The 57,512-nt window shown below is 69.8% G+C and carries 54 protein-coding genes (2 of these 54 running past the window's edge); 35 read left to right on the forward strand and 19 right to left on the reverse strand.

All coding sequences use genetic code 11. From position 1 onward, the window contains the following. Both OG538_RS29485 and OG538_RS29490 read right to left on the reverse strand, forming a co-directional pair. A protein-coding gene (locus tag OG538_RS29485; RefSeq protein WP_406098485.1) for an MIP/aquaporin family protein crosses the window boundary here: on the reverse strand, positions 1–586 show its 5' portion. Its footprint begins 206 nt before the window's first position; the window shows 586 of its 792 coding nt (coding positions 1–586); the start codon lies at positions 584–586; its stop codon lies off the left edge, out of view. A gap of 230 nt (positions 587–816) precedes the next feature. Beyond that, positions 817–1,581, reverse strand: coding sequence for an IclR family transcriptional regulator (locus tag OG538_RS29490; protein ID WP_406098486.1), 765 nt, complete (start codon positions 1,579–1,581; stop codon positions 817–819). A 240-nt stretch (positions 1,582–1,821) separates the two neighbouring features. On the opposite strand from OG538_RS29490, the gene metH reads away from it, so the two are divergent. From metH to OG538_RS29505, 3 genes are all read left to right on the forward strand, one after another. Next, entirely contained in the window at positions 1,822–5,334 is a 3,513-nt protein-coding gene (metH, locus tag OG538_RS29495) for a methionine synthase (RefSeq protein ID WP_406098487.1), read from the forward strand. A gap of 119 nt (positions 5,335–5,453) precedes the next feature. After that, complete coding sequence (locus OG538_RS29500; protein WP_406098488.1) at positions 5,454–6,155, forward strand: HAD family hydrolase; 702 nt, start codon at positions 5,454–5,456, stop codon at positions 6,153–6,155. 361 nt (positions 6,156–6,516) lie between these two features. Continuing rightward, positions 6,517–8,112 (forward strand): ABC transporter substrate-binding protein, encoded by a 1,596-nt coding sequence (locus tag OG538_RS29505; protein ID WP_406098489.1) that lies wholly within the window; start codon positions 6,517–6,519, stop codon positions 8,110–8,112. A 32-nt stretch (positions 8,113–8,144) separates the two neighbouring features. Here OG538_RS29505 and OG538_RS29510 read toward each other — a convergent pair whose 3' ends face one another. Further along, complete coding sequence (locus OG538_RS29510; protein ID WP_148016141.1) at positions 8,145–8,816, reverse strand: response regulator transcription factor; 672 nt, start codon at positions 8,814–8,816, stop codon at positions 8,145–8,147. A gap of 9 nt (positions 8,817–8,825) precedes the next feature. Further along, entirely contained in the window at positions 8,826–9,671 is an 846-nt protein-coding gene (locus OG538_RS29515) for a RecB family exonuclease (RefSeq protein ID WP_406100362.1), read from the reverse strand. A 172-nt stretch (positions 9,672–9,843) separates the two neighbouring features. On the opposite strand from OG538_RS29515, the gene OG538_RS29520 reads away from it, so the two are divergent. From OG538_RS29520 to OG538_RS29530, 3 genes are all read left to right on the forward strand, one after another. Continuing rightward, positions 9,844–11,094 (forward strand): site-2 protease family protein, encoded by a 1,251-nt coding sequence (locus OG538_RS29520; RefSeq protein WP_406098490.1) that lies wholly within the window; start codon positions 9,844–9,846, stop codon positions 11,092–11,094. Positions 11,095–11,158: 64 nt separating this feature from the next. Continuing rightward, positions 11,159–12,064, forward strand: a complete 906-nt coding sequence (locus OG538_RS29525; RefSeq protein WP_406098491.1) for a tRNA (adenine-N1)-methyltransferase — start codon at positions 11,159–11,161, stop codon at positions 12,062–12,064. A 260-nt stretch (positions 12,065–12,324) separates the two neighbouring features. Then, positions 12,325–12,912 carry a hypothetical protein gene (locus OG538_RS29530; protein ID WP_406098492.1) on the forward strand — a complete coding sequence of 196 codons (588 nt, stop codon included), beginning with the start codon at positions 12,325–12,327 and terminating at the stop codon, positions 12,910–12,912. A gap of 43 nt (positions 12,913–12,955) precedes the next feature. Here the strand turns inward: OG538_RS29530 and OG538_RS29535 are convergent, their stop codons facing one another. Beyond that, positions 12,956–13,267 (reverse strand): ferredoxin, encoded by a 312-nt coding sequence (locus OG538_RS29535; RefSeq protein WP_311313341.1) that lies wholly within the window; start codon positions 13,265–13,267, stop codon positions 12,956–12,958. Positions 13,268–13,507: 240 nt separating this feature from the next. Here OG538_RS29535 and arc point away from each other — a divergent pair, with 240 nt between their 5' ends. From arc to prcA, 6 genes are all read left to right on the forward strand, one after another. Further along, a complete protein-coding gene (gene arc, locus OG538_RS29540) occupies positions 13,508–15,274 on the forward strand; it encodes a proteasome ATPase (RefSeq protein ID WP_406098493.1) in 1,767 nt (588 codons plus the stop codon). 238 nt (positions 15,275–15,512) lie between these two features. Continuing rightward, entirely contained in the window at positions 15,513–17,024 is a 1,512-nt protein-coding gene (dop, locus tag OG538_RS29545; RefSeq protein WP_406098494.1) for a depupylase/deamidase Dop, read from the forward strand. 120 nt (positions 17,025–17,144) lie between these two features. Beyond that, positions 17,145–17,363 (forward strand): ubiquitin-like protein Pup, encoded by a 219-nt coding sequence (locus tag OG538_RS29550; RefSeq protein WP_406098495.1) that lies wholly within the window; start codon positions 17,145–17,147, stop codon positions 17,361–17,363. Positions 17,364–17,740: 377 nt separating this feature from the next. Continuing rightward, entirely contained in the window at positions 17,741–17,944 is a 204-nt protein-coding gene (locus OG538_RS29555; RefSeq protein WP_406100363.1) for an endonuclease domain-containing protein, read from the forward strand. Beyond that, the gene (gene prcB, locus OG538_RS29560; RefSeq protein ID WP_406098496.1) at positions 17,925–18,770 is read left to right on the forward strand and encodes a proteasome subunit beta; all 846 of its coding nucleotides are present in this window, start codon (positions 17,925–17,927) and stop codon (positions 18,768–18,770) included. Before OG538_RS29555 ends, prcB begins: the two co-directional genes overlap by 20 nt. Positions 18,771–18,832: 62 nt before the next feature. Continuing rightward, positions 18,833–19,705, forward strand: a complete 873-nt coding sequence (gene prcA, locus OG538_RS29565; protein WP_406098497.1) for a proteasome subunit alpha — start codon at positions 18,833–18,835, stop codon at positions 19,703–19,705. A gap of 54 nt (positions 19,706–19,759) precedes the next feature. Here prcA and OG538_RS29570 read toward each other — a convergent pair whose 3' ends face one another. After that, on the reverse strand, positions 19,760–20,797 hold the full coding sequence (locus tag OG538_RS29570; protein WP_406098498.1) for a LacI family DNA-binding transcriptional regulator: 1,038 nt from the start codon (positions 20,795–20,797) through the stop codon (positions 19,760–19,762). 133 nt (positions 20,798–20,930) lie between these two features. Here OG538_RS29570 and OG538_RS29575 point away from each other — a divergent pair, with 133 nt between their 5' ends. The 12 genes from OG538_RS29575 to OG538_RS29630 all read left to right on the forward strand — a co-directional run bounded on the left by OG538_RS29575 (position 20,931) and on the right by OG538_RS29630 (position 32,991). Beyond that, entirely contained in the window at positions 20,931–22,190 is a 1,260-nt protein-coding gene (locus OG538_RS29575; protein ID WP_406098499.1) for an MFS transporter, read from the forward strand. A 9-nt stretch (positions 22,191–22,199) separates the two neighbouring features. After that, positions 22,200–23,561 carry a Pup--protein ligase gene (pafA, locus tag OG538_RS29580; protein ID WP_123468669.1) on the forward strand — a complete coding sequence of 454 codons (1,362 nt, stop codon included), beginning with the start codon at positions 22,200–22,202 and terminating at the stop codon, positions 23,559–23,561. 141 nt (positions 23,562–23,702) lie between these two features. After that, positions 23,703–24,659 carry an FKBP-type peptidyl-prolyl cis-trans isomerase gene (locus OG538_RS29585; RefSeq protein ID WP_406098500.1) on the forward strand — a complete coding sequence of 319 codons (957 nt, stop codon included), beginning with the start codon at positions 23,703–23,705 and terminating at the stop codon, positions 24,657–24,659. Between the two features lie 43 nt (positions 24,660–24,702). Next, on the forward strand, positions 24,703–25,077 hold the full coding sequence (locus OG538_RS29590; protein WP_326664071.1) for an FKBP-type peptidyl-prolyl cis-trans isomerase: 375 nt from the start codon (positions 24,703–24,705) through the stop codon (positions 25,075–25,077). A 113-nt stretch (positions 25,078–25,190) separates the two neighbouring features. Beyond that, on the forward strand, positions 25,191–26,144 hold the full coding sequence (locus OG538_RS29595; protein WP_406098501.1) for a helix-turn-helix transcriptional regulator: 954 nt from the start codon (positions 25,191–25,193) through the stop codon (positions 26,142–26,144). Between the two features lie 13 nt (positions 26,145–26,157). Beyond that, positions 26,158–27,114: a helix-turn-helix transcriptional regulator gene (locus tag OG538_RS29600; protein WP_406098502.1), complete on the forward strand. Its 957-nt coding sequence runs from the start codon at positions 26,158–26,160 to the stop codon at positions 27,112–27,114. An 18-nt stretch (positions 27,115–27,132) separates the two neighbouring features. After that, positions 27,133–27,411, forward strand: coding sequence for a hypothetical protein (locus OG538_RS29605; protein ID WP_406098503.1), 279 nt, complete (start codon positions 27,133–27,135; stop codon positions 27,409–27,411). Positions 27,412–27,464: 53 nt separating this feature from the next. Further along, entirely contained in the window at positions 27,465–27,662 is a 198-nt protein-coding gene (locus OG538_RS29610; RefSeq protein ID WP_406098504.1) for a hypothetical protein, read from the forward strand. Between the two features lie 226 nt (positions 27,663–27,888). Beyond that, positions 27,889–28,179 carry a Sec-independent protein translocase subunit TatA gene (gene tatA, locus OG538_RS29615; RefSeq protein ID WP_359143882.1) on the forward strand — a complete coding sequence of 97 codons (291 nt, stop codon included), beginning with the start codon at positions 27,889–27,891 and terminating at the stop codon, positions 28,177–28,179. 49 nt (positions 28,180–28,228) lie between these two features. Then, complete coding sequence (tatC, locus tag OG538_RS29620) at positions 28,229–29,185, forward strand: twin-arginine translocase subunit TatC (RefSeq protein ID WP_406098505.1); 957 nt, start codon at positions 28,229–28,231, stop codon at positions 29,183–29,185. An 18-nt stretch (positions 29,186–29,203) separates the two neighbouring features. Continuing rightward, positions 29,204–30,112 (forward strand): diacylglycerol kinase, encoded by a 909-nt coding sequence (locus OG538_RS29625; RefSeq protein WP_406098506.1) that lies wholly within the window; start codon positions 29,204–29,206, stop codon positions 30,110–30,112. Between the two features lie 44 nt (positions 30,113–30,156). Further along, positions 30,157–32,991, forward strand: a complete 2,835-nt coding sequence (locus OG538_RS29630) for a DEAD/DEAH box helicase (RefSeq protein ID WP_406098507.1) — start codon at positions 30,157–30,159, stop codon at positions 32,989–32,991. 207 nt (positions 32,992–33,198) lie between these two features. Here the strand turns inward: OG538_RS29630 and OG538_RS29635 are convergent, their stop codons facing one another. The 6 genes from OG538_RS29635 to OG538_RS29660 all read right to left on the reverse strand — a co-directional run bounded on the left by OG538_RS29635 (position 33,199) and on the right by OG538_RS29660 (position 38,643). After that, entirely contained in the window at positions 33,199–33,645 is a 447-nt protein-coding gene (locus OG538_RS29635) for an SPW repeat protein (protein WP_406098508.1), read from the reverse strand. Positions 33,646–33,742: 97 nt separating this feature from the next. After that, positions 33,743–34,732, reverse strand: a complete 990-nt coding sequence (locus tag OG538_RS29640) for an ADP-ribosylglycohydrolase family protein (protein ID WP_406098509.1) — start codon at positions 34,730–34,732, stop codon at positions 33,743–33,745. Positions 34,733–34,779: 47 nt separating this feature from the next. Further along, entirely contained in the window at positions 34,780–35,430 is a 651-nt protein-coding gene (locus OG538_RS29645; protein ID WP_406098510.1) for a fasciclin domain-containing protein, read from the reverse strand. Positions 35,431–35,559: 129 nt separating this feature from the next. Then, positions 35,560–37,188 carry a molybdopterin-dependent oxidoreductase gene (locus tag OG538_RS29650; protein WP_406098511.1) on the reverse strand — a complete coding sequence of 543 codons (1,629 nt, stop codon included), beginning with the start codon at positions 37,186–37,188 and terminating at the stop codon, positions 35,560–35,562. 97 nt (positions 37,189–37,285) lie between these two features. Further along, positions 37,286–38,062, reverse strand: coding sequence for an anti-sigma factor domain-containing protein (locus OG538_RS29655; protein ID WP_406098512.1), 777 nt, complete (start codon positions 38,060–38,062; stop codon positions 37,286–37,288). Further along, positions 38,059–38,643, reverse strand: coding sequence for a sigma-70 family RNA polymerase sigma factor (locus tag OG538_RS29660; protein ID WP_406098513.1), 585 nt, complete (start codon positions 38,641–38,643; stop codon positions 38,059–38,061). Before OG538_RS29660 ends, OG538_RS29655 begins: the two co-directional genes overlap by 4 nt. 190 nt (positions 38,644–38,833) lie before the next feature. Here OG538_RS29660 and OG538_RS29665 point away from each other — a divergent pair, with 190 nt between their 5' ends. The 3 genes from OG538_RS29665 (at position 38,834) to OG538_RS29675 (ending at position 41,495) form a co-directional block, all read left to right on the forward strand. After that, positions 38,834–39,496 (forward strand): PadR family transcriptional regulator, encoded by a 663-nt coding sequence (locus OG538_RS29665; RefSeq protein WP_406098514.1) that lies wholly within the window; start codon positions 38,834–38,836, stop codon positions 39,494–39,496. Between the two features lie 209 nt (positions 39,497–39,705). Next, complete coding sequence (locus OG538_RS29670) at positions 39,706–40,719, forward strand: ABC transporter ATP-binding protein (protein WP_406098515.1); 1,014 nt, start codon at positions 39,706–39,708, stop codon at positions 40,717–40,719. Next, entirely contained in the window at positions 40,716–41,495 is a 780-nt protein-coding gene (locus OG538_RS29675; RefSeq protein WP_406098516.1) for an ABC transporter permease, read from the forward strand. Before OG538_RS29670 ends, OG538_RS29675 begins: the two co-directional genes overlap by 4 nt. An 11-nt stretch (positions 41,496–41,506) precedes the next feature. Here the strand turns inward: OG538_RS29675 and OG538_RS29680 are convergent, their stop codons facing one another. Together OG538_RS29680 and OG538_RS29685 are read right to left on the reverse strand one after the other, a co-directional pair. After that, positions 41,507–41,980 carry an ABA4-like family protein gene (locus OG538_RS29680; RefSeq protein ID WP_406098517.1) on the reverse strand — a complete coding sequence of 158 codons (474 nt, stop codon included), beginning with the start codon at positions 41,978–41,980 and terminating at the stop codon, positions 41,507–41,509. Continuing rightward, positions 41,977–42,939, reverse strand: coding sequence for a hypothetical protein (locus OG538_RS29685; RefSeq protein ID WP_406098518.1), 963 nt, complete (start codon positions 42,937–42,939; stop codon positions 41,977–41,979). The genes OG538_RS29680 and OG538_RS29685 overlap by 4 nt, the downstream gene beginning before the upstream one ends. 104 nt (positions 42,940–43,043) lie before the next feature. On the opposite strand from OG538_RS29685, the gene OG538_RS29690 reads away from it, so the two are divergent. Then, a complete protein-coding gene (locus OG538_RS29690) occupies positions 43,044–43,682 on the forward strand; it encodes a MerR family transcriptional regulator (protein WP_406098519.1) in 639 nt (212 codons plus the stop codon). A gap of 97 nt (positions 43,683–43,779) precedes the next feature. Here the strand turns inward: OG538_RS29690 and OG538_RS29695 are convergent, their stop codons facing one another. Then, on the reverse strand, positions 43,780–44,622 hold the full coding sequence (locus tag OG538_RS29695; RefSeq protein ID WP_406098520.1) for a siderophore-interacting protein: 843 nt from the start codon (positions 44,620–44,622) through the stop codon (positions 43,780–43,782). An 81-nt stretch (positions 44,623–44,703) separates the two neighbouring features. Further along, entirely contained in the window at positions 44,704–45,612 is a 909-nt protein-coding gene (locus OG538_RS29700) for a 5'-3' exonuclease H3TH domain-containing protein (protein ID WP_406100365.1), read from the reverse strand. A gap of 321 nt (positions 45,613–45,933) precedes the next feature. Between OG538_RS29700 and OG538_RS29705 the strand changes: the two genes are divergently transcribed. The 3 genes from OG538_RS29705 to OG538_RS29715 all read left to right on the forward strand — a co-directional run bounded on the left by OG538_RS29705 (position 45,934) and on the right by OG538_RS29715 (position 50,342). Further along, positions 45,934–46,998 (forward strand): glycine betaine/L-proline ABC transporter ATP-binding protein, encoded by a 1,065-nt coding sequence (locus OG538_RS29705; protein ID WP_406098521.1) that lies wholly within the window; start codon positions 45,934–45,936, stop codon positions 46,996–46,998. After that, positions 46,991–49,627 (forward strand): ABC transporter permease/substrate binding protein, encoded by a 2,637-nt coding sequence (locus OG538_RS29710; RefSeq protein WP_406098522.1) that lies wholly within the window; start codon positions 46,991–46,993, stop codon positions 49,625–49,627. The genes OG538_RS29705 and OG538_RS29710 overlap by 8 nt, the downstream gene beginning before the upstream one ends. Positions 49,628–49,796: 169 nt before the next feature. Beyond that, the gene (locus OG538_RS29715) at positions 49,797–50,342 is read left to right on the forward strand and encodes a helix-turn-helix domain-containing protein (RefSeq protein WP_406098523.1); all 546 of its coding nucleotides are present in this window, start codon (positions 49,797–49,799) and stop codon (positions 50,340–50,342) included. Between the two features lie 22 nt (positions 50,343–50,364). On the opposite strand, the gene OG538_RS29720 is transcribed toward OG538_RS29715, so the two are convergent. Further along, the gene (locus tag OG538_RS29720; RefSeq protein ID WP_406098524.1) at positions 50,365–51,513 is read right to left on the reverse strand and encodes a TDT family transporter; all 1,149 of its coding nucleotides are present in this window, start codon (positions 51,511–51,513) and stop codon (positions 50,365–50,367) included. A 71-nt stretch (positions 51,514–51,584) separates the two neighbouring features. Here OG538_RS29720 and OG538_RS29725 point away from each other — a divergent pair, with 71 nt between their 5' ends. Together OG538_RS29725 and OG538_RS29730 are read left to right on the forward strand one after the other, a co-directional pair. Further along, entirely contained in the window at positions 51,585–52,517 is a 933-nt protein-coding gene (locus tag OG538_RS29725) for a LysR family transcriptional regulator (protein ID WP_406098525.1), read from the forward strand. 69 nt (positions 52,518–52,586) lie between these two features. Next, positions 52,587–53,534 (forward strand): phosphotransferase family protein, encoded by a 948-nt coding sequence (locus tag OG538_RS29730; RefSeq protein WP_406098526.1) that lies wholly within the window; start codon positions 52,587–52,589, stop codon positions 53,532–53,534. Between the two features lie 25 nt (positions 53,535–53,559). On the opposite strand, the gene OG538_RS29735 is transcribed toward OG538_RS29730, so the two are convergent. Both OG538_RS29735 and OG538_RS29740 read right to left on the reverse strand, forming a co-directional pair. Beyond that, entirely contained in the window at positions 53,560–54,624 is a 1,065-nt protein-coding gene (locus OG538_RS29735; protein WP_406098527.1) for a class I SAM-dependent methyltransferase, read from the reverse strand. A gap of 194 nt (positions 54,625–54,818) precedes the next feature. Further along, positions 54,819–55,517 (reverse strand): gamma-glutamyl-gamma-aminobutyrate hydrolase family protein, encoded by a 699-nt coding sequence (locus OG538_RS29740; RefSeq protein ID WP_406098528.1) that lies wholly within the window; start codon positions 55,515–55,517, stop codon positions 54,819–54,821. 114 nt (positions 55,518–55,631) lie between these two features. Between OG538_RS29740 and OG538_RS29745 the strand changes: the two genes are divergently transcribed. Beyond that, positions 55,632–56,999 carry a glutamine synthetase family protein gene (locus OG538_RS29745; RefSeq protein WP_406098529.1) on the forward strand — a complete coding sequence of 456 codons (1,368 nt, stop codon included), beginning with the start codon at positions 55,632–55,634 and terminating at the stop codon, positions 56,997–56,999. Between the two features lie 8 nt (positions 57,000–57,007). Next, positions 57,008–57,512 carry the start of an aldehyde dehydrogenase family protein gene (locus OG538_RS29750; RefSeq protein ID WP_406098530.1) on the forward strand. 860 nt of this gene lie beyond the right edge of the window, so only the first 505 of its 1,365 coding nucleotides appear in the window; the start codon lies at positions 57,008–57,010; its stop codon lies off the right edge, out of view.

The raw sequence follows: 57,512 nt of genomic DNA on the forward strand, positions 1-57,512 counted from the left end.
CAAGAGAGGTGATCAGCGCGCCGAGCGTGCCGAGACCGTTGCCGTCGTTGTTGAGGCCCTGGGTGAGGATGGCCAGGACCAGTACGACCGTGGCGATGATCTCGGTGAGGACGTTCTGTACGGCGTTGCGGATCTCGGGACCCGTGGAGAAGACGCCGAGCACCGGCCCGGCGTTGGGGGCGGCGGCCTTGTCGACCATGCCCTCCTCACCCGAATGGGCGCTCAGGACCTCCGGATCCGTGAGATGGGCCCGGAACTGTCCGTAGTAGGCCACCCAGACCAGCGCCGCGCCGATCATCGCGCCGAACAGCTGGGAGACGAGATAGAGCGGAACATCGCTCCACTCGGTTCCGCCCTCGATCGCCAGACCGATGGTGACGGCCGGGTTGAGATGCGCTCCGGATACGCCACCGACCATGTAGGCGCCGGTCAGTACCGCGAAGCCCCACCCGAAGGTGATGGCGAGCCAGCCGGCGTTCTGTGCCTTCGAGTGCTTGAGCGTGACGGCGGCACAGACACCGGCGCCGAGCAGGATGAGTACGGCGGTACCGATGGTCTCGCCGATGAAGATGTCGGAGCTGGACACCCGCGACTCCTTTGTCCTTCGTCCAGGGAAGCCGAACCCCGGGTCCCTCCGGTGGTCCGCGCCCTCATGTGAGGGCGTTGCCGGCCTTGGCTCTGTCACACCCTAACGCGTATTTCCGTTAGGCGTTCGACAATGCCGACCGGTGAACGGCAGTGTTTCCCCCAGGTGAAGGAGGCGTCAAGGGTTGTGTGTTCTATAACTCGATCGTTACCGATCGTCCCGCAGGGATCTCAGAACCGCCTGGCGCCCAGATCCCGGGAGACCGCGCGGGCACAGTCCCGCACCGCCGCCACCAGCTCGGGCCGCAGTTCACCGTCCGCGCACACCCGTTCCACCGCGCCGGTCACGGCCACGGCGCCCACCGGCATCCGTCGCCGGTCGTGGATCGGGGCGGCCACCGCGGCCACGCCTTCCCAGGTCTCCTCGACGTCGGCCGCCCAGCCCCGGGCGCGGATCAGGTCGAGCATCGACTCGAACTCCTGCGGATCGGTGACCGTGCGCGGCGTGAAGGACTGCCGCTCCGCCTCCAGGGCCTCCGTGTGGGCCACCGGGTCGTAGGCGGACAGGACCTTGCCCAGGGCCGTGGAGTGCAGCGGCTGCATGGCCCCGACCTCCAGGACCTGGCGACTGTCATCGGGCCGGAAGACGTGGTGGACGATCAGGACGCCCTGCTGGTGCAGCACGCCGAGGTGGGCGCTCTCCCCGCTGGAACGGGCCAGGTCGTCCGTCCAGACCAGCGCGCGGGCCCGCAGCTCGTGGACGTCCAGATAGCTGTTGCCCAGACGCAGCAGCTCGGCCCCCAGCTGATAGCGGCCGGACGCCGCGTCCTGCTCGACGAAGCCCTCGTGCTGGAGCGTGCGCAGGATTCCGTGCGCGGTTCCCTTGGCCAGGCCCAGGGAGGAGGCGATGTCGGACAGTCCCAGCCGCCGCTCGCCGCCCGCCAGCAGACGCAGCATCGCGGCTGCCCGCTCCAGCGACTGGATGTTCTTGGCCATCGCGCCGTACTCCTCCACCTCGGTTCGACAATGCTGAACAGTATCGGTCCATGCCGACCCGTGCTTGATCGCAGGGGAATTCTGCGGCACCCCGGGATGCCCGGGCGACCGCCCGCACGGCATGCAGTCCGATTCGTGGGACAGAGTGACGCCCCGGGACGCCGCCCGGCTACCCTGGCCGGGTGCGCCTTCCGCCGAAGCCGCAAAGCCGACAGCCGTCGCATCCCAGGGAGTACATCCATGGCCTCGTCGCCGACCCCTTCCGCCGACAGCCGGAACCGAGCCGCAGCCCTCCGCGAGGCGCTCGCCACCCGAGTCGTGGTGGCCGACGGTGCCATGGGCACCATGCTCCAGGCACAGGACCCCACGCTGGAGGACTTCGAGAACCTCGAAGGCTGCAACGAGATCCTGAACCTCACGCGCCCCGACATCGTGCGCTCGGTGCACGAGGAGTACTTCGCCGTCGGCGTGGACTGCGTCGAGACGAACACCTTCGGCGCCAACACGGCGGCCCTGGGCGAGTACGACATTCCCGAACGCGTCCACGAACTTTCGGAGGCCGGCGCGCGCATCGCGCGTGAGGTGGCGGACGAGTTCACCGCTTCCACGGGGCAGCAGCGCTGGGTGCTCGGATCGATGGGTCCCGGGACGAAGTTGCCGACGCTGGGCCACGTCCCCTACCTCACGCTGCGCGACGGCTTCCAGCAGAACGCCGAAGGTCTCATCGCGGGCGGTGCGGACGCGCTGATCGTGGAGACGACGCAGGACCTGCTGCAGACGAAGGCCGCGGTGCTGGGCGCCCGGCGGGCACTGGAGGCCCTGGGCAGCGACCTGCCGCTGCTGTGCTCGCTGGCGTTCGAGACGACCGGCACGATGCTGCTGGGCTCGGAGATCGGCGCCGCTCTGACCGCGCTGGAGCCGCTCGGTGTCGACATGATCGGGCTGAACTGTTCGACCGGCCCGGCGGAGATGAGTGAGCACCTGCGCTACCTCACCCGCCACTCCCGCATCCCGCTGCTCTGCATGCCGAACGCCGGGCTGCCGGTGCTCACCAAGGACGGCGCCCACTTCCCGCTCGACCCCGAAGGGCTGGCCGACGCGCAGGAGACGTTCGTCCAGGAGTACGGGCTGTCCCTGGTGGGAGGCTGCTGCGGTACGACGCCGGAGCACCTGCGGCAGGTCGTGGAGCGGGTCCGGGGCGCTGTGCCGTCCGCGCGCGACCCGCGCCCGGAACCGGGAGCGGCGTCGCTGTACCAGACGGTCCCGTTCCGGCAGGACACCTCGTACCTGGCGATCGGTGAGCGTACGAACGCCAACGGGTCGAAGAAGTTCCGCGAGGCCATGCTGGAGGCACGCTGGGACGACTGCGTGGAGATGGCCCGTGACCAGATCCGCGAAGGCGCGCACATGCTCGACCTGTGTGTCGACTACGTCGGCCGCGACGGTGTCGCGGACATGGAGGAGCTGGCCGGGCGCTTCGCCACCGCCTCCACCCTCCCGATCGTCCTGGACTCCACGGAGCTGCCCGTGCTGCGGGCCGGACTGGAGAAGCTCGGCGGCCGCGCGGTCCTCAACTCCGTCAACTACGAGGACGGCGACGGGCCCGAGTCGCGCTTCGTGAAGGTCACCCAGCTGGCCGCCGAACACGGCGCGGCACTGATCGCCCTGACCATCGACGAGGAGGGCCAGGCCCGTACGGTCGAGCACAAGGTCGCCATCGCCGAGCGGCTCATCGAGGACCTGACCGGCAACTGGGGCATCCAGGAGTCGGACATCCTCATCGACACCCTGACCTTCACGATCTGCACCGGCCAGGAGGAGTCCAGGGGCGACGGCATCGCCACGATCGGTGCGATCCGCGAGCTGAAGAAGCGCCACCCCGACGTCCAGACCACGCTGGGCCTGTCGAACATCTCCTTCGGCCTCAACCCGGCCGCCCGGGTCGTGCTCAACTCCGTCTTCCTCGACGAGTGCGTCAAGGCCGGGCTCGACTCCGCGATCGTGCACGCATCGAAGATCCTGCCCATCGCCCGGCTGGAGGAGGAGCAGGTCAAGGTCGCCCTCGACCTGATCTACGACCGCCGCGCCGAGGGCTACGACCCGCTGCAGCGGCTCATGGAGCTCTTCGAGGGCGTCAACATGAAGTCGATGAAGGCAGGCAAGGCCGAGGAACTCCTCGCCCTGCCCCTGGACGAGCGCCTCCAGCGCCGCATCATCGACGGCGAGAAGAACGGCCTGGAAGCCGACCTCGCCGAGGCGCTGAAGGACACGCCGGCGCTCGACATCGTCAACAACACCCTCCTGGAGGGCATGAAGGTCGTCGGCGAGCTGTTCGGCTCCGGTCAGATGCAGCTGCCGTTCGTGCTCCAGTCCGCCGAGGTCATGAAGACCGCGGTGGCCTACCTGGAGCCGCACATGGAGAAGTCCGACGCGGAGGGCAAGGGCACCATCGTCCTGGCGACCGTGCGCGGCGACGTCCACGACATCGGCAAGAACCTCGTCGACATCATCCTGTCCAACAACGGGTTCAACGTCGTCAACATCGGCATCAAGCAGCCCGTCTCCGCGATCCTGGACGCCGCCGAGGAGCACCGGGCCGACGTCATCGGCATGTCCGGCCTCCTGGTCAAGTCCACCGTGATCATGAAGGAGAACCTCCAGGAGCTCAACCAGCGCAAGCTGGCCGCCGAGTACCCGGTGATCCTGGGTGGCGCCGCCCTCACCCGCGCCTACGTCGAACAGGACCTCCACGAGATCTACGAGGGCGAGGTCCGCTACGCGCGCGACGCCTTCGAGGGCCTGCGCCTGATGGACGCCCTGATCGCGGTCAAGCGCGGCGTCCCCGGAGCCACCCTCCCCGAGCTCAAGCAGCGCCGCGTCCCCGCCCGCGACACCGCCGTGCTGGAGGTCGACGAGCCCGAGGAGGGTGTGCGCTCCGACGTCGCCGTCGACAATCCCGTCCCCACCCCGCCGTTCTGGGGGAGCCGGGTCGTCAAGGGCATCCAGCTCAAGGAGTACGCCTCCTGGCTCGACGAGGGCGCCCTCTTCAAGGGCCAGTGGGGCCTCAAGCAGGCCCGGGCCGGTGACGGACCGACGTACGAGGAGCTCGCCGAGACCGAGGGCCGGCCGCACCTGCGCGGCTGGCTGGACAAGCTGCACACCGAGAACCTCCTCGAAGCGGCCGTCGTCTACGGCTACTACCCCTGCGTCTCCAAGGGCGACGACCTGATCCTGCTCCACGAGGACGGCTCCGAGCGCACCCGCTTCACCTTCCCGCGCCAGCGCCGCGGCCGCCGCCTGTGCCTCGCGGACTTCTTCCGCCCCGAGGAGTCGGGCGAGACCGACGTCATCGGCCTCCAGGTCGTCACGGTCGGCTCGAAGATCGGCGGCGAGACGGCCAAGCTCTTCGAAGCCAACTCCTACCGCGACTACCTGGAGCTGCACGGCCTGTCCGTCCAGCTCGCCGAGGCCCTCGCCGAGTACTGGCACGCCCGCGTCCGCTCCGAGCTCGGGTTCGCGGGCGACGACCCCGCCGACGTCGAGGACATGTTCGCCCTCAAGTACCGCGGGGCCCGCTTCTCCCTGGGCTACGGAGCGTGCCCGGACCTGGAGGACCGGGCGAAGATCGCCGACCTGCTGCAGCCCGAGCGGATCGGGGTCCACCTCTCCGAGGAGTTCCAGCTCCACCCGGAGCAGTCCACCGACGCGATCGTCATCCACCACCCCGAGGCGAAGTACTTCAACGCGCGGTAGGTCTCCCTTCGACGCGCCGTAGCGGCAGGAGTCGTACACTGGTCGGTCCAGTGCAGGCCGGTCGCCCTTCCTCCGGGAATGGCGGCCGGCCTTCTCGCCCCTCATGGAAGGTGTGCCGGATGACCAGTACGATCCCCGCGTCCCCGACCCGTACGGCCGAGGGTGCTGCCCTCCAGGCCGTCTTTCTCGATATGGACGGCACCCTGGTCGACACCGAGGGCTTCTGGTGGGACGCCGAGGTATCGGTCTTCGCGGATCTGGGGCACCGGCTGGACGAGGCGTGGAAGGACGTGGTCGTCGGCGGCCCGATGACCCGCAGCGCCGGCTACCTCATGGACGTCACCGGCGCGGACGTCACCCTCGACGAACTGACCGTGCTGCTCAACGACCGGTTCGAGAAGCGCATCGCCGACGGAGTGCCGCTGATGCCGGGCGCGGCACGGCTGCTCGCCGAGCTCGCGAGACACGAGGTTCCCACGGCCCTCGTCTCCGCCTCCCACCGACGGATCATCGACCGGGTTCTGGACTCGGTGGGCCGTCACCACTTCGCGCTCACCGTCGCCGGCGACGAGGTCGTCCGCACGAAGCCACACCCGGAGCCCTACCTCACGGCCGCGGAGGGCTTCGCGGCCGATCCCCGGCTCTGTGCCGTCATCGAGGACACGGCGACCGGCGTGGCGGCCGCGGAGGCCGCGGGATGCCGGGTGGTCGCCGTGCCGTCCGTGTCGCCGATCGCCCCGGCCGCCGGCCGCATGGTCGTCGGTTCACTCGAAGAGGTCGATCTCGCATTTCTCAGGCGCCTAGTCACTGGTACGCGGTGATCCGCGCACCGAGAGTGTTCCTGTGAATGAACGGAAAAGCTCTCGCAAAAAACCGTGCGTTTTATGTCGCACCTCTGTGCCGGTAAGGCGAGTGCATGTCAATGCGTAAGGGTGTTCGGTGCGTGACCTTTGTCACTCATTCGCTGCTACACGGTTCCCTGGAATCCGCCGTGACGCCTGCTGCGCGTACCCAAGTGTCCCGATTGATGAATCCGTGTACGAATCATTCCAGGGACGGTAAATCGGCTCTTCGCTGGAGATCCGAGCTCTTTGATTAGCGTGACGCGGTACCGGTCCGGCGAAACCGGCGGCGCCTACTAATGTCGTTTTCTCCATGACCGCATGAGGGAGAACGTCCACGATGAACCGCAAGACTCTGGTGCTGCCGGCCGTCGTCGGCCTGCTCGCCCCCGTACTCGCCGCCTGCGGCGCGTCGGACGGTGGGAGCGATGGCAACGGCGCCATCGTTGTCGGCACTACGGACCAGTTCGTCACCTCGAAGGACGCCCCCGCACCTCTCGATCCCGCCATCGGCTACGAGGCGGGCGTCTGGAACGTACTGCGGCAGACGGTCCAGACCCTGATGCACGTCCCCCGCAGCGGTGGCCAGCCCACGCCCGAGGCCGCCGAGAGCTGTCTCTTCACCGACACGGCGAACGAGAGCTACCGCTGCAAGCTGCGCAGCGGCCTCACCTTTGCGGACGGCAGCGCGGTCACCGTCGACGACGTCAAGTACTCCATCGACCGCGTGCTCCGGATCAAATCCACGAACGGGCCGGTGGCCCTGCTCAACAACATCGACACCGTCGAGACGATGGGTGACCGCGAGGTCGTATTCCATCTCCGGACACCGGACGCCACCTTCCCGTACAAACTCGCGACGCCGCCCGCAGGAATAGTCCAGCGCGACAAATACCCGGCGGCCGCGCCCCGCAGCGGATTCCAGGTGGACGGTTCGGGCCCGTACACGATGAAGCCGGAAGTGAAGAACGGCCGCGTCGAGAAGGTCGTCTTCACGAGGAACCCCCGCTACAAGGGGGACCTCAAGGTAGTGAACGAGAAGGTCGAACTGGATTCCTTCCCCGATGCCGGCGCCATGGGTAAAGCGCTCACCGGGAAGAAGATCGACATGATGACGCGCACCATGTCACCGAAGCAGGCCCAGCAGATGGTGGAGCACCCCGAGGACGGCATCAAGCTCACCGAGATGCCCGGTCTCGCCATCCGCTACCTCGGTTTCGACACCAAGGACCCCGCCGTGAAGAACAAGGCGGTCCGCCAGGCCATGGCCCAGATCATCGACCGCGGCCAGATCGCGAGCGAGGTCTACGGCACCACGGCCGAGCCGCTGTACTCACTGATCCCGTCCAGCATCACCGGACACACGAACTCGTTCTTCAACAAGTACGGCGAACCCAGCGCCGCCAAGGCCGCCACGATCCTGAAGAACGCCGGGATCCACACCCCGGTGACGTTCACCCTCAACTACACGAGCGACTACTACGGCGAGGCCACCGCCGACGAGTTCGCGACGCTCAAGCGGCAGCTCAACAGCACCGGACTCTTCGACGTGACCGTCAAGGGCACCCCCTGGGCGAAGTACCGTCCCGCGGAGCTGCGGCGCGACTACGCGGTGTACGGCATGGGCTGGTTCCCCGACTTCCCGGACCCGGACAACTACACGGCGCCGTTCCTCGACAGGGACAACTTCCTCAACTCGCCGTACCGGTCGGCCGCGGCCCAGAAGACACTCATCCCCGAATCCCGCCGCGAGGCCGACCGCAGCGCCGCCGCCAAGACCTTCCAGCAGCTCCAGGACATCGTCGCCGAGGACGTGCCCGTCCTTCCCCTCTGGCAGGGCAAGCAGTACGTCGCCTCGCGTGAAGGTCTCACCGGCGTCGAATGGGCGGTCACCTCGTCCGCCGACATCCACCTCTGGGAACTCGGCACCAGCTGATCGGCCGCCCCGGCCGCCCGCCCTCCGCAGGGTCACTGGGCGCCGGGGCGCACCAGTCCGCTCTCGTACGCGTACACCGCCGCCTGCACCCGGTCGCGCAGCCCCAGCTTCGTCAGCACATGCCCCACATGTGTCTTGACCGTGGTCTCGCTGACGAACAGATCCGCCGCGATCTCCGCATTCGACAATCCGCGGGCGACCAGCTTCAGGACCTCCACCTCACGGTCCGTGAGGGTGTGCAAGGTGTCCGGCACCGGCTCCTCGCCGGACGGGAGATGGTCCGCGTACTTGTCGAGCAGCCGGCGCGTGATGCTCGGAGCGAGCATCGCCTCGCCGCCTGCGACCACCCGGATCGCCTGCACCAGCTCATTGGCCGGGGCGTCCTTCAGCAGGAAGCCACTGGCGCCGGCGCGGAGCGCCTCCACCACGTACTCGTCGAGATCGAACGTGGTCAGCACCAGGACCTTCGCCGGGCCGTCCCGTCCCGGACCGGTGATCTGTCGCGTCGCCTCGACACCGTCCATCCGCGGCATCCGGATGTCCATCAGCACGACATCGGGCTGCAGGGCCCGCACCTGGTCGAGTGCCTGGAGACCGTCACCGGCCTCGCCCACCACCGCGAGATCGCCCTCCGCCTCCAGGATCATCCGGAAGCCGGTGCGCAGCAGCGGTTGGTCGTCGACCAGCAGGACGCGGATTGCCACGGGATCTCCTCAATGTCCTTCCAGGGCCTCAGGCCGGCCGGCCTCAGCCCGGACCGGGTCCATTCTGCCCTGGACATCCTGCGTCGATTCCGTCGGCCGCACCGACAGCGGATACACCGGGGGAGTCCCCCCGAATTCGGGACAGAGTGCCTGATGGTCGCACCAGCCGCACAGCTTCGTCGGCCGGGGCCGCCACTCGCCCGTCTCCGTGGCCAGCGAGATGGCATCCCACAGCGCCAGCAGCTTGCGCTCCACCCGCTCCAGGTCCGCGACCACCGGGTCGTACGTCATCACGTCGCCGCTGCCGAGGTAGACGAGCTGGAGCCGGCGCGGCACCACACCCTTGAGCCGCCAGATGACCAGCGCGTAGAACTTCATCTGGAAGAGCGCGCCCTCCGCATACTCCGGACGCGGCGCCTTTCCCGTCTTGTAGTCCACGATCCGGACGTCGCCCGTCGGAGCCACGTCGATCCGGTCGATCACCCCGCGCAGCCGCAGGCCCGACTCCAGCTCTGTCTCGACGAACATCTCCCGCTCGGCCGGCTCCAGGCGCGTCGGATCCTCCAGCGAGAACCAGCGCTCCACCAGCCGCTCCGCCTCCGACAGCCACCGCGCGAGCCGCTCGCCCTCGGGGTCCTCGGCGAACAGCTCCGACAGCTCCGGCTTCGACTCCAGGAGCCGGTCCCACTGGGCCGGGATCAACGACGTGGCCCGCCCCGGCGTGCGCTCCGCCGCAGGATTGTCGAAGAGCCGCTCCAGCACCGCATGCACGAGGGTGCCCCGGGTAGCCGCCTCACTGGGCTTCTGCGGCAGCCTGTCGATGACCCGGAAGCGGTAGAGCAACGGGCACTGCATGAAATCGCTCGCCCGCGACGGCGAAAGGGACGAGGGCGGCTGAGGCGGCCGCGGTACTGAGGTCATGACGAAGACCCTACGACCCGCCACTGACACCAATCGGCATACCATCGACCACAGACCCTCGAACACTGCATGATCGTGCCGAAACGGCACCGACCGAAGGGACCTCGTGGACGAGAGCGGCAACAGCGGGCAGCCGCAACCCGGCCCAGGGGGCACGGCCCCCGGCGACGGCCCCGACAAGGGCACACCGGGACGCAAGGAGGAGCCGGGAGGCGGCATCCTCATGGGCCGCCCCTTCGGAGTGCCGGTCTACGTGGCGCCCAGCTGGTTCGTCGTGGCAGCCCTGATCACCTGGGTCTTCGGTGGCCAGCTCGACCGTGTCCTGCCCGACCTCGGCGCGGCCCGCTACCTGGTCGCCCTCTTCTTCGCGATCGCGTTCTACGCCTCCGTGCTCGTCCACGAACTCGCACACACGGTCGTCGCCCTGCGCTACAAGCTCCCGGTCCGGCGTATCCAGCTCCAGTTCTTCGGCGGCGTCTCCGAGATCGAGAAGGAATCCGAGACCCCCGGACGCGAGTTCGTCCTCGCCTTCGTCGGCCCGCTGCTCTCCCTCGTACTCGCGGGCGTCTTCTACGTCCCGATGAAGCTCGTCGAAGCCGGCACCGTGCCCGGCGTGCTGCTCGGCGGACTGATGATCTCCAACCTCATCGTCGCCGCGTTCAACCTGCTGCCCGGCCTCCCGCTCGACGGAGGCCGGATGCTCCGAGCCGTGGTCTGGAAGATCACCGGCCGTCCGATGAGCGGCACCGTCGCCGCCGCCTGGGTCGGACGCGCCCTCGCCGTCGTCACCCTCATCGGACTGCCCCTCCTCACCCACACCGGGGCGCTCGGGAGCAGCAACCGCGAGATCAGCGGCATGGACACCGTCACCGACGCCCTGCTCGCCGCGATCCTCGCCGCCATCATCTGGACCGGCGCGGGCAACAGCCTGCGCATGGCCCGGCTCCGCGAGCACCTCCCCGACCTGCAGGCCCGCACCCTCACCCGGCGCGCCGTCCCGGTCGAGGGCGACACCCCGCTCTCCGAGGCCCTGCGCCGGGCCAACGAGGCGGGCGCCCGCGCCCTCGTCGTCGTCGACGCGACGGGCTCGCCCCAGGCGCTCGTCCGGGAGGCCGCCATCGTCGGGGTCCCCGAACACCGCCGCCCCTGGGTCGCCGTCAGCGGCCTCGCCCAGGACCTCACCGAGGGCATGAAGGTCTCCGCCGAGCTCGCCGGTGAAGCCCTCCTGGACCGCCTCAAGGCCAGCCCCGCCACCGAGTACCTCGTCGTCGAGGACACCGGTGAGATCTACGGAGTGCTCTCCACCGCCGACGTCGAGCGTGCGTTCGTCGCCGCCATGGCCCGCCCCACCGCCTGAGAGGCGCTCCGCCCCCGCCCGGGCGGGCGGTCGGCGCCCCGGGAAACACCGGTACGCTGGTCACATGTCTGAACCGACCGGTGCCGCCCGCCGACGCGGGCCCTTCAAGGTCGGGGACCAGGTCCAGCTCACCGATCCCAAGGGACGCCACTACACCTTCACGCTCGAAGCCGGAAAGAACTTCCACACCCACAAGGGTTCTTTCTCGCACGACGAGCTGATCGGTGCTCCCGAGGGCAGTGTTGTCCGTACCACGGGAAACGTCGTCTATCTGGCGCTGCGCCCCCTGCTCCCCGACTACGTCCTGTCCATGCCCCGCGGCGCCGCCGTGGTCTACCCCAAGGACGCGGGTCAGATCCTGGCCTTCGCCGACATCTTCCCCGGCGCCCGCGTCGTGGAAGCCGGCGTGGGATCCGGCGCACTCTCCACCTTCCTGCTCCGCGCCATCGGCGAACAGGGGATGCTGCACTCCTACGAGCGCCGCGAGGACTTCGCCGAGATCGCCCAGCAGAACGTCGAGCGCTACTTCGGCACTCCGCACCCCGCATGGCAGCTCACCGTCGGCGATCTCCAGGACAACCTCACGGAGACCGACGTGGACCGCGTCGTCCTGGACATGCTCGCGCCCTGGGAATGCCTGGACGTCGTCTCCAAGGCGCTCGTCCCGGGCGGCATCCTCTGTGCGTACGTCGCGACCACCACCCAGCTCTCGCGGACGGTCGAGTCCATCCGTGAGATCGGCTGCTTCGCCGAACCGCAGCCCTGGGAGTCGATGATCCGCAACTGGCACGTCGAGGGTCTCGCCGTGCGCCCGGACCACCGCATGATCGGCCACACCGGATTCCTCGTCACCGCCCGCCGGCTGGCCGACGGAGTCCAGCCCCCGCCGCGCCGCCGCCGGCCCTCCAAGGGCGCCTACGGCGAGGACTACACCGGCCCGGGCAGCCAGAGCGGCTCCGCCCGCGACTGAACCACGGCGCAGCCGCTCCGGCATGCGCAGACCGGCGCCGCCGCGGAGTTCCCGGACCGACCCGGGAACTCCGCGGCGGCGCCTTTCCGTTGCCCGGGAGCGGGCGCCGGACGCAGAGCAGGATCTGTGACGACCCCACCGTTCCGCTGCCGTGTGAGGTGTGGCACGATGCTGGCCACCCCCACCCCGCCGCCGACGTCCCGCCGACGGCACCGCCTTTCCGGCATTCCGTACCACAGGAACCACAGGAGACATCCCGCGTGCAGACCTCCGTGCTCCCGGACCTCGCGCACACCGACACCACGCCGATGCACTGGCTCGCCACCGCCGCAGCCATGGCCGCCGTCGTCGCGGCAGCCGGTCTGCTCCAGCCCGACGCGAGCGCCTCGGCCTCCACTCCCCACCGCACCGCGGCGCAGCACGGAGCGGCGCCCCAGGCTGCCCCCGACCCGGCACAGGCGGACTTCCCGCTGGACTGCGGCGGGGCGGGCCACACCGTGGCCAAGGAGGTCCCCGGCGACCTGGACGGCGACCGCCGTCCGGAAACCGTCGCGGTGGTCCACTGCACGGCCGGATCCGGCACCCCGCCCAGTGGCGTCTACGTCCTCACCCGGGGAAGCGGTGCCGCACCACGGATCGTCGCGACCCTGGTGGACCCCGTCCAGAGGATGAGCGTCGGTGACTTCGCGGTGCGTGACGGCGTCGTCTCCGCCACGCTCCTCGGCTACTCCTCGCCCGAGGTGCCCTCCTGCTGCCCCGACGAGCAGGAAAAGGTCACCTGGCAGTGGCAGAACGGCGCTTTCGTGCGCAGCAGCCAGTCGGAGGACCCGGCCGGCGCCGGCGTCTGACCGTCACCGGCGCGTGGCAGGCGTCCTCTTCGGGGCCGCGGTATCAGGCGGCCTCGGGGCCGAAGACCTCGACCCTGTCCGAAACCCGCCGTACGTGAATGCAGTCGCCCGGGCACTCCTTGGCCGAGTCGACCACGTCCTGCAGGAGCGGCAGCGGGACGGGCGTGGTGGCCCCCTTGTCCTGGAGCAGTTCGTCCTGATCGCTCTTCACATACGCGAGACCGTCGATGTCCAGCTCGAACACCTCCGGCGCGTACTGCACGCAGATGCCGTCTCCCGTGCAGAGGTCCTGGTCGATCCAGACCTCCAGGTCCTGCGTCTCGCTGCCGGTGGGAGCGTCCTGCTGCACGGTCATTTCTCCTGCCGTTCCTGCGTATCCGAACCAAAAAAAGCCAACTCTGGTGGCTGTTGAACAGTTCGACGATACAACCGGCCGCTTTCCGATGTTGAAGGGTGGGTATTCCCCTGACACGAGGGAGAGCGCAAGGGTGAAGATCGGACACACCCCAGAGTCTTTGTGATCTAGGGGTTTCAATCATCACCCACCCAGGTAGGGTCAGGAAGCGTCCAGCTCCCCTTGGAGGAGGTGAGGACCGTGGCAGCCCACGACGACGACATCAACCGCGGCATCCGGCCCGGGCGGGGGTCCGAAGACCCAGCCGGCCAGGTCGCCTATCTCGAGCAGGAAATCGCCGTCCTGCGACGTAAGCTCGCCGACTCTCCGCGTCATACGAGGATTCTCGAAGAGCGGATCGTCGAGTTGCAGACCAACCTCGCAGGCGTGTCCGCTCAGAACGAGCGGCTCGCCGGCACACTCCGCGAGGCCCGCGACCAGATCGTGGCCCTCAAGGAAGAGGTCGACCGGCTCGCACAGCCGCCGGCCGGCTTCGGTGTGTTCCTGCAGGCGAACGAGGACGGCACCTGCGACATCTTCACCGGGGGCCGCAAGCTCCGGGTGAACGTCAGTCCCAGCGTCGAGCTGGAGGATCTCCGGCGCGGCCAGGAGGTCATGCTCAACGAAGCGCTCAACGTGGTCGACGCCATGGAATTCGAGCGGGCCGGGGACATCGTCACCCTCAAGGAGATCCTTGAGGACGGCGAACGCGCCCTGGTGGTCGGGCACACCGACGAGGAACGGGTGGTGCGGCTCGCCGAGCCGTTGCTGGACATCACCATCCGCCCCGGCGACGCCCTGCTGCTCGAACCCAGGTCCGGCTACGTCTACGAAGTCGTGCCCAAGAGCGAGGTCGAAGAGCTCGTCCTCGAAGAAGTCCCGGACATCGACTACAACAAGATCGGTGGACTGGGCGACCAGATCGAGCTGATCCGCGACGCGGTCGAGCTCCCCTACCTCCACCCCGACCTCTTCAAGGAGCACGAGCTCCGGCCACCGAAGGGCATCCTGCTCTACGGTCCGCCCGGCTGCGGCAAGACACTCATTGCCAAGGCGGTCGCCAACTCCCTTGCCAAGAAGGTCGCCGAAGTCACCGGCCAGCCGGCCGGGAAGAGCTACTTCCTCAACATCAAGGGCCCGGAACTCCTCAACAAGTACGTCGGCGAGACCGAGCGCCACATCCGCCTGGTCTTCCAGCGTGCTCGCGAGAAGGCGAGCGAGGGCACCCCCGTCATCGTCTTTTTCGACGAGATGGAGTCCCTCTTCCGTACCCGGGGATCCGGCGTCAGCTCGGACGTGGAGAACACCATCGTCCCCCAGCTGCTCGCCGAGATCGACGGCGTCGAGGGCCTGGAGAACGTCATCGTCATCGGCGCCTCCAACCGCGAGGACATGATCGACCCCGCGATCCTGCGACCGGGCCGCCTCGATGTGAAGATCAAGATCGAGCGTCCCGACGCAGAGGCGGCGAAGGACATCTTCGCGAAGTACCTCACGCCCTCGTTGCCCCTGCACGCGGACGATCTGGCCGAGCACACGGGCTCCAAGGAGGCCGCGGCCCACGCCATGATCCAGTCGGTCGTCGAGCGGATGTACACCGAGTCCGAGGAGAACCGCTTCCTCGAGGTCACGTACGCCAACGGCGACAAGGAGGTCCTCTACTTCAAGGACTTCAACTCCGGCGCGATGATCCAGAACATCGTCGACCGGGCCAAGAAGATGGCCATCAAGGCATTCCTCGAGCAGGGCCAGAAGGGCCTGCGCGTCTCCCACCTCCTCCAGGCCTGCGTGGACGAGTTCAAGGAGAACGAGGACCTGCCGAACACCACCAACCCGGACGACTGGGCCAGGATCTCCGGCAAGAAGGGTGAGCGGATCGTCTTCATCCGCACACTCGTCACCGGAAAGCAGGGCGCGGACACCGGTCGTTCCATCGACACGGTGGCGAATACCGGGCAGTACCTCTAGGACAAGGACCGGCTGCGGATGCCCGGCCGGGCATCCGCAGCCGGTTGCTTTCCGGACAGCTCCGACGACACCGCAGTAATGACGTAATTGATCTCCCCACCGGCGCAGAGGCGCTCTAGGCTCTGGCGTACCGCCCGGTCGCGCAGTGCGGGAACGGGCGAACCGCGCACGCACCGGAAAAGCAGCGGTACTTGAGCGCCGCCCCCGGAAGGGAGCGCCGCCGGGCAAGGAGGGCCGCATGACCGTACGGCGAGTAATGGGCATCGAGACCGAGTACGGGATCTCCGTGCCCGGCCACCCCAACGCCAATGCCATGCTCACCTCGTCCCAGATCGTCAACGCCTACGCGGCGGCGATGCACCGGGCGCGCCGCGCCCGCTGGGACTTCGAGGAGGAGAACCCGCTGCGCGACGCGCGAGGCTTCGACCTCGCCCGCGAGACCGCCGACTCCAGCCAGCTCACCGACGAGGACATCGGCCTGGCCAACGTCATCCTCACCAACGGAGCGCGGCTCTACGTCGACCACGCACACCCCGAGTACAGCTCGCCGGAGATCACCAACCCCCGGGACGCGGTCCTGTGGGACAAGGCCGGCGAACGCATCATGGCCGAGGCCGCGGAGCGCGCGGCCCAGCTGCCGGGCGCCCAGCCGATCCATCTGTACAAGAACAACACCGACAACAAGGGCGCCTCGTACGGCACGCACGAGAACTATCTGATGAAACGCGAGACGGCGTTCTCCGACATCGTGCGCCATCTGACGCCGTTCTTCGTCTCGCGGCAGGTCGTGACCGGCGCGGGGCGGGTCGGAATCGGCCAGGACGGCCACGAGCACGGGTTCCAGATCAGCCAGCGCGCCGACTACTTCGAGGTCGAGGTCGGGCTGGAGACCACCCTCAAACGACCCATCATCAACACGCGCGACGAGCCCCACTCCGACGCCGAGAAGTACCGCCGGCTCCATGTGATCATCGGCGACGCGAACCTCTCGGAGATCTCCACCTACCTCAAGCTGGGCACCACCTCGCTCGTGCTCTCCATGATCGAGGACGGCTTCATCAATGTCGACCTGGCCGTCGACCAGCCGGTCCGCACCTTGCACCAGGTCTCGCACGATCCGGATCTCCAGCAGCTGATCACTCTGCGCAGCGGCCGGACACTCACCGCTGTCCAGCTCCAGATGGAGTACTTCGAGCTGGGCCGAAAGTACGTCGAGGAGCGGTACGGGGCGGATGCGGACGAGCAGACCAAGGACATCCTGATCCGTTGGGAGGACACGCTCAACCGGCTGGAGAACGATCCGATGAGCCTGTCCCGCGAGCTCGACTGGATCGCCAAGCGGGAGCTCATGGAGGGCTACCGTCGCCGCGACAACCTCGACTGGGACGCCGCCCGCCTGCACCTGGTGGACCTGCAGTACGCCGACGTACGGCCCGACAAGGGTCTGTACAACCGTCTGGTGGCCCGGGGCAGGATGAAGCGCCTGCTGGACGAGAACGAGGTCGAGAAGGCCCGTACGGCGCCTCCGGAGGACACCAGAGCGTATTTCCGCGGTCGCTGTCTGGAACAGTACGCGGACGACGTGGCGGCGGCCTCCTGGGACTCGGTCATCTTCGACCTGCCGGGCCACGACTCCCTTCAGCGGGTTCCCACCATGGAGCCGCTGCGGGGCACCCGTGACCACGTCAAGGCCCTCCTGGACCGCTGCCGCACGGCGGAAGAGCTGGTCCGGGTGCTCGCGGGCGGCTGAAAGGGCCGCCGACTGGGAATCATTCCGATGACCTCCGGACGTTGAGACAAGTACCGGGCCAATGTCGGACCCCGTAGGTAGGGTCTGATCAAGTGCTTCGAACCGAGCGGGGTGAGCTATATGGCGACCAAGGACACCGGCGGCGGACAGCAGAAGGCGACGCGCTCCACCGAAGAGGTCGAGGAGCAGGCGCAGGATGCGCAGGGCTCCGAGGACCTCAAGGAGCGACAGGAGAAGCTGAGCGACGACGTCGACGACGTCCTCGACGAGATCGACGACGTCCTCGAGGCCAATGCCGAGGACTTCGTTCGAAGTTTCGTGCAAAAGGGCGGACAGTAGGGGCGATGCCCGAGTCGCGTGAAGTGAAGTGGTGCTCCGGACGTGAGAGAGAGTCACCACTGCCTTCTTTCGCGTCGGACAGGAACCGGCGCGACGGCCTTCAGTCGCGGTGTCGGGAGTGCGTGGCTGCTTACGGCGCCGCGCATGACCGGCGCCGCCGGGCAGCTCGAGGCAAGCCGGGGCGAGAGCGTGTGCACGTTCCGCAGGGGCACAGGGAGTGTCGGACGTGTGGCGAAGTCAAGCCGCACGGCGAGTGGCACCGCAGCGCGACTGCCCCTGACGGCTCGGCGCCGCGCTCCAAGGCGTGCAAGTCGGCTCGGGGGCGCGCGGGTCACCTCAAGCGCCAGTACGGCATGACCGAGACTCAGCGCGATGACATGATCTCGTCGCGGTCGGGCGTCCGCACGATCCGCCTGACTGCTCCCGCCGTTCATGTGGATCACTGCCGCGATGCGGGTAGGGTCCGAGGCGTATTGTGCTTCAACTGCGATTCGGCCATCGGCACGTTGGGAGATGATCCCGACACCTTGCGCAGGCTGTCGCTTACCTGGAGGGAAACGCGTGGAAGCCAACACTCGTAGCACCGGGCGTCTACCAGCTGCCTTCCTGACGCCCGGGTCCTCTTCGTTCATGGACTTCCTGTCCGACCAGTCGCCCGGGATGCTCCCGGGCAACCGGCAGATGCCGCCCATGAAGGGGGCCATCGAGGCGCCGCACGGCACCACGATCGTCGCGGCGTCCTTCCCCGGCGGTGTGGTCCTCGCCGGTGACCGGCGGGCGACCATGGGCAACATGATCGCGCAGCGCGACATCGAGAAGGTCTTCCCGGCCGACGAGTACTCCGCGGTGGGTATCGCCGGTACAGCGGGTCTGGCCGTGGAGATGGTCAAGCTCTTCCAGCTGGAGCTGGAGCACTTCGAGAAGGTGGAGGGGGCGCAGCTCTCCCTGGAGGGCAAGGCGAACCGGCTCTCCACGATGATCCGGAGCAATCTGGCGATGGCCATGCAGGGTCTCGCCGTGGTGCCGCTCTTCGCTGGCTACGACGTCGACCGCGAGCGGGGCCGGATCTTCAGTTACGACGTCACCGGCGGCCGTTCCGAGGAGCACGGATACGCATCCACCGGCTCCGGCTCGATCTTCGCCCGTGGCTCGATGAAGAAGCTCTACCGCGAGGACCTGACGGAGGAGCAGACGCTCACGCTGGTCGTGCAGGCGCTGTACGACGCCGCGGACGACGATTCGGCGACCGGCGGCCCGGACGTGGCCCGTCGTATCTACCCGATCGTCACCGTCATCACGGACGAGGGCTTCCGGAAGCTGACCGCGGCGGAATCCTCCGAGATCGCGCGCTCGATTCTGGAACGCCGGATGGAACAGCCCGACGGCCCGCGCGCCGCGCTGCTCTGACCGCCCGTTCCAAGGCTTCTCCTTCGATGCTCCCGCCAATGACAGAAAGGGACGGATAGCCGGTGTCGACGCCGTTCTATGTCTCACCTCAGCAGGCCATGGCCGACCGGGCGGAATACGCCCGGAAGGGCATCGCCCGTGGTCGCAGCCTGGTTGTGCTGCAGTACGCCGACGGCATTGTGTTCGTCGGCGAGAACCCGTCCCGTGCGTTGCACAAGTTCAGCGAGATCTATGACCGGATCGGTTTCGCCGCCGCCGGCAAGTACAACGAATACGAGAATCTCCGCATCGGCGGTGTGCGTTACGCCGATCTGCGCGGATACACCTATGACCGCGACGATGTGACGGCGCGTGGACTGGCGAACGTCTACGCGCAGACCCTCGGCACCATCTTCTCCAGTGCGGCCGAGAAGCCGTACGAGGTGGAGTTGGTGGTGGCCGAAGTGGGCGCCGGGCCGGAGGGCGACCAGATCTACCGGCTGCCGCACGACGGCTCGATCGTGGACGAGCACGGCTCGGTCGCGGTCGGCGGCAACGCCGAACAGATCAGCACCTTCCTGGACCAGCGCCACCGAGACGGGATGACCCTCGCCGAGGCGCTGAAGCTGGCGGTGCAGGCGCTGTCCCGCGATCCCAACGGCAGCGAGCGGGAGATCCCCGCGGAGCGGCTGGAGGTCGCGGTCCTGGACCGTACGAGGCCGCAGCAGCGCAAGTTCAAGCGGATCGTCGGTCGGCAGCTGGCCCGGCTGCTGGAGGCGGACGGCGCCGGTTCGACGCCCACCGACGCTCCTTCGGACACGGAGGACGGCGAGGGCGCGGACACCTCCGCGACTACGACGGATGCCGGCAAGAAGGGCGGGAAGGCAGCCACTTCCGAATCCTCCGATGCCAGTGGTTCCAAGGATTCCACCGACTCCGGCGGCGACGTGGAGTAGCAGGACTCCCGGTCTCCGTGCCCCGGTCCGCCGTTTCGGCGGACCGGGGCACTGTCATGTGGCGTGGTGGTCGGGCGCGGGCGCGGAGGAGCCGCGGATCACCAGCCGCACCGGCAGGCTGCCGGGCTCGGCCGGCCTGCCGTCCAGTACGGCCAGCAGCGCGCTCATGCCGCGCTCGCCGACCTGCTCGGCGGGCAGGTGCACGGTGGTGAGTTCGGGTTCGACGGCCGTGGCCAGAGCCAGGTCGTCGAAGCCGGTGACGGAGAGGTCGTCCGGAATCCGCATCCCGAGCCGGCGCGCGGCCTTGCAGGCGCCCGCGGCCAGGATGTCGTCGTCGCAGACGATGGCGGTGGGGCGGGGCCCCGGGGCCGCCAGTGCGCGTTCTGTGGCCTCGCGGCCGGCCCGCACGTCCAGCGCGGCCGGGACGGAACGGACATCCGTTCCGGGGACACCGCCCAGGACTTCGTGCAGGGCCCGGGCGCGGACCGCGAACGTCCAGGAGTCGACGGACGACGCGAGATGCACGAAGCGGCGGTGGCCGAGGGAGAGCAGGTGTCGTGCGACCTGGCGCATCCCGTCGGCGATGTCGAGGTTGACCCGGGCGGCGGGACCCGGCGCCGCCGGGTCGCTGTCGAGCATGACCAGGGGGAGCCCGGCGCCGTTGAGGGCGCCGAGTGCGTCGGCGGCCATGGAGGAGGCGATCACCCCGTCCAGCGCGGCGCGTGCCGAGGCGAAGGGGTCCCGGGCCGGGCCCGTGCCGTCGGGCGAGGGGTAGAGGACGACACCGAAGCCGTGCTCGGCGGCGACGGCGGCGGCGCCCGTGTAGACCCGGGCGAAGAACTCGTTGGTCAGTGCGGGGACGACGAGCAGGGCGGTCCTGGTGTGACCGAGGCGCAGATTGCGGGCGGCGAGGTTGGGCCGGTAGCCGAGGTCGCGGGCGGCGTCGCGCACCCGGCCGGCGGTGGTCTCGGAGACCCTGCCGCGCCACTTGTCGCCGAGCACCAGGGAGACCGTTGCCTGGGAGACGTCCGCGGCTCGCGCCACGTCGCGACTGGTGGGGCGGGGCGGGCCGGGTGCTGCTGGGCTGGTCACGCGGGCCTCCGGGCCGGTCTGGGCAGGCGCAATGGAGTGGACCTGCGGACTGGCTCATGGTACGTATGAACGTGGAAGTTATACGTAAAACCTCGGGGTGGCCCCAACGGCACTCCACACGGAAGGGCGGGACATGGCCGCGGGATATCTGGACATCCTCCGGGCGCGGCATGCCGCTCGGCTGCTGACCGGCACCCTGGTGGGCCGGCTGCCGAACGGCACCGCCCCCATCGCGATCGTCCTGTTCACCCGCGCGGAGGGCGGCAGCTACGCCCTCGCAGGCGCGCTCGCCGCGGTGTACGGGCTGGGCACGGCGGTCGGACAGCCGCTGCTCGGCCGTGCCGTGGATCTGCACGGCCAGCCGCGCGTCCAACTGCCCGCCGCCGTCCTCTCCGCCCTCGGGATGGCCCTGCTCGCCGTAGCGGGATTCGGGTCGCTGCCGCTCGCCTACGCGGCCGTGGCCGTCGCCGGGGTGGCCACACCGCCCCTGGAAGGGGGCCTGCGGGCGCTGTGGCCGAGCGTGCTCGGCAGCGAGGACCGGGTGCACCGGGCGTACGCCATGGACGCGGTCGCGCAGGAAGTCATGTTCACCGTCGGACCGTTGCTGGTGACCGTGCTGGTCTCCCTCTGGTCGCCCGCCGCCGCACTGCTCGTCATCAATCTGATTGGGGTGCTGGGGGCGCTCTCCGTGGTGCTGTCCGAGCCGTCGAGGGCCTGGCGCTCGGCGCCGCGCGAGGCGCACTGGCTGGGCGCGCTGCGCTCGCCCGGGCTGTTGGCGCTGCTCGGGTCCTTCTTCTTCGTCGGACTGGCGCTGGGATCCATCACGGTGGCGGGTGTGGCGTACGCCGACGACCAGGGCCAGGAGTCGGTCTACGGCTGGCTGATGGCCGCTCTGGGCCTGGGGGCGCTGATCGGAGGCGTGGTGTACGGGGCGCGGCAGTGGTCGGGGCCGCCCGAGCGCAGGCTGCGGGTGATCGTGGCGCTGCTGGCGCTGGGCTATCTGCCGCTGACGCTGACGCCGGGTGTGGTGGCGATGACCGTGCTGGCCGCCGTCGCCGGAGTGTTCCTGGCTCCCGCCATCGCCTGCTCGTTCATCGTCGTCGACCGGCACGCCCCGAGGGGCACCGTGACGGAGGCGTTCTCCTGGCTCGTGACGACGTTCGGGGTGGGCGCGGCGGCGGGCACGGCCGTGGCGGGCCCGGCCGTGGAGCTGGGCGGGACGGCGTGGAGCTTCGCCGTCGCGGGGGCCGGTGGAGTGGCGGCGCTGCTCGTTCTGCTGGCCACCGGAAAGGTCCTCGCAGCTCCCGGGCGTAGTGCTGTCGCGGTGCGAGGATCGGAAAATGATCGAAACGGTGCTGTCGAACCCGGTTTCAGCTCGGGCCATCAGGCGTAATGTTCAGTCATGGACCGCCGCATTTTCGGGCTGGAGAACGAGTACGGCGTCACGTGCACGTTCAGGGGACAGCGCCGACTGTCTCCTGATGAAGTGGCGCGCTACCTCTTCCGCCGTGTTGTGTCATGGGGCCGCAGCAGCAATGTCTTTCTGCGGAACGGCGCCCGCCTCTACCTCGACGTGGGATCGCATCCGGAATATGCAACCCCCGAATGCGACAACCTGACCGAGCTGGTCACCCACGACAAGGCCGGCGAGCGCATTCTCGAAGGCCTGCTTGTCGACGCCGAACGCCGCCTGCACGAGGAGGGAATCGCGGGCGACGTCTATCTCTTCAAGAACAACACCGACTCGGCGGGAAACTCCTACGGGTGTCATGAGAACTACCTCGTGGCCCGGCACGGAGAATTCTCCCGGCTCGCGGACATTCTCATTCCCTTCCTCGTCACGAGGCAGCTGATCTGTGGCGCCGGCAAGGTGCTGCAGACCCCGCGGGGCGCGGTCTACTGCGTCAGCCAGCGTGCCGAGCACATCTGGGAGGGCGTCAGCTCCGCGACGACGCGCTCCCGTCCGATCATCAACACCCGCGACGAACCGCACGCGGACGCGGAGCGCTACCGGCGCCTCCACGTCATCGTCGGCGACTCCAACATGTCCGAGACGACGATGCTCCTCAAGGTCGGTGCGACCGACCTGGTGCTCCGCATGATCGAAGCGGGCACGGTGATGCGGGACCTGACCCTGGAGAACCCGATCCGGGCCATCCGCGAGGTCAGCCACGACATCACGGGGCAGCGCAAGGTCCGCCTCGCCAGCGGCCGCGAGGCATCCGCCATAGAGGTGCAGCGCGAGTACTACGAGAAGGCCGTGGACTTCGTGGACCGCCGCGGCATCCGCACGGGCAACGTCGAGAAGGTCCTCGAACTGTGGGGCCGTACGCTCGACGCGATCGAGGCCGAGGACCTCGACCGGATCGGCACCGAGATCGACTGGGTCATGAAGTACAAGCTCATCGAGCGGTACCGGGCCAAGCACAACATGACGATGTCGAATCCGCGGGTCGCCCAGATAGACCTCGCCTACCACGACATCCACCGCCGCCGCGGCCTGTACTACCTGCTCGAACGCAAGGGGCAGGCCGCCCGTATCTGCAACGACCTGAAGATCTTCGAAGGCAAGTCGGTGCCTCCGCAGACGACCAGGGCGCGGCTGCGGGGCGACTTCATCAGGAGGGCGCAGGAGCAGCGGCGGGACTTCACCGTCGACTGGGTGCACCTCAAGCTCAACGACCAGGCGCAGCGCACGGTGTTGTGCAAGGACCCGTTCCGATCCGTCGACGACCGAGTGGAGAAGCTGATCGCGGGTATGTGAGCCGGCGCAGGACGCGCCTCGGCTCTTGAGCGACTCGGGCCCCGTACGTTCCTCGTACGGGGCCCTGCGCACGCCCTAGAGTGTCGGGGACCCCCTGGGGCTGTGTCCCAACAAATGTGTCGTCTGAGATCTGAGGAACCAGTGCGCCGACTTGCCGGCCTTCTCGTCGTCCCCCTGCTGCTGGTGTCAGCGGCCTGCGGTAGCGACGACAAGGGCTCCGACTCCGCTTCCACCTCCGCGTCCGCCCCCACGAAGGGCGGGTTCCCCGCCATCACCGCGGGCGCGAAGTTCGGCGAGAAGCCCACTCTGGCCAAGGGCACGGGAACACCGCCCAAAGAGCTGAAGACCAAGGTCGTCAGTGAGGGGGACGGTGCCACGCTCAAGAACGGCGACGCGATCCAGGTCAACTACCTGGGGCAGGCCTGGGACTCCGACAAGCCGTTCGACAACAGCTTCGACCGCAAGCAGCCGTTCGATCTCACGCTCGGCGCCGGCATGGTCATCCAGGGCTGGGACAAGGGCCTCGTCGGACAGAAGGTCGGCAGCAGGGTCGAGCTGGTCATCCCGCCGGACCTCGGCTACGGAGCGCAGGGCCAGGGCGACATCAAGCCGAACGCCACGCTCGTCTTCGTCGTCGACATCCTGAAGGCGAAGCAGATCCCGGCTTCCGCCAAGGGCACCCCGGTCGCCCAGGACAACGTCGACCTGCCGAAGGTGGGCACGAACACCGACGGCAAGGCGCCGACCCTGACGATCCCCAGCAAGGTCGCACCGCCCAAGAAGCTGGTCTCCAACTACGTCCTGGAGTCCAAGGGCGACGTGGTCAAGGAGACCGACACGGTGGTCGTGAACTACGTCGCCAAGCTGTGGAAGGACGGCAAGGAGTTCGACAACACGTACACCACGGGCAAGACCGCTTCCTTCCCGCTTGCCCAGGTCACCCTCAAGGGGCTCAAGAACGGCCTGATCGGCAAGAAGATCGGCAGCCGCGTGCTGCTCGTCATCCCGCCGGACCAGGGCCTCGGTGACAAGGCGCAGCAGTCCGTCCCCGCGAACTCCACGCTCGTCTTCGCCGTGGACATCCTGGCAAAGATGTAAGACTGTCCCGGTTGCCCAGTTCATCATTTAGAGGAGCAAGTCAGTGAGCATCGAGAAGCCCGAGATCGACTTCCCGGGTGGCGAGCCGCCGGCCGACCTGGAGATCAAGGAGATCTGGGAAGGCGACGGCGCCGTGGCCCAGGCGGGCCAAACCGTCTCCGTCCACTACGTGGGTGTGGCCTTCTCCACCGGCGAGGAATTCGACGCCTCCTGGAACCGGGGCACCCCGCTCCAGTTCCAGCTCGGCGCCGGTCAGGTCATCAAGGGCTGGGACCAGGGCGTGCAGGGCATGAAGGTCGGCGGCCGTCGGCAGCTGACCATCCCCGCGCACCTCGCGTACGGTGACCGCGGCGCCGGCGGCGGCTCGATCGCCCCGGGTGAGACGCTGATCTTCGTCTGCGACCTGGTCGCCGTCTGATCCCGCGCCCCGCGCTCCGAGGGCCCGTGCCGCAAGGCACGGGCCCTCGCTTTTGTCCGGACACCCCGGAGCGGTACGGTCGACGGTCGTAGAGCAAAACAGAAAGGGCGTCGATGGCGATTGCCAAGGCCGAGCGGCTGATGAACCTGGCCCTGTGCCTGCTGGGAACCCGGCGCCCGCTGAGCAAGCGCGAACTGCGCGGTTCCATCGAGGCCTACCTCGAAGCGGGTTCCGACGACGCCTTCAACCGGATGTTCGAGCGCGACAAGGACGATCTGCGCGAGCTCGGTCTGGTCATCGAGACGGTGGAGAACCTGGACGGTGACACCGGCTACCTCGCCCGCCGCGACAGCAACCGGCTGCCCCCGATCACGCTGGACGCGGAGGAGGCCGCAGCCCTCGGACTGGCCGCCAAGGTCTGGCAGCAGGCCCGCCTCGCCGGCGCCGCCAGCGGAGCCCTGCAGAAGCTGCGGGCCGCGGGCATGCCGGAGGCCGAGGACGCCTACGAGGTGCACAGCGCCCTCGAACCCCGTATTCCGGTCCACGAAGCCGCGTTCGAGCCGCTGATGCTGGCCTGCCGCGACCGCCGGCCGGTGACCTTCGACTACCGCAAGGCCAATGCCGCGCGGCCCGAGCAGCGCCAGGTCGAGCCGTGGACGCTGGAATGCTGGCGCGGCCATTGGTACCTGGCCGGCTGGGACCGGGAGCGGGGTGCGGAGCGGGTGTTCCGGCTCTCCCGGATCTCGGGCAAGGTCCGTTCCCGGGCCGGTGCCTTCACCGCCGAGGTGCCCGATGTGGTCACCGTCCGCGAGACCGTCGAGAGCTGGGCGGGGGAGACGGCGACGCGCACGGCGCTGATCAGGCTGCGGGCCGATTCCGGCTACCCGCTGCGGGCCCGGGCGATATCGGTCCGGGAACTCGGTGACGGGTGGGAGGAGTTGGAGATTCCGTACGGCCACGGTCTGGACGCCTGGCTCGTCGAGTTCGGCCCCGACGTCGTCGTACAGGAACCTGCGGATCTGCGGGCCGACGTGGTGGACCGGCTGCGCGCCGTGGCCAAGGACTGAGGGGACCGTATTCATGGCCACGAACGCCATCGACCAGACCCGCCGGATGCTCTCCCTGGTGACGTATCTGCGCGAGCGCCCCGGCGCCCATGTCCAGGACGTCGCCCGGGCCTTCGGGATCACCGAGGACGAGCTGATCTCGGACCTCGACGTCCTGCCCATGTGCGGGACCAGCTTCCGGGGCGGAGACCTGCTGGACATCGACACCGACGGCGACCGGATCTGGTGGCACAACCCGGACGATGTCGCCGAGCCGCTCCGGCTCGCGGCCGACGAGGCGACGGCCCTGCTGGTCGCCGCCCGCGCCGTCGCGACACTGCCCGGACTGCGCGAGAGCGACCGGCAGGCGTTGCTGCGGGCCACCGCCAAGCTGGAAGCGGCCGCCGGTGAGGTGGGGGCCGCGAGTTCCCGGCTCTCGGTCACCTTCGAGTCCGAGGGCGGGGTCTTCGCCGACGTGGACCGGGCGATCTCGGAGCGCCGCCGGCTCTGGCTGCGCTACTACTCGCCCGCGCGTGACGAACTCACCGAGCGCGAGGTGGACCCGATCAGGCTCTTCGCCGTCGGACACACCTACATGGAGGCCTGGTGCCGGTCATCCGAGGACCGGCGTACGTTCCGCCTCGACCGGGTCGCGGAGATCCGGCTGCTCGACGAGCCGGCCGCGCCGCCCGAGCTGGAGCTCCGGGACCTTTCGGAAGGGCTGGTCCAGCCCGCCGCCGAGGACCCGGAGGTCGTGGTCGAGGTCGGACCCGGCGGACGCTGGGTCGCCGAGTACTACCCGCACGACAGCGCCGAGGAACTGCCCGACGGCGGCCTGCGGATCACCCTCCGCACCCCCGACCCGGCCTCTCTGCGCAGGCTCGCACTCCGGCTGGGCGGGGAGGGGCGCATCGTCTCGCCGCCGGAGCTGGCGCGGAGCGCACAGACCGCGGCCCGGGCGGCGCTCGCAGCGTACGACGGCCTGGCCTGAGGGGAGACCTGAGGAGATATGGGCAATATGTCTGTGGTGTCCGGTGTTTCCGACGTGCCCACCGTGGTCGTTCCCGACTCCGTGTGGTTCAAGGCCGCCTGCCCGGAGTGCCGCGCGCGGTTCGAACTGGCGGCGGCGGAATTCCGTCTCGCGATCGGCGCGAGCAACCGGACCACGTTCTACTCCTTCACATGTCCCGCGTGCGACACGTCCGTCCGCCGGCCCGCGGGGGAGCGGATAGTGGAACTCCTCACCGGCGGCGGTGTACGCACGCTGCGCCTGCACACCGGTGCCTGAGACACCACTCCACTCCGGGACCTTCGGACACTAGACACATCGAGGCTCTGCGCATGTTCTGGCCCATGCTCGCCATCGCCCTGGGATTCCTCGGGATCGCCGTCCTGGGCGTGCTGGCCATCAAGGTCTTCGTCGAGGCCCAGCGCCTCGGCCACCAGGTGACACGTACCACTGAGCGCATCAACCGGGCCGCCGAGGACCTGGAACGCGCGGCCACGAATCTCGCCGCAACCGGCGAAACGCTGCGCTGACGGGGCCTGTTCGATCCGGGTGGGCGCGGCCTCCTTTTTCTCAGTGGCGGGGGGTACGCTGCTGGTGACGGCCCTGCAGGAGGTGCGGGCCGCTGTGGAAAGTATGCATAGGCATTGCCTCGCGTTTACTCCCGCGGGTTACGATCGCTCCCAGCGAAATGGTCGGACGTGTGTCCGATCAAGGGCAGCGAGCCCACCTCCAGCCGCCTCAGCGAGAAGGAAGCACATCATGGGCAATCTGAAGCCTCTCGAGATCGTTCTGATCATCGCTGTCATCCTGCTGTTGTTCGGTGCCAAGAAGCTTCCCGACATGGCCCGTTCCCTCGGCAAGTCGGCCCGCATCCTCAAGAGCGAGGCCAAGGCGATGAAGAAGGACGACGAGCCGGTGGCCACCACGGACACGGTCGCCGACCAGGGTGCTCAGCAGCCCGCCGCTGCGCGCACGATCCAGGCCGCTCCCGGTGATGTGACGAGCTCCCGCCCGGTGAACGAAGCGAAGCCCACCACCCAGAGCTGATCGCTGACGGGTCCTCCCGGAAGCTGTCGCACGAGACGAGGGAAGTGGGTTGCTCAAGTCTGCCCGCAAGCAGGAGAAGGACGGCGAGGGGCGCATGCCTCTCGCTGATCACCTGCGTGAGTTGCGTAACCGACTGCTGATCGCGGTCGTGGCGGTCATCGTGATCACGTCGGTCACGGCCTTCTTCTACCAGGACCTGATCGACTTCCTGATCCGGCCCATCCTGGAATCGGTCGGCTGCACCGACGGCCGGAAGATCCAGGCGAACGGCCGCCCCTGTGCCGAGATGACGGTGAGCGGTCTCGTCGCTCCCTTCTCGATCGCCCTCAAGGTCTCCCTCATGGCGGGCGTGGTGTTCTCCACCCCCGTCTGGCTCTACCAGCTCTGGGCGTTCCTGGCACCGGGTCTGCACAAGAACGAGAAGAAGTACGCGCTGACCTTCGTCGGCGCCGGTGTGCCGCTGTTCCTCGTGGGGGCGGCGCTCGCGTACGTCCTGATGCCGCAGACCGCAGAGGTCCTGATCGGCTTCACTCCGGCCAACACGACCAACCTGTTGCCCGTGGACGACTACCTCAACATCATCACGCGCATGGTGATCGTGTTCGGGCTCGCCTTCGAGCTGCCGCTCCTGCTCGTGCTGCTGAACTTCACCGGAGTGCTCACGGCCAAGCGGCTCGCGTCCTGGTGGCGCGCCATGGTCATGGGCATCACGGTCTTCGCCGCAGTGGCCACCCCGACGGGCGACCCGCTGACGATGATCTCGCTGGCGGCACCGATCGTGCTGCTGTACTTCATCGCCCTCGGCATCTGCATCGCCAACGACCGGCGCAGGCGTCGCGGCAACCCCGACGCCGACCTCGACGACGACGAGGCGTCGGACCTGGATCTCACGCCCGCGGACATCGGCGAGATGGAGAACGTGTCGGCCTCGCTGCCGGCGCAGGCGGACGGGGAACCGGACGGCGGACGATCGGCCCGGCGAGACGGTTACGACGACATCACCTGACCTTGTAAGGTCCCCCGGGTGACCAGCGAGATCACCCTTTTCGTCAATCCCACCGCAGGACGCGGCCGGGGCGCGCACGCCGCGCAGCCGGCCGCTTCCGCGTTGCGGGACGCCGGATTCTCCGTCCGCACGGTGCTCGGTGAGGACGCGGACGACGCGTTGCGGCGGGCCCGAGAGGCGGTGGCCGGGGGGACGGGTGCGCTCATAGCCGTCGGGGGGGACGGGATGATGTCCCTCGCCCTCCAGGCAGTCGCCGGGACCCTGACTCCGCTCGGTGTCGTCGCCGTCGGCACGGGCAACGACTTCGCCCGCGCCCTCGGCATGCCGATACGGGATCCGGCCGCGGCGGGACGACTGGCCGCCGAGGCGCTCAAGGGCGGTGCCGTCCGCGACATCGACCTCGGCCGGGTCGGTGAGCGCTGGTTCGGTTCCGTGCTCGCCTCCGGCTTCGACTCCCGCGTCAACGACCGCGGCAACCGGATGCGCTGGATCGGCGGCCGGTTCAAGTACGACCTGGCGATCCTCGTCGAACTCGCCGCCTTCAAGCCCATCACGTACCGCATGAGCCTGGACGGCGGACCGTTCCGGGAGGTCGAGGCGACACTCGTCGCCGTCGGCAACGGATCGACCTACGGTGGCGGCATGCGGATCTGCGCGGACGCCGTCATGGACGACGGCCTCTTCGATGTGACCGTCGTCGGCCCGTGCAGCCGCGCCACGCTCCTCAAGGTGTTCCCCAGGGTCTACAAGGGGACGCACCTGAGCCACCCCGTCGTCACCGTGCACCGGGTCTCCTCCATCGCGCTCGAAGCGGTCGGTGTCACCGCCTACGCGGACGGTGAACCGCTCGGCGCGCTGCCACTGACGGCGACCTGCGTACCGGGTGCGGTCCGGGTGCTGGGCGCCGGTGCTCCCACGGGAATTTAAAGATCGCATCACTGTCGGAGGCGGCGGGTAGGCTCGTGGACAAGATGACAGAGGACCTCTCACCAGCTGAGCGATACCAGGCTTCCAGAATCCGAGCCGCCGAGCAGGCGACCGCGCTCGGACCGTTCCGCGAGATGTACGAGTTCGATCTGGACCCCTATCAGATCGAGGCGTGCAAGGCGCTGGAGGCCGGCAAGGGCGTGCTCGTCGCGGCGCCTACGGGTTCGGGCAAGACGATCGTCGGCGAGTTCGCCGTGCATCTCGCCCTGGCGCAGGGCCGCAAGTGCTTCTACACCACGCCGATCAAGGCCCTGTCCAACCAGAAGTTCGCCGACCTGGTCAAGCGCTACGGCGCCGACAAGGTCGGCCTGCTGACGGGGGACAACAGCGTCAACGCCGACGCGCCGGTGGTCGTCATGACCACCGAAGTGCTCAGGAACATGCTGTACGCGGGCTCCCAGGCGCTGAACGGACTCGGATACGTGGTGATGGACGAGGTGCACTACCTCTCCGACCGCTTCCGGGGCGCCGTCTGGGAGGAAGTGATCATCCACCTCCCCGAATCCGTCACCCTCGTGTCACTGTCGGCGACGGTGTCCAATGCCGAGGAGTTCGGCGACTGGCTGGACACCGTCCGCGGCGACACCCAGGTGATCGTCTCCGAGCACCGGCCGGTCCCGCTCTGGCAGCACGTGCTGGCCGGCCGCCGGATGTACGACCTCTTCGAGGAGGAGAGCGACCACGGCGGCCGCGGCTCCGGACGCCGTGAGGTCAACCCCGACCTGGTCCGGCTCGCCCGCATGGAGAACCAGCGCGGATACAACCCGCGCGAACGCCGCCGCGGGAAGATGGTGCGCGAGGCGGACCGCGAGCGCGAGCGGCGCCAGCGCAGCCGGATCTGGACACCGTCGCGGGCCGAGGTCATCGACCGGCTCGACGCCGAAGGGCTGCTGCCCGCCATCACCTTCATCTTCAGCCGGGCCGGCTGCGAAGCCGCAGTGCAGCAGTGCCTGCATGCAGGGCTGCGGCTCAACGACGAGGACAAGCGCCGGCTGGTCCGGGAAATCGTCGAGCAGCGCACGGCGTCCATCCCCGGCGAGGACCTGCACGTCCTCGGCTACTACGAGTGGCTCGAAGGCCTGGAGCGGGGCATCGCCGCGCACCACGCCGGAATGCTGCCGACCTTCAAGGAGGTCGTCGAGGAGCTCTTCGTGCGCGGCCTCGTCAAGGCCGTCTTCGCGACGGAGACCCTCGCGCTCGGCATCAACATGCCCGCGCGCTCGGTCGTCCTGGAGAAGCTCGTCAAGTGGAACGGCGAGCAGCACGCCGACATCACCCCCGGCGAGTACACCCAGCTCACCGGGCGGGCCGGCCGGCGTGGCATCGACGTCGAGGGCCACGCGGTGGTCCTCTGGCAGCGCGGCATGGACCCGGGCGCGCTGGCCGGACTCGCGGGCACCCGGACGTATCCGCTGCGCTCCAGCTTCCGCCCCTCGTACAACATGGCGGTCAACCTGGTGCAGCAGTTCGGGCGTCACCGCTCGCGCGAATTGCTGGAGACGTCCTTCGCCCAGTTCCAGGCGGACCGGTCGGTCGTCGGGATCTCCCGCCAGGTCCAGAAGAACGAGGAAGGCCTGGAGGGCTACCGGGAAGGCATGACCTGCCACCTCGGTGACTTCGAGGAGTACGCGCGGCTGCGCCGCGATCTCAAGGACCGTGAGACGGAGCTCGCCAAACAGGGCGCCTCACAGCGGCGGGCCGCGGCATCGGCGTCCCTGGAGAAGCTCAAGCCCGGCGACGTCATCCACGTGCCCACCGGCAAGTTCGCCGGTCTGGCGCTCGTCCTCGACCCGGGGCTGCCGGCCGGGCGCACCAATGGGCACGGGCACCGCGGGCTCGAATACCACGACGGGCCACGGCCCTTGGTGCTGACGGCGGAGCGTCAGGTGAAGCGGCTGGCCTCGATCGACTTCCCGGTGCCGGTCGAGGCGCTGGAGCGGATGCGCGTCCCGAAGTCGTTCAACCCGCGCTCGCCCCAGTCGCGCCGCGACCTGGCGTCCGCGCTGCGCACCAAGGCCGGACACATCGTGCCGGACCGGCACCGCCGCGAGCGGTCCGTTGCCGCGGACGACCGCGAGATCGCGCGCTACCGGGCCGAGCTGCGCGCCCACCCCTGTCACGGGTGCGACGAGCGCGAGGACCACGCGCGATGGGCCGAGCGCTATCACCGGCTGCAGCGGGACACCCAGCAGCTGGAGCGCCGGATCGAGGGGCGGACGAACACGATCGCCCGCACCTTCGACCGGATCGTGGCCCTGCTCACCGAGCTCGACTACCTGCGGGGCAGCGAGGTCACCGAGCACGGGCGGCGGCTGGCCCGGCTGTACGGCGAACTGGACCTGCTGGCGAGTGAATGCCTGCGGGCAGGCGTGTGGGAGGGCCTCAACCCCGCCGAACTCGCGGCATGCGTCTCGGCCTTGGTCTACGAGGCGCGGCAGTCGGATGACGCGGTGGCGCCGAAGCTGCCGTCCGGCCCGGCGAAGACCGCGATGGGCGAGATGGTCCGGATCTGGGGGCGGCTCGACGCCCTGGAAGAGGACTTCAAGATCAACCAGGCGGAAGGGGTCGGCCAGCGCGAGCCCGATCTCGGGTTCGCCTGGGCGGTGTACATGTGGGCGTCCGGACGGACGCTGGACGAGGTGCTGCGCGAGGCGGAGATGCCGGCGGGGGACTTCGTGCGGTGGTGCAAGCAGGTGATCGACGTGCTGGGGCAGGTGGCTGCCGCGGCGCCGCGCGAGGGTAGTTCGGTCGGAAGGAACGCGCGGAAGGCGGTCGACGAGGTGTTGCGGGGCGTGGTGGCTTACAGCTCTGTGGGGTGAGGCGCGGTGCGGTGCACGGTGCGTTGCCGTGGCCGGACCGGGTGCGCCTGGCCGGGCCGGTACCCGTGTCATGGAGCCGGACATCGGCCGGGCCCGCGTTCAGCGGGTCCGGCCGACGGTGGTGCTTCCTCCTGTCATACAGGGCTAAGGCCTTTCGTTCGGATCGTGCCGGCCTCGCAGGGCCCGGCCTGATCCGAACGAAAGACCCTAGGTGCGGCCCTTGGTGCCGCTCTTCATCGACGCGCCGGCGCAGACCAGCCCCAGCAGCACGGCCAGGCCGCCGATGATGACGTTGTTGAGCACGACGCCCATGTCCGGGCTACTGCCCACCACCCAGGGCGAGATGATCATCCATGCGCCCATCGCACAGATGGCCCAGCTCAGGCCGTACATCCGCTGGGGCATCACGGTGAATCCCAGCCCCAGCACGGCGATCGCGATGCCCATGATCAGGTTGTGCGTCACGAGAGGCGCCTGGGACGTCGTGAAGTGCAGCACCCACGGCGAGATGGCACAGTACAGACCGACCAGGAACACCGGCCCGTCCACGAGCGCCACGTCGCGGCCACCCAGCATCCGGTCGTAGCGGTCCCGCATCTCGGAGACGTCGGGGTGTCCGGCCATGTCATGGCCGGTATGCGAGACGTTTGACATGAGTTCGTCTCCTTCGATCCTGCAGACCGAGCCCTCGGTTGATCCGATATGTGGCCTGCTATGCCATTCTGCTCTTATCTGTCGCTTATGTGTAGATTCAAGGCAGCTGAATATCCGCAGGATCCGCATCGGTCCACCCGCGCTCCAGCCGCCCGGCGAGCGCGACCAGATCCGGGGTGCGCAGCACGCGTTCGCCGGACCCCGGCAGAGGGACGTGCAGGAGACCGGTCCAGCGCGACGGGATGGCTCCGAAGCCGTACACCGCGCCCGCCAGGGCCCCCGTCACCGCCGCCACCGTATCGGTGTCGCCACCCGCGTCTATCGCCGATGCAAGTGCGTCCTCGTACGACCGGGTCGTGCGCAGGGCCCACAGCGCGGTGCCCAGGCAGGGCCACACCGCGCCGTTGAACTCCGTCGCCAGGTCCGGATGCCAGGCGGGTGCGAGAACCCCGGCCCAGCGCTCGCGGTGATCAGGGTGGACGGCGGCCAACGCGCCCGGGACAGCCGCGAGCGGGTCGGCACCCGACAGTGCGACCCGGATCAGCTCGTGCAGCACGGCGGTGCCCTCCCAGGCCGCCCGGTCGCCGTGCGTCAGCGCGGCGATCCGTCGGGCGGCGTCCATGGTGGCGGACCGTGCGTCCGCCTCGGGCTGCCCGGCCGCGGCGAAGTACACCGCGGAGCCGGCGGCGCGCATCAGTGAACCGTTGCCCGCCGCCCGGCCGTTGACCTGGAAGTGCAGGGCCGCAGCGATGTCCCAGGGGTCACCGCTGGTCAGGACGGCCTCTGCCTGCAGGCCTATGTCCTTCGGCTCGCCCGCCGCCCACCGCCGGAAGCGGTCGAACAGGTCGGGCAGGTCGAGACCGCCGCGCTCCAGCAGGGACTCCGCGACGAGGACGGCCATCTGTGTGTCGTCCGTCGCCTCGCCCGGGTCCCAGCCGCCGCCCCCGCACATCGTGCCGACACCGTCCGGGAAGCGGGCCGTGCAGACACCCGCCGGACCGAACTCGAACGGCGCGCCCAGCGCGTCGCCCACCGCCGATCCGACCACCGCGCCCGCCGCCCGGTCCTGCCTGTTCGCCGATTTCATCGGATCAGCGTACGGAGGGGTCCGTCCGGGGCGGGCGCGGGAGGCTGCTACTTGGCCGGCATCAGCACCGTGTCGACGATGTAGACCGTCGCGTTGGCGGTCCGGACGTTGCCGCAGACGACCTTGGAGGAGTTGTTCACGGTGTACGCCATGTCCGAACCGGACGTCGTCAGCTCGCTCTTCTCCAGGGTGTCGAAAGATCCCTTCTCCAGCTGCTCAGGCGTCAGCTTCTGGCCCACCACGTGATAGGTGAGCACCTTGGTGAGCGCGGCCTTGTCGGCGAGGAGCTTGTCCAGGTCGGCCTTCGGGACCTTGGCGAAGGCGTCGTTGGTCGGGGCGAACACCGTGATGTTCTGTGCGTTGTTCAGTGTGTCGACCAGGCCGGCCTTCTTGACCGCGGTGACGAGTGTGGACAGTGCCGGATTGTTCGAGGCGGCCGTGGCGACCGGGTCCTTCGCCATACCGTCGAAGGAGCCCGCGCCGTCCTTCGGCACCGTCGAGCAGGCCGGACCGAAGGGCTCGTTCATGGGAGTCGTGGCGTCGGCGGGAGTCGAGGCCTTGTCCGATGCCTTCGCCGAGCTCGCGGAGGAGCCGGACGCGCTGTCCTCGGAGTCGCTGGAGCAGGCCGTCAGGGCCAGGGGCAGGACGACCGCGGCGGTGAGCGCGACGGCGGCGCGACGGGCGTGGATGACCTTCATGATGTTCTCCTGGTGCAGATGGGTGACGCACGCGTCACTTTCGGTGGTTGGTGGTTGGTGGTTGGTTGAAGGTGTGTGGCGTGCGGAGTGGGAGCCGGTCTGTGGGCAAACGTGCGCGGGACCGTCGGCTCAGGACACGTCGACCACCACGGAGTGCCAGCCGGTCGCCCCGTTGGGTACGGTGCCGACGCGCCGGCCGGTCTGGGTGGCGCCGGTGCGGTCCGTCGCCCGGACCTCGAGGGTGTGGTTGCCGGAGGTGGCCGGCCAGTCCCACACCCACTGGCGCCACGTGTCACGGCTGTCCTCGGCCGCCAGGCGCGCGGTGTTCCACGGTCCGTCGTCCACCCGGACCTCGACCCGCTGGATGCCGCGGTGCTGGGCCCAGGCGACCCCGGCGACCGGGATCGTGCCGGCTTTGGGGGAGGCGAAAGGGCGGGGTGTGTCGATGCGGGACTCGGTCTTGACGGGGGCCTGCGGGGACCACGACCGCTTGACCCAGTAGGCGTCGTAGTCGTCGAACGTGGTGAGTTCGATGTCCTTGATCCATTTGCAGGCCGACACGTATCCGTACAGGCCGGGGACGACCATCCGGACCGGGAATCCGTGTTCGAAGGGCAGTGGCTCACCGTTCATGCCGAGGGCGAGCAGTGCGTCGCGTCCGTCCATGACGTCCTCGACCGGGGTGCCGATCGTCATGCCGTCCACGGAACGCGACACGATCTGGTCGGCGGCTCCGCCCCGGGACGGGGGCTTCACCCCGGCTTCCCGCAGCAGACCGGCAAGTCGCACGCCGATCCACCGGGCGTTGCCGACGTACGGCCCGCCCACCTCGTTGGAGACGCAGGCCAGGGTGATGTCGCGCTCGATGATCTCCCGTCGCAGCAGATCCTGGAAGCTGAGCGTCATGGGCCTCGTCACGCCCTTGCCGTGGATCCTCAGCCGCCACTCGCCCGCATCGACGCGGGGCACCACCAATGCCGTGTCCACCCGGTAGAAGCTCTTGTTCGGGGTGACGAACGGGCTCAGGCCCCGGATTCTGAGATCGGCGCCCGCGGGTACGGCCGGCGCCGCCGAATCGGGTACCGGCAGGACCAGGTCGCGCCGTGAGGCGTCGGCTCCGGCCTGCACGGCGGAGGTGAGACGGCGTCCCAGGAGTCCGGCGCCCGCCGAGGCAGCCGCCGCGACGCCGGCCGCGACGACGAACCCCCGCCGGTCGAAGGTGCCAGGAGCCGGCTCCCCGCCCTTCCCGCCAGCCGCGGGGGAGGGGCCGGGAGCCGGTGTCAGTCGTCCGGCCAGGACATACAGGACTCCCGCTGCCACCACGGCACCCACCAGCGAGGGCAGGGCGTCGGACGGACCGCCCTCCGGCCGGCCGACCGCCGAGACGGCCCCGACCACCCCGAAGACCAGCACGGCCGCCGAGCCGAGCAGCCGGTGCCGCAGTGCCAGAACCCCGACCGCCATGGCGAAGACCGCCAGCAGGGCCAGAATGCCGAGCTGCAGAACCAGCTTGTCGTTCGTGCCGAAGTTCCGTACGGCGAAGTCCTTGAGGGCCGGGGGAGCACGGTCGATCACCGCACCACCCACGGCCGCGACCGGACCCGCCTCGGGACGGACGACCGCCGCGACGAGCTCGGCGACGGCGAGGGCGCAGAACCCGGCGATCACACCGCTGAGCGCGGCGGCGGCCGCACGCGTCCAGCGGGACCTCCGGGTCCCGTGGGCCCCGTTCCGCGGGTCGTTCTGATCTTCACTCACGATCGGGATTCGTTCCCCGATGCCCGGAGGATTGGTCGGTCATCGGAATGAATGTGAAACAGTCCCGGCCGAACGGCCGTACCGGGGCCCGTCCGGCCTACGCCGGCGGCAGATGCATCAGGGCCATCGGCGCCGAGGTCGGCTTCGCCGAGCCGCCCGCTGGTTCCACGGTGACGCCCATGCCCGTGGCGCCGTCCACCGGACCGTCGAGCAGGGCCGCGTACGTCGTCGGCGAGCCGGCCGAGGCCCGCATCAGACCGGCGGGGCGCATCGCGCCGTCGTCGTCGAACCACAGCTGGTACACCTTGCCGCCGGGTGCCTCGGCCAGCCCCGAGGCCAGGAAGACGGCGCGGTCCTGGCTCCTGGAGACCACCACGGTGCCCGTCGCGCCGTTCGTGAGCGGGCCGGACCGCGACTGAGCGTCGGGCGCGGTGAGGACCCGGGTGAGCTGGTCGTTGCGCTGTTGCGTGGCCCGGGCCTCCTTCCGGGCGTCCTGCGCCTCCTGGTGCTGCCACACCGCCACGCCACCGAAACCGGCCGCCGCGGCCAGGCTCGCGGCGAGCGTGAACGCCGGCCACCGCCGGGCCCGCACTGCGGCGCCAGACCCGTCGCTCCCGGCGCGGGCACGACGGCCGGCGGACGGCGGCTCCTGGCGTACGGTCGCGATCTCCCGCAGCACCCGCTCGCGCAGCTCCCGCGGCGGCGCGGCGGAGACGGCGAGCCCGAGCCGGGCCGCGGTCTCCGTGAGCTCGCGCACCTCCACGGAACAGGCCTCGCAGTCGCTCAGGTGCCTCTCGAACTCCCCGCGCTCGGACTCCGGCAGGGCGTGCAGGGCGTAGGCCCCGGTCAGTGTGTGCAGTCCGGCGTCACTCATGCGCTCACCCCGAGGCAGTCGCGCAGCCGGATCAGCCCGTCGCGCAGTCGAGTCTTGATCGTTCCGAGCGGCACGGCGAGCAGTTCCGCCACTTCGCGATAGGTCAGGCCGCGGTAGTACGCCAGGGTGACGGACTCCCGCTGCAACTCGGAGAGCGTGCGCATGCAGCGGCGCACCTGCTCGCGCTCCAGCCGGGTCTCCACCTGTTCGGTGACGTGGTCGAAGGCCGGGGTTCGGTCGAGCAGGGCGGCCTTGTGCTCCCGGGCTGTCGATGCCTCGACCGAGCGCACCCGGTCCACCGCCCGCCGATGGGCGAGAGTCAGTACCCAGTTCATGGCGCTCCCGCGAGCGGCCTGGAAGCGCGGCGCCGTCCGCCACAGCTCGACCAGGACCTCCTGCGCCACCTCTTCCGACTGGGCCGGATCACGCAGGACGCTGCGCACCAGTCCGAGCACGGGCCCGCACACCGCCTCGTACACCTGGGAGAAGGCGTCCTGATCGCCCCGGGCGACCATCCCCAGCAGTTCCTGCAGATCGGGCCCCACCGAAGGGGGTCCGCTGATGTACACGGCTTCTTTCACGCGGGCGTCCTCCCAGGGTGCTCATCGGTCTCGCTAGGTGATTCGGAGCCGGTGGCGGCGCGGATTGGTCAGAGCACGAGATCCTTCCACGTCCTGGCAAATTCGCGATACATCGTGGTTGACGACACTGAGGCCTCGCGATATGTTCGGTCACGAGTATTCGACGACGAGGTGAGAGGTGGTGGGTGTCGTGGCCAAACGGCGCAAGCTCGGCAATCCGCTGGCGCTCACGGTGATGGTGCTGCTCGCGGAGCGGTCCATGCATCCGTACGAGATCGCCCAGACCCTCCGCCGGCGAGGCAAAGAGCACAGCGTCAAGATCAACTTCGGCTCGCTCTACACCGTGGTCCAGAATTTGGAGAAGCACGGCTATGTGGAGGTCACGGGCGTGCAACGGCAGGGCAACCGCCCGGAGCGCACGCTGTACGGCATCACCGAGACCGGGCGCGCCGAGATGCTGGACTGGCTGTCCGACCTGATCGCGGTGCCGGCCGCGGAATTCCCCGTCTTCGACACCGCCCTGTCGCTCCTGCCGGTGCTGCCGCCGGACGAGGTGGCGGAGCTCCTGTCGGACCGGGAACAGGCCCAGAGCGTCCGCGCCGCGGCGCTCCGCGGTGTGCTCGCCCAGCTGGGGAATCTGCTGCCCCGGGTCTTCGTCGTGGAGAGCGAGTACCAGCTCCACATGATCGAGGCGCAGTTGGAGTGGATCAGGGGTTTCCGCAAGGAAATCGCCGACTCCGCCATCAGCGGAATCGAGGAATGGAAGGCATTCCACGAGACCGGTGAGGTGCCCCGGGACTGGCAGGACCTGGATGAGCAGGACATCGTCCTCGACCCCGGACACACCGTGTGACGGAGGGGGCGGACCAATGAAAGAAGACCCCGGCGGGAGCTGTTGGAGCAGCACCCGCCAGGGTCTCGAACCCCGGACCGGACAAGCCGTGAGGCACGCCAGGCGATCGAGGTGCGGCACACCCAGGATAGCCCGGCACTCCTCACGCGGACCGGCTCGGCCCAGCGGGCACCCACGTGCCCGGCCGACCACCACAGGAGAGCTCCGTCATGAGCACCCGTGCGCCCGCCGTCCAGGCGCGGCAACTGATCAAGACCTATCCAGGTGACGTCACCGCACTCAGCGGGATGGACCTCACCGTCGCCCCCGGCACCGTCTTCGGGCTCCTCGGGCCCAACGGCGCAGGCAAGTCCACCACCGTCAAGATCCTCACCACCCTCGCCCGCCCGGACTCCGGCACCGCGTCCGTCGCCGGACACGATGTGCTGCGCCACCCCGACCGGGTCCGCCGGGCCATCGGCGTGGTCGCCCAGAAGTCCGGCGCCGACCCGGTCGCCACCGGTCGGGAGAACCTGGTGCTCCAGGGCCGGCTCCACGGAATGCGCGGCGCCGCCGTCCAGTGCCGTGCCGATGAGCTGCTGGACCGCTTCGACCTCGCGGACGCAGGGAAACGCCAGGTCAAGGGGTACTCCGGCGGGATGCAGCGCCGACTCGACGTGGCGCTGGGCCTGGTGCACCGTCCCGAGGTGCTCTTCCTCGACGAGCCGACGACGGGCCTCGACCCGGAGGCGCGTACGGCCATGTGGGAGGAGATCTCGCGGCTGGCCGGCGACGAGGGCCTGACCATCGTGCTGACCACGCACTACCTGGAGGAGGCCGACCGGCTCGCTGAACGCATAGCGATCGTCGACCGCGGCCGCATCGTCGTCGAGGGCTCCCCCGACGACCTGAAGGGCGAACTGAGGGGTGACGCGGTCCATGTGGAGCTGCGCGCCGAGGGCGACCGCGAGGCCGTCACGGCTGCACTCGCCGGACTGCCCGGTGTCTACGAGGTGCTCGTCGACGGCCGCCGGGTCAGCGTCCGGGCCGAGGACGGGGCGGCCGCCGTCCCGGTGCTGCTCGCCGCGCTGGAGCGGGCCGGCGCGGCCGTGGCCGCCGCCACCGTCGCCCGCCCCTCCCTCGACGACGTCTATCTGAGATACGCCGGCCGCCGGTTCTCCGAGGCGGAGGCCGCAGGCCCGCCCAACGCCCCCGCACCGGCCGCCGCAGGAGGCACCCGATGAGCAGTCGAGCAGTCGCCCAGACCTGGTACATGACCCAGCGTCAGCTGATGGCGATCCTCAGGCAGCCGGTCTTCCTGGTGATCTCGCTGATCCAGCCGGTGATCTGGCTGTTCCTGTTCGGCAACCTCTTCAAGAAGGTCGTGGAACTCGGCGGCTTCGGCACCACGTCCTACCTGGACTACCTGATCCCCGGCATCGTCGTGATGAGCGCCCTCGGATCAAGCATGTGGGCCGGAATGGGCACCCTGGAGGAGATCGAGCGCGGCACGCTCAACCGCTTCCTGACGACGCCCGTCAGCCGCAACGCGCTGATGAACGCCAACGTCGTGCAGAACGGCATCAGCACAGCGGTGCAGTCGGTGATCATCGTCCTGCTCGGCTGGGCCGCGGGCGCCACCTACCCGGGCGGAGCGGGCGGGCTGCTGGTCCTGGTCCTCGCCTCGATCCTGCTCGGTACGATCTTCGGCGCGCTCTCCAACGCCCTCGGCATGCTGGTCCGCCAGCGCGAGTCGATCATCGGCATCAACACCTTCCTGCTCCTGCCGCTGACCTTCCTCTCCACCTCCTTCATGGCCCCGAGCCAGATGCCCTCCTGGATGCGTCACATCGCCGACTTCAACCCGGTCAACTGGGCGATGGTGGCGGGCCGCTCGGCGCTGACGGCGGACCCCGACCAGAGCCTGGTGCTCAGCCGCGGGGGAGCCCTGCTGGTGCTTGCCCTGATCGCGGTCCGGTTGTCGACGCGCACCTTCCGCTCGTACCAGAAGTCCGTCTGAGGGGCGGTCCCTCAACGGCGCGTCACCGTGTTGCCCGTCCGGCCCGGGAGCCCGCTCCCGGGCCGGGTTCCGCGCGCCCGGACCGCGCGCAGGGCCAGGAAGAGCAGCAGCCCGAAAGGCGAGAGCAGAATCGTCAGCACCAGCAGCGGGCCCATCACATACGGCGAGATCCCCAGCCGGCGGCTCTCCAGGAACATCCACTGCCCCAGCAGCAGGTCCCAGGCGATGACCTGCGCCCACACCGCCCCAGCCCCGTTCGCCAGCACGGTCAGATCGCGGAACGCGTCGATGTCAGGGCTGCTCACCGCCGTCCAGAGCTCGGGAAGCACCGGAAGGGCCATCGCCAGGTAGACGGCAAGCACCGGCAGGACGGTCAGCGGCGAGGCGGCAACCCTGGCGGTGACCGCCCGCCCGGGCAAGAAGATCATGAGCAGCCAGAACGGCGCCGCCAGCGCGAACGAGGCCTCGAAGAGGGCACCGGTCATGACACGAGCTCCTTCTCGACGACGGGAGTGGTGTGCCTCCCGGAGCGCGACCGCAGTGCGCCGTACGTGCCGGCGGCGGTGGCGGCCAGGACGAGCGCGGCGGCGGCGAGCGTCGCACCGTCCGGGCCGGTCAGCGGCTGGCCACGAAGTGCCTGCCAGGCGACCAGGGCAGTGACCGCCCCGTAGGCGCCCGCCGCGACAAGGACCAGACGCAGCCGGACCTGGGGGTCACGCAGCCGGGCGAAGCGCGGCGCCAGCGCGACCAGCGCCAGCAGGAACAGGGGGAGCAGTTGGAGTGCGTGCATCCCGACGAAGTGCGGGATGCGCAGATCGCCGCCGGTCGTCGACCAGCCGGTGAGTGGCATCGAGGGTCCGCCGTCCGGTACACCCACGGCGTGCGCACCCACCACATCGGCGGTGTCCAGGTTCCCGGCCGCCCTCTGCCCCGCCGATGGCTGCGTCATGAGGAAGCCGAAACCGGCGCCCACCAGGGCCAGGAGAACGCCCGAGCGGATGGCCCAGGCGAAGGCGCGGTCCGCGAAGCGGGCGCGCAGCAGCAGGATCGCGACGACCAGGGTGCCGGCCCACAGGATGACCACGGTGGCGCCCATCGCGGCGAACAGCGAGGAGTCGAAGGGTGTGGCGTGGTTGAAGTGGCTGCGCTTCCCGCGGACGACCTGCAACGTGATGATCGCCATCTCGACGAGGCTGGCGAGCGCGATCACGGTCCCGGCCCACCAGCCGGTGCGCCGGCCCCGGGTGAGGTGCGCCAGCATCCAGGCGAGCGCGAGGGCGTACACCACGAACGAGACCGCGAACTTGAAGGGTTTGAACCAGATCGCCGCGCCCGCCAGGACCCGGTCGTCGGCCAGGAGGCCCACGCCCGAGACGACCGTCATCACGGCCATGGCGACGGCGAAGAGGACTAACGGGCGGTGCCAGGTGCGCCAGTGCGGCATGTGATCCCCAAAGACATTATGGATAGTGGCGCTCGCCACTATCTGATAGTGGAACTATCTATGATGGGATGCGGGTTGGCAAGCGGTCAGAGGGAGAACACGCAGTGCGCATCGGCGAGTTGAGCCGGAGGTCCGGGGTTCCGGTCCCGACGATCAAGTTCTACGTACGGGAGGGGCTGCTGCCTGCCGGGCAGCTGACCAGCCCCAACCAGGCCCGCTACGACGACGGGCATGAGCGGCGGCTGCGGCTGATCCGCGCGTTGCTGGACGTCGGCGGGCTCCCGCTGTCGGCCATCGGGGAGGTGCTCCGGGTGATGGAGGACCCGCGCCAGCCGCTGCACGACGTGATGGGCGCGGCCGCCAAGAGCATCGCGCCGATGTGGGGCGACGACGCGGACGCCGAGCTGGAGGACGCCCGCGAGGACGTGGCCGGACTGCTGGAGCGCCGGGGCTGGCTGTCCGGGGCGCGCAGCCCGGGTGGCGAGTCCCTGGCCGAGGTGCTGGTGGCGCTGCGCCGGGCGGGCCACGGCAGTTTCGTCGAGCTGCTCGACGACTACGCGGCCGCCGCCGAACAGGTCGCGCGGGCCGATCTCGACTACGTCGGACGCCGGGTGGCGCGGGAGGACCTGGTGGAGAGCGTGGTCGTCGGCACGGTGCTCGGCGAGGCGATGTTCGCCGCCCTGCGGCGGCTCGCGCACGTCGACGCGTCGGCGCGGGCCTTCGGTGAGGAGGCGAACGGCTGAGCCGTCGGCGCCGAGCCGGGATGCGGAGTCAGTGCCTGGCGCACATGGCCGTGCCCCGGTCCACGGACCGGGGCACGGTGTGATGGAGAGTCAGGGCCTACGCGGCGCTCTCCTGCTCGCGCTCCACCTGCTCGTTCCACTCGCGCTTGACGGAGCGCCACGCGTCGTCGTTCTGGCCGAGCCGCCAGTAGCCGGAGATCGACAACTGCGGCAGGGGGATCCCGCGGTCGAGCCGCAGATGGCGGCGGATCTCCTTGACGAAGCCCGCCTCGCCGTGGACGAACGCCTGGACGTCGCCGGCGGGGAACTCCAGCTCCTTCACCGCGGCGGTGAGCGCCTCGCCCACGGGGCGCCCGCCCCGGTGCAGCCAGGTGATCCCGACGCCGTCCGGCGCAGCGATCTTCTGTTCCTCCGCGGCGTCCGCGACCTCGATGAGCGCGTGCACGACCGCGCCCGCGGGCATCTGCTCCAGCGCCGCGGCGATGGCCGGCAGCGCGCTCTCGTCGCCCACCAGGAGGTGCCAGTCGGCCGAGGCGTCGGGGCCGTAGCCGCCGCCGGGGCCCAGGAAGGTCACCTGGTCGCCCGCCGCCGCGCGTGCCGCCCACGGGCCCGCGAGGCCCTCGTCGCCGTGCACCACGAAGTCGATCGCCAGCTCCCGGGTGTCCGGGTCCCAGGAGCGCACGGTGTACGTACGCGTCGTGGGCCAGAGCTCGCGGGGGAACTCTTCGCGGATGCGGGCCATGTCGTAGGGGTGTGCGTAGTCGGCGCCCTCGGGGGCGAAGCACAGCTTGACGTAGTGGTCGGTGAAGCCGGACAGCGTGAAGCCGGCGAGACCGTCGCCGCCGAGCACCACCCGGATCATGTGCGGGGTGATCTGCTCGGTGCGCAGAACCTGCGCACCCTGCGCCTTGGGTGCCCGCCGCGCCGGTCGTTCTGCCACGAGGTTGTCTCCCTGCTCCGGATACCGGACCGGTGGCCCATACACGGGACCATCGGCCTTAGGGTCACCTAACCTAACACTTCAGGAGGTCAGTGTGGAGAGCAGGCGCTGCAGTGCTCCGCCCAGTCCCCACTGGTCCGCAAGCGCTTCGAGCGTCGCGGGATCGCGCGGTTCCCTGGGCAGAGCGGGGTCGAACTCCGGCAGTGGTACGTCACCCGCGACCCGGACCACGGTCGGCGCGACGGCCACGTAGTCGCGGGCCTCGTCGAGCCGCTTGCGCTGGGAGGGCGTCAGCCTGGCGGCCGGATCGTTGACCGCCGCCATGATTCCGGCCAGGTCGCCGAACGCGTCCAGCAGCTTCGCCGCTGTCTTCTCGCCGATGCCGGGGACGCCGGGCAGTCCGTCGCTCGGGTCGCCGCGCAGCAGGGCCAGGTCGACGTACCCGGAGCCGTCCACCCCGTACTTCTCGCGGAGCCAGGCCTCGTCCGTCACCTGGAGGGTGCCGACGCCCTTCAGCGGGTAGAGCACCCGGATCTCGCGGGCGTCGTCCACCAGCTGGTAGAGGTCGCGGTCGCCGGTGACGATGTCGACCGGGCCGGCTGCCAGGCCGGTCAGCGTGCCGATCACATCGTCGGCCTCGTATCCCGCGACGCCGACCCGGGCGATGCCCAGGGCGTCGAGAACGTCCGCGATGACCGGCACCTGTGGGGCCAGTGTGTCGGGGGTCTCCTCCTCGTCGGGCAGCCCCGCGCCCGTCTCCACGGCGACGCGGTGCGCCTTGTACGAGGGGATCAGGTCCACCCGCCACTGCGGCCGCCAGTCCGCGTCCCAGCAGGCGACCAGGTCGTCCGGCCGGTGGTCCTGCACGAGCCGGCCGATGAAGTCCAGCAGCCCGCGCACGGCGTTGACCGGTGTCCCGTCCGGTGCGCGCACCGAGTCGGGCACCCCGAAGTAGGCGCGGAAGTAGAGGGAGGCGGTGTCGAGGAGCATCAGGCGTCGCGTCACACCCCGATGATGCCGCACCCCACCGACAGTGGCCGCCGCGGACGCGGTTCCCGTACCCGGGACCGGTCCCCTGTGAACTGGGTCACTCCTGCGTTTGCTTCGTATAAGCGGGGGCAGGCGCGGCACCGGAGCGGACCACGTCCCGTTTTCGACCGGTGCACGTGCCATGCGGACCGAATCCGCACCGCTCCACGGTCTGCCGGAGGGGGTGGCAGACCGTTTTTCGGTTCAACGCGTGAGGTGTATGTGTCAAGGCTGCAAGCCGAACACTTGTACAAAGTTTTCGGCAGACGACCCGTTCAAGCCGTGCAGAAGCTCGAGAGCGGCACGGACCGCGACGCACTGCGCGCCGACGGAACGACCGCCGCGGTGATCGACGCGTCATTCACCGTGGAACCGGGCCAGATCTTCGTCGTGATGGGCCTGTCCGGGTCCGGCAAGTCCACGTTGCTCCGCATGCTCAACGGGCTGCTGGAGCCCACCGCCGGCAAGGTGCTCTTCGACGGCCAGGACCTGACTGCCCTGAGCCCCGCCGAGCTGCGCCACGTCCGCTCCACCAAGATCAGCATGGTGTTCCAGCACTTCGCGCTCTTCCCCCACCGCAGCGTCCTGGAGAACGCCGCCTACGGCCTCGAGGTGCAGGGTGTGCCGCGTGCCGAGCGCAACCGCCGCGCCACCGAGGCACTGGAGCTGACCGGCCTCGCCGGCTGGGAGAAGTCCTGGCCCGACGAGCTTTCCGGCGGTATGCAGCAGCGCGTCGGTCTGGCCCGCGCGCTCGCCACCGACGCCGACCTGCTCCTGATGGACGAGTCCTTCAGTGCGCTCGACCCGCTGATCCGCCGCGACATGCAGGACCAGCTCCTGGAGCTGCAGAAGCGGCTGAAGAAGACCATCGTCTTCATCACCCACGACCTCAACGAGGCCATGCGCCTCGGCGACCGCATCGCCGTGATGCGCGACGGCGAGATAGTCCAGCTCGGCAGCGCCGAGGACATCCTCGTCACCCCGGCCAACGACTACGTCGCCTCCTTCACCCAGGACGTCGACCGTTCCCGGGTGCTGACCGCGGGCGCCATCATGGCCGAGCCGCACACCGTGATGGGCACCACGACGGACGACGGCAAGGAGCTGCGTACGCCCGCCGACGTCCTTCGGGAGGCGCCGGCCACCGTCGCCGAGTCCACCCCGATCATCGAGCTGTTCACTCCCTGCTCGCAGAGCGGGGTCGCGGTCGCCGTGACCGATGACAAGGGCAAGCTCGTCGGCGTCGTGCCGAGGGCCCGGCTGCTCGCCGTGCTCGGTGAGCCGATGACCCCCGCCGAGGCTCCCCAGGACGCCCCGGCCGCACTGAAGAAGGTGGCCAGTGTTTAGGCTCCACCTGGGCGACTGGGTCGACTCCGCCGTCGACTGGCTCCAGACCCACCTGGCCTGGCTCTTCGACGCCATCAGTTCCGTCGTGAGCGGCATGTTCGACGGCATCGCCGCCGTACTCTCCGCCCCCGCCCCCCTGCTCTTCGCGGGCATCGTGGCCGTCATCGCCTGGTGGCTGCGCGGCCTGCTCGCCGGTGTGCTCGCGTTCGTCGGCTTCGCCCTCATCGACTCCATCGAGTTGTGGGACGAAGCGATGGACACCCTCACCCTGGTGCTCGTCGCGACCATCGTGACGCTGGTCCTGGCCGTCCCCCTCGGTATCTGGGCATCCCGCTCGAAGACCGTCAGCGCGGTGACCCGGCCGGTCCTCGACTTCATGCAGACCATGCCCGCCATGGTCTACCTGATCCCCGGCGTCATCTTCTTCGGCGTCGGCGTGGTCCCCGGCATCATCGCCACCATCATCTTCGCGCTGCCCCCGGGCGTCCGGATGACCGAACTCGGCATCCGGCAGGTCGACGCCGAACTCGTCGAGGCGGCCGAGGCCTTCGGCACCACCTCGCGCAACACCCTGCTGCGGGTGCAGTTGCCGCTCGCCCTGCCCACGATCATGGCGGGCATCAACCAGGTCATCATGCTGGGCCTGTCCATGGTGGTCATCGCCGGCATGGTCGGCGGCGGCGGCCTGGGCGGCTCCGTCTACCGCGCCATCGGCAACGTCGACGTCGGCCTCGGCTTCGAGGCGGGCATCTCCATCGTCATCCTGGCGATGTACCTGGACCGCATGACCAGCGCCCTGGGCCGCGAGGTCTCGCCGCTCGCCCGCCGCGCGCTCGCCAAGGCACAGTCGATGACCGGCGGACTCAAGGTGTGGAACCACCGCCCGCAGCCCGTCGTCGCCGTGGTCGGCATCGTCGTCCTCGCGCTCGTCGCAGGCGGCGCGGGCCTGTTCGGTTCTTCGGACGCGGACGGCACCGCGAGCTCCGACCCGAAGAACATCGGGGCCGGCAAGAAGATCAGCATGGGCTACATCCCGTGGGACGAAGGCATCGCCTCCACCTTCCTGTGGAAGGAACTGCTGGAGCAACGCGGCTTCGAGGTCGACGTCAAGCAGTACGAGGCCGGCGCGCTGTACACCGGCATGGCCGGTGGCCAGATCGACTTCGAGACCGACTCCTGGTTGCCCGTCACCCACGCCGCGTACTGGAAGAAGTACAAGGACCGCCTGGAGGACATGGGCTCCTGGTACGGCCCGACCTCCCTGGAGCTCGCCGTCCCCTCGTACGTGAAGGGCGTCGACTCGCTCGACGACCTCAAGGGCAAGGCGTCCGACTTCAAGGGCAGGGTCGTCGGCATCGAGCCGAGCGCCGGTGAGACGGGCCTGCTCAAGGACAAGATCCTGCCGGGCTACGGCCTGGACAAGGAGTACAAGGTCGTCGACGGGTCCACCCCGTCCATGCTGGCCGAGCTGAAGCGCGCGTACGCCAAGAAGGAACCGATCGTCGTTCCTCTCTGGTCGCCGCACTGGGCGTACAACCAGTACGAACTCACCAAGCTCAAGGACCCCAAGAACCTCTGGGGCAAGGGTGACGGCATCCACACGCTGACCCGCAAGGGCTTCGCGGCCGACAACCCCGAGGTCGGCAACTGGCTCAAGAGCTTCAAGATGACCGAGGACCAGCTCACCAGTCTTGAGGCGCAGATCCAGAAGAGCGGCTCCGGCAAGGAGCAGGAGGCTGTCCGGACCTGGCTGAAGGCCAACCCCGGCGTCGCCGACAAGTGGACCCCGGTCAAGAAGGCCGCCACGTCCAAGGGCGCGAACGGCAAGGACGAGCGCGACCGCGCCGTCGAGATGGCCTGGTTCCCCTGGGAGGAGGACATCGCCGCCACGTACCTGTGGAAGGCCGTCCTGGAGGACCGCGGTTACAAGATCAACCTGAAGCAGTTCGAGGTCGGCCCGATGTACGCCGCCATGTCCCGCGGCCAGATCGACGTGCAGTTCGACGGCTGGCTTCCGTACACCCAGAAGAACTACTGGGAGAAGTACGGCAGCAAGCTGACCGACATCGGTTCGTGGTACGGCCCCACCTCCATCGAGATCGCGGTACCCGACTACGTCAAGGACGTGAAGTCGCTGGCCGACCTGAAGGGCAAGGGCGCGCAGTTCAAGGGCCGGATCGTCGGCATCGAACCGGGCACCGCCACGATGGAGAACCTCAAGAAGAACGTGCTGCCGACCTACGGTCTGGACGGCGAGTACAAGGTCGTCGACGGCTCCACGCCGGCCATGCTGGCCGAGCTGAAGCGCGCGTACGCCAAGAAGGAGCCCATCGCCGTCGTGCTGTGGACCCCGCACTGGGCGTACAGCGAGTACAAAATGACCAAGCTCCAGGACCCGAAGAAGGCCTTCGGTGACGGCGACCGGCTGCACACCATCGCCTCCAAGGCGTTCCCGGAGAACTATCCGCAGCTCACCAAGTGGTTCAAGGACTTCAAGCTCGGCGAGGACCAGCTCGCCGGCCTGGAGAACCAGATCCAGAAGCGCGGCGCGGGGCACGAGGAGGAGGCCGTGAAGGCCTGGATGGACAAGAATCCGGGCATCGCGGACAAGATGGCTCCTCAGCAGTAGCAGCGGCGGCCCCTCACCAGGGGCGGCGGCACGCGAAAGGGTGGGCACCGCCGAGGGCGGTGCCCACCCTTTCCGGCTGTCCGGACGACTCTTTCCCGGCCGACCTCGCGCAACGGAGTGCGTAAGGTGCTCGCAGCCGGAAGGATGGCGAGTCGGGAGGGAGCCGGACATGGACGACAAGGAAACACTCCGGGTGGGCGCCGCGGTCCGCCGACAGCGCAGATCCCTGGGACTCACCCTGGCCGCTGTCGCCTCGCGCAGCGGCCTGTCCGTGCCGTTCCTGAGCCAGATCGAGAACGAGCGGGCCAGACCCAGTCCCCGTTCCCTGGACCGGGTCGCCGAAGCCCTGGAGACCACCACCGCACGCCTGCGCGCCGCCGCGGACTCCGCACGGGCCGTCGACGTCGTGCGCGGCGGGCCGGAGGACGGCGTCCGCAGGGTGGTGCGCGGCCGTCATCAGCTCAGCGCCCTCGAATTCACCGGGGAACTCGACCTCGGGCGTGAGTTCCAGCACCGCAACGACGAGGTGATGTACGTCGCGGAGGGCGCCGCCGAGGTCGAGGCCGAGGGGCAGGCCTACCGGCTGGAGCGCGGCGACACGCTGTTCCTCTCGGGCGGGGTGCGCCACCGCTGGCGGGCCACCGTGCCCGGTACCCGCCTGCTGGTCGTCGCGGTCGCCGAGCACATCGACGCGACCTTCGATCCGCGGCGCTGAGGCGCCCCCGGCGGGGCAACGCTCAGGCTGCGGGGGCTGCCGCCGGTGCAGGCCCCTGGGGTGCTGCGAGCAGCACCCCGCTGAGCAGCCCGCGCACCGTGCGCGCCCCGGCCACCGCCCAGGCCGCCACCAGCAGCACGTAGAGCGCGACAGCCAGCCACGTGAACGCGGTCAGACCTGTGTGCCGGGCCAGACCGGCAGCCCCCGTCACACACGTACCGACGGGGAAGGTGAAGCCCCACCACGTCATGGCGAACGTCATCCCGCCGCGCAGCGCCCGCACCACGAGGGCGACGGACAGCGCCAGCCACAGCAGGGCGAACCCCATGACCGGCACCCCGTACAGCACCGCGAACGAGCCGAGGGCCGAGGCATAAGGAGTCCTGATCGCGCCCGGCGCCACATCGGCCAGCGCGTTGACCGCGGTCGTCGACTGGCCCAACGGGCCGAGCACCAGGAACAGGGTGGGCGTCAGTACGAGCGGCAGCGGACCCCGGTGGACCAGCCGGGCGAAGATCAGCGGCAGCATCACCAGCGTCGCCAGCAGGCTCAGCCCGAACATCGCGTAGCAGGCGAGCAGCAGCCCCTCCCGCCACTGCCCCTCGGGCAGCTCCGGCACCAGCAGCGGCCCGAGTGCGGCCGACACCATGGGCGCCACCACCGGCAGCAGCCACACCGGGGAGGCGGTGCCGGGCTCCGGCCGGTGGCGCACGATCATCAGGTACGGAATCACCACGGCGGCGGCCAGCCCGGTCAGCGTGCCCGCGGTGTACAGCAGCACGTTCAGGGTCAGGGCCGCCTGATGGCCGATCACGTCCTTGCCCACCACCATCCCGGACCCGCCGACGGCCAGCAGGGCCATCGAGAGGCAGCCGTAGAACGGCGCGACCGCCGGATCCAGGAGATGGGCGCGGGCCTGGTCGCGATGGGCCGCCCAGTGCCCGGCACGGGCGGTCAGCACGACGGCGAGCAGGACCGCGGCGAGTACCCACACCATCGCGCAGGCCGCCCGCAGCCCGGGGACGTGCACGGGCAGCGCGACGCCCGCACTCGCCACGATGGCGGTGCCCATGACGGTCGCGTACCAGTTGGGGCCGAAGTGCCGCAGGGCCGGCCGCCGGGCGGCGGCGGAGTACGGGGGAGCGGTGCGGATCTGCGGAAAGATGGCCATGCCATTGATTCTCGGCGCCCGGATCGTCCCCCGCCAGGGAGCCCGGGCCTATGAGGTCATAAGGTGAACTTATGACCAGCGACGCGCCTGCACTCCTCTCCCACCGGGTTCCCGATCTCGGCGCACTGGAACTGCTCCTCGCCGTCGCCCGGCACGGCAGCCTCGGACGGGCAGCCCGTGACGTGGGCATCACCCAGCCCGCCGCCAGCAGCCGTATCCGCTCGATGGAACGGCAGCTCGGCCTCGCCCTCCTCGACCGTTCGCCCCGGGGCTCCCGCCTCACGGACGCGGGAGCGCTCGTGACCGACTGGGCGCGCCGGGTCGTCGAGGCCGCCGAGGCGTTCGACGCCGGCGCCCAGGCCCTGCGGGACCGCCGCGACTCCCGGCTGCGCGTCGCAGCGTCCATGACCATCGCCGAGTACCTGCTCCCGGGCTGGCTGATAGCCCTGCGCGGCGCACGGCCCGACACCGCGGTCTCGCTGCACGCCGGCAACTCCGCGGTGGTCGCGCAACGCCTGCTGACCGGCGAGGCGGATCTCGGCTTCGTCGAGGGGCTGTCCGTACCGGAAGGGCTCGACGGCACCGTCATCGCGCACGACCGCCTGGTCGTCGTGGTCGCCCCCTCCCACGCCTGGGCCCGCCGCCGCGCCCCGCTGACTCCGCAGGAGCTGGCCGGGACGCCACTGATCCTGCGCGAGCACGGCTCCGGCACCCGCCAGGTCCTGGACGCCGCACTCGCCGTGCACGGGGGGCTGGCCCAGCCGCTCCTGGAACTCTCCTCCACCACGGCGGTGAAGGGGGCGGCGGAGAGCGGCGCCGGACCCTGTGTCCTGAGCGAACTGGCACTCGGCGAGGAACTGTCCGCCCGGCGCCTGGTCAAGGTGCCGATCGCCGGGGTCCGCCTGCGCCGCCAGCTCCGCGCCGTCTGGCCGTCGGGTCACCGGCCCACCGGCCCGGCCCGTGACCTGCTCTCCCTGACGCAGTCGAGCCCGGCCGGCGACTGAGGAGCCCGGCGCCCGCAGCCGTCGGAAATCCGCTGGTGCCCCCTCCCTCCGAGCGGGAAGGATGGGCGCATGACCGTGACCGCACCGCCCGCCACGGGTGTCCGCCACCACTGGGCCGACCTGCCGGACACCGTACGCAACGCCGTCCAGGACATCCTCGGGGCACCGGTCGTCGAGGTCCGCAGCCAGAGCGGCGGGTTCTCGCCCGGAGTCGCCGCGCGGGTCCGGCTCGCCAACGGCGGGCGCGCCTTCGTGAAGGCCGTGAGCGCCGAGGTCAACCCCGACAGCCCCGAGCAGCACCGCGCCGAGGCCCGGAACACCGCGGCGCTCCCGCCCCACGCCCCCGTACCGAAGCTGCTCGGCTCGTACGACGACGGCATCTGCGTCGCCCTCGTCCTGGAGGACATCGAGGGCCGCCAGCCCCGCGTCCCCTGGGACCCGGCCGAGCTGCACCGCGTCCTGACGGCCGTCGGCGACCTGTCGCACATCCTCACCCCGGCCCCGGTCGACGCTCCGTCCGCCGCCGCGGGCAAGACCACGATGTTCACCGGCTGGCGGACCCTGTACGCGGCAGGAGACACCACCCGGCTCGACCCCTGGGCGGCCCGTCGGCTCGGCGCACTCGCGGAACTGGAGTCCGGGTGGGCCGAGCTCGCCGAAGGCGACAGCCTCGTCCACGGCGACCTGCGCGCCGACAACATCCTGCTCACCGAGGACCGCGTCGTCTTCGTCGACTGGCCCCACGCGATGCGGGCCGCGCCCTGGTTCGACCTGTTGGCGATGCTGCCGTGCATCGCGGCTCAGGGCGGCCCCGACCCGGAGGCCACCTTCACCGCCCACCCGCTCGGCCGGGAGGCCGATCCGGCCGGGGTCACCGCCGTACTCACCGCCCTGGCCGGCTACTTCGTCGCGCACTCGCTGCGCGCGGACCCGCCGGGCCTCCCGACGCTCAGGGCGTTCCAGGCGGCCCAGGGCGCGGCGGCCCTGGGGTGGCTCCGCAGCCGGCTCGACGGGTGACCGGTCGCGGCCGCGGACCGCACCCTCACCGCCGCGCCACGTAGTAGACGTTCAGGATGTCGCCCTCGACCCGCTGGGTGTCGATCCGGCCGAATCCCGCTTCGCCGAGCATCCTCCGGGCGGACTGCTCACCCCACACGGTGCCCAGACCCTCACCGCCCTCGCCCAGCGAGACACTCATGCAGTAGAACACCGAGAACGTGTACAGCGCGGGGCCCAGCGGGTGTTCGATGTTGTCCTCCAGGCGGCTGGACGCCGCGATGTCCCCCATCAGGAACGTGCCGTCCTGTGCCAGGGAGGCGGCGACGGCGGCCAGCGTGCGCTCCGGCCGGGCCAGGTCGTGGATGACGTCGAACGCCGTGATCAGGTCGTAGGAACCGGACACCTCGGCGCAGTCGCCGATGTCGAAGGCGGTGTTGGTGAGCCCCAGCGCGGCGGCCTCGGCGCGAGCGGCGGCGATGCCCTCCTCGGACATGTCGAGCCCCTGGAAGCGGCTCGCCGGGAAGGCACGGGCCAGGACGTTGACCGCGTGACCGTGGCCGGTACCGATGTCCAGCACCTCGATGCCGTCGCGCAACCGCTCCGTGAGACCGGGCACCAGCGGAACGATCCCGTTGACCAGGGCCAGGTCGAAGACCTCACCGGACTCCTCCGCCTGGAGGCTCTGGAACCGCGGATACGCCGAATACGGGAGCCCGCCACCAGTACGGAACGCCTCCAGCACCTGCTGCTCGACCTCGCCCATCATGCCGAAGTCCTGCGCGATCCTGGCCAGGTTGTCGGGCCCGGCCGCCCGCGTCAGTGAGGCGGCGTGCTCGGGCGGCAAGGCGTAGGTGCGCTCCTCGGGTGCGTAGTCGACGACGCCGCCGACGACCATCGCGCCCAGCCACTCCCGGACGTACCGCTCGTTCAGACCGGCGGCCTGCGCGATCTCCGCACTCGTGGCCGGGGCCATCGTGGCCATCGTGTCGAACAGGCCGCTCTGGTGACCCAGGCCCGCCATCAGACCAAGGCAGGTGTCGTTCACCACCTGAAGCATGCGGCCCGCGAACACCTCCTGCTTCACTGCATCCGGTGCTGCGACAGACATCGTTCCTCCTCTCGTCATCGGGCCACGGGACGGAGGGGCGGGCAGACGGCCGGTCGCGCTCACGACGGGCGGCCCGACGGGACGGCGACGGATCTTCTCCTGTACGCCACGCTACGCCGCAGGGGAGCGGGCGGCCGCCCGGGGCGGCCGCCCGCTCCCCGTGGGACCACCGAACGCCCCGAGCACGCACCGCCTCAGCCGGCCGTGGAGGCCGCCGCCACCAACGCCCGCATCACCCGCACGTCGTCCCCCGCCTCCGGATGCCACTGCACCCCGAGGACCCACCCCGCACCGGGGAGCTCGACCGCCTCCACCGTCCCGTCCGCCGCGTGCGCCGAGGCGACCAGGCCCGCGCCGAGCCGGTCGACGGCCTGGTGATGGTAGGTGGGCACGTCGCAGGCCCCCGGCACCACGGAGGCGTAACGCGTACCGGGCACCGGTGCCACCGCGTGCGTGCCGAAGACCCCCGTCGCCCCGTCCGGCCCCGCGTGCCCGTCCAGATGCTGCGTCAGCGTGCCGCCGAGCGCCACATTGAGCAGCTGCATCCCGCGGCAGATCCCGAGCAGCGGCGTGCCGGACTCCAGCGCCGCCGCGATCAGCGCCGCCTCCCAGCCGTCCCGCTGCGGCGCGGGCGGCCCGCAACGGGGGTCGCGCTCCGCCCCGTACCGCGCGGGCTCCACATCCGGCCCGCCCGCCACCACCACCGCGTCGAGCCGGGCCACCAGCGACGCCGCGAGCTCGGGCGCGTCCGGTGGCAGCAGCACGGCTGCCCCGCCGGCCTCCCGGACCAGCCGGGCGTATCCGGCGGGCAGCAGCGTGGCCGGCAGGTCCCAGACCCCCCAGCGCGCCGACGCCTCCAGGTAGGTACTGATCCCGATCAGCGGACGGTTCATCCAACGCCTCACTTCACTCGCACGGCACGCGGAACGAACCGGCACCGTATCCAAATCCCTTGCCCTGCCCATAGATTTGGATCATCTGTCGGCCCGCGAGGAGAGGATCCATCCGTGTCCGACCGAACAGCCCCGCTCGCCGTCGAGGAACTCCGCCTCCTCGTCGCCGGCGGTGAGATCGACACCGTGGTCCTGGCCTTCCCCGACATGCAGGGGCGCCTCCAGGGCAAACGCTTTGCCGCCGCCTTCTTCCTCGACGAGGTCGTGGGGCACGGAACCGAGGGCTGCAACTACCTCCTCGCCGTCGACACCGACATGAACACCGTCGACGGCTACACCATGTCCTCCTGGGACCGCGGCTACGGCGACTTCGCCATGCACCCCGACCTCAGCACCCTGCGGCGGGTGCCCTGGCACGAGGCCACCGCCATGGTCACCGCCGACCTCACCTGGGCCGACGGCTCACCCGTCAACGCCGCGCCCCGCCAGATCCTGCTCCGCCAGCTGGAGCGCCTCGCGGAGCACGGCTACACGGCCCACGTCGGCACCGAGCTCGAGTTCATCGTCTTCAAGGACACCTACGAACAGGCCTGGGACCGCGGCTACCGCGACCTGACCCCGGTCAACCAGTACAACGTCGACTACTCCGTCCTCGGCACCGGCCGCGTCGAGCCCCTGCTGCGCCGCATCCGCAACGAGATGGCGGGCGCGGGCCTGACCGTCGAGTCCGCCAAGGGAGAGTGCAACCCCGGCCAGCACGAGATCGTGTTCCGGTACGACGAGGCGCTGGTCACCTGCGACCAGCACGCCGTCTACAAGACGGGTGCCAAGGAGATCGCCGCGCAGGAGGGCGTCGCGCTCACCTTCATGGCCAAGTTCAACGAGCGCGAGGGCAACTCCTGCCACATCCACCTCTCCCTCCGGTCCACCGGTGAACCCGGCCGCAGCGTCATGGCGGACACCGACGGGTCCATGTCCCCCGTCATGCGCCACTTCCTGGCCGGCCAGCTCGCCGCCCTGCGCGACTTCTCCCTCCTCCACGCGCCGAACATCAACTCCTACAAGCGCTTCCAGCCCGGCTCGTTCGCCCCGACGGCCGTCGCCTGGGGCCACGACAACCGCACCTGCGCACTGCGCGTCGTCGGCCACGACCAGTCCCTGCGACTGGAGAACCGGCTCCCCGGCGGTGACGTCAACCCGTACCTCGCCGTGGCCGCACTCGTCGCGGCGGGCCTGTACGGCATCGAGCACGCACTCGAACTGCCCGAGCCCTGCGAGGGAAACGCCTACGCCGCCGCCTACGACCACGTCCCCACCACCCTGCGGGAGGCGGCCGGGCTCTGGGAGCACAGCGAGATCGCCCGCGAGGCCTTCGGTGACGAAGTCGTCGCGCACTACCGCAACATGGCACGCGTCGAACTCGACGCCTTCGACGCCGCGGTGACCGACTGGGAGCTCCGCCGCTCCTTCGAACGCCTGTGAGGGCCCCCTTGATCCGTGAGCACCAGGTACTGAACCCGGCGACGGAGGAACTCCTCGCCACCGTCCCCGCCACCACGGCGGCCGGGGTGCACACCGCGGTCACCCGCGCCGCCGCGGCGCAGCGGGCCTGGGCGGCACTCGCCCCCGGGGACCGGGCCCGGCTGCTGCGCCGGTTCGCCGCCGTCGTCGACTCCCACGCCGAGGAGCTGGCCCGGCTGGAGGTCCAGGAGGCCGGGCACACCATCGGCAACGCGCGCTGGGAGGCGGGCAACGTCCGCGATCTGCTCGACTTCGCCGCCGGGGGAGTCGAGCGGCTCAGCGGCCGGCAGATCCCCGTCCCCGGCGGCATCGACATCACCCTGCTCGAACCCCTCGGCGTCATCGGGGTGATCGCCCCGTGGAACTTCCCCATGCCGATCGCCGCCTGGGGGGCCGCCCCCGCACTCGCCGCAGGCAACGCCGTCGTCCTGAAACCCGCCGAGACCACCCCGCTGACCGCACTCCGGCTCGCCG

This window comes from Streptomyces sp. NBC_01013, assembly GCF_045162765.1.
Classification (GTDB): domain Bacteria; phylum Actinomycetota; class Actinomycetes; order Streptomycetales; family Streptomycetaceae; genus Streptomyces.

What these genes read in the sequence shown, in the direction of transcription:
- OG538_RS29575 (WP_406098499.1), top strand. Translation starts at nt 20,931, where the DNA reads ATGGCCGCGGGATATCTGGACATCCTCCGGGCGCGGCATGCCGCTCGG.
- pafA (WP_123468669.1), top strand. Translation starts at nt 22,200, where the DNA reads ATGGACCGCCGCATTTTCGGGCTGGAGAACGAGTACGGCGTCACGTGC.
- OG538_RS29640 (WP_406098509.1), bottom strand. Translation starts at nt 34,732, where the DNA reads ATGAAATCGGCGAACAGGCAGGACCGGGCGGCGGGCGCGGTGGTCGGA.
- OG538_RS29605 (WP_406098503.1), top strand. Translation starts at nt 27,133, where the DNA reads ATGGGCAATATGTCTGTGGTGTCCGGTGTTTCCGACGTGCCCACCGTG.
- OG538_RS29685 (WP_406098518.1), bottom strand. Translation starts at nt 42,939, where the DNA reads ATGCCGCACTGGCGCACCTGGCACCGCCCGTTAGTCCTCTTCGCCGTC.
- OG538_RS29525 (WP_406098491.1), top strand. Translation starts at nt 11,159, where the DNA reads ATGTCTGAACCGACCGGTGCCGCCCGCCGACGCGGGCCCTTCAAGGTC.
- OG538_RS29700 (WP_406100365.1), bottom strand. Translation starts at nt 45,612, where the DNA reads ATGCTCCTCGACACCGCCTCCCTCTACTTCCGCGCCTACTTCGGGGTG.
- OG538_RS29670 (WP_406098515.1), top strand. Translation starts at nt 39,706, where the DNA reads ATGAGCACCCGTGCGCCCGCCGTCCAGGCGCGGCAACTGATCAAGACC.
- OG538_RS29610 (WP_406098504.1), top strand. Translation starts at nt 27,465, where the DNA reads ATGTTCTGGCCCATGCTCGCCATCGCCCTGGGATTCCTCGGGATCGCC.
- OG538_RS29600 (WP_406098502.1), top strand. Translation starts at nt 26,158, where the DNA reads ATGGCCACGAACGCCATCGACCAGACCCGCCGGATGCTCTCCCTGGTG.
- OG538_RS29635 (WP_406098508.1), bottom strand. Translation starts at nt 33,645, where the DNA reads ATGTCAAACGTCTCGCATACCGGCCATGACATGGCCGGACACCCCGAC.
- OG538_RS29725 (WP_406098525.1), top strand. Translation starts at nt 51,585, where the DNA reads ATGACCAGCGACGCGCCTGCACTCCTCTCCCACCGGGTTCCCGATCTC.
- OG538_RS29595 (WP_406098501.1), top strand. Translation starts at nt 25,191, where the DNA reads ATGGCGATTGCCAAGGCCGAGCGGCTGATGAACCTGGCCCTGTGCCTG.
- OG538_RS29535 (WP_311313341.1), bottom strand. Translation starts at nt 13,267, where the DNA reads ATGACCGTGCAGCAGGACGCTCCCACCGGCAGCGAGACGCAGGACCTG.
- OG538_RS29680 (WP_406098517.1), bottom strand. Translation starts at nt 41,980, where the DNA reads ATGACCGGTGCCCTCTTCGAGGCCTCGTTCGCGCTGGCGGCGCCGTTC.
- OG538_RS29515 (WP_406100362.1), bottom strand. Translation starts at nt 9,671, where the DNA reads ATGCAGTGCCCGTTGCTCTACCGCTTCCGGGTCATCGACAGGCTGCCG.
- OG538_RS29490 (WP_406098486.1), bottom strand. Translation starts at nt 1,581, where the DNA reads ATGGCCAAGAACATCCAGTCGCTGGAGCGGGCAGCCGCGATGCTGCGT.
- OG538_RS29735 (WP_406098527.1), bottom strand. Translation starts at nt 54,624, where the DNA reads ATGTCTGTCGCAGCACCGGATGCAGTGAAGCAGGAGGTGTTCGCGGGC.
- OG538_RS29550 (WP_406098495.1), top strand. Translation starts at nt 17,145, where the DNA reads ATGGCGACCAAGGACACCGGCGGCGGACAGCAGAAGGCGACGCGCTCC.
- dop (WP_406098494.1), top strand. Translation starts at nt 15,513, where the DNA reads ATGACCGTACGGCGAGTAATGGGCATCGAGACCGAGTACGGGATCTCC.
- OG538_RS29505 (WP_406098489.1), top strand. Translation starts at nt 6,517, where the DNA reads ATGAACCGCAAGACTCTGGTGCTGCCGGCCGTCGTCGGCCTGCTCGCC.
- OG538_RS29675 (WP_406098516.1), top strand. Translation starts at nt 40,716, where the DNA reads ATGAGCAGTCGAGCAGTCGCCCAGACCTGGTACATGACCCAGCGTCAG.
- metH (WP_406098487.1), top strand. Translation starts at nt 1,822, where the DNA reads ATGGCCTCGTCGCCGACCCCTTCCGCCGACAGCCGGAACCGAGCCGCA.
- OG538_RS29730 (WP_406098526.1), top strand. Translation starts at nt 52,587, where the DNA reads ATGACCGTGACCGCACCGCCCGCCACGGGTGTCCGCCACCACTGGGCC.
- OG538_RS29555 (WP_406100363.1), top strand. Translation starts at nt 17,741, where the DNA reads ATGATCTCGTCGCGGTCGGGCGTCCGCACGATCCGCCTGACTGCTCCC.
- OG538_RS29655 (WP_406098512.1), bottom strand. Translation starts at nt 38,062, where the DNA reads ATGAGTGACGCCGGACTGCACACACTGACCGGGGCCTACGCCCTGCAC.
- OG538_RS29715 (WP_406098523.1), top strand. Translation starts at nt 49,797, where the DNA reads ATGGACGACAAGGAAACACTCCGGGTGGGCGCCGCGGTCCGCCGACAG.
- OG538_RS29500 (WP_406098488.1), top strand. Translation starts at nt 5,454, where the DNA reads ATGACCAGTACGATCCCCGCGTCCCCGACCCGTACGGCCGAGGGTGCT.
- OG538_RS29630 (WP_406098507.1), top strand. Translation starts at nt 30,157, where the DNA reads ATGACAGAGGACCTCTCACCAGCTGAGCGATACCAGGCTTCCAGAATC.
- OG538_RS29645 (WP_406098510.1), bottom strand. Translation starts at nt 35,430, where the DNA reads ATGAAGGTCATCCACGCCCGTCGCGCCGCCGTCGCGCTCACCGCCGCG.
- OG538_RS29720 (WP_406098524.1), bottom strand. Translation starts at nt 51,513, where the DNA reads ATGGCCATCTTTCCGCAGATCCGCACCGCTCCCCCGTACTCCGCCGCC.
- OG538_RS29740 (WP_406098528.1), bottom strand. Translation starts at nt 55,517, where the DNA reads ATGAACCGTCCGCTGATCGGGATCAGTACCTACCTGGAGGCGTCGGCG.